Genomic DNA, 48,201 nt, shown 5'->3' with positions numbered 1-48,201 from the left:
CATTTGACTTGTGTTTTTTTGTATTGTTAAAAAGAATGGGAAAGAAGTAATGGAAATACAAACACGTTGCCCAAGAGTTAATCATATTATATAAAAGATGGGTGTATATTTTTCTGTAAATTGTTAAGGATTAGAAGTATAAAATAGGTTCACTTAAATAGGGAGGGAAGATTATGAAATTACAAAGTGAAGTTTGTATTGTTTGTGAGACAAAAAGAAAAGAAGGTATATATGTTTATAATAATTTAATATGCCATGAATGTGAAAAGGATATGGTGAATACAGAGACAGATGATCCGAAATATATATATTATTTAAAGCAGCTTCGAAAATTAGAAGTATCATATTTTTAAATAGGCATATGCCTATTATTTTTTTTGTTCTGTATAATAGATAGAGAATGAATAATAAGGAAGAGATGTAGATGAATCAAAATCGTATGCCTTTATATGAGGCGTTAATAGAGTTTAAAGAAAGAGGGCCGTTATCCTTTCATGTTCCTGGTCATAAGAATGGTTTAAACTTCCCTCAGGAGGTAATAAGAGAGTTTAAAGGTATTCTATCTATTGATGTAACTGAATTAGCAGGACTAGATGATTTGCATAGTCCGTTTGAATGTATAGATGAGGCACAACAATTATTGGCTGAAGTTTATAATACAAAGAGAAGTTATTTTTTAATTAATGGTTCAACAGTCGGGAACTTAGCAATGATTTTGTCTTGTTGCGGGGAACATGATATTGTTCTTGTACAAAGAAATTGTCATAAATCAATTATTAATGGTTTAAAACTTGCGGGAGCAAATCCCATTTTTTTAGATCCATGGATTGATGAAGCTTATAACGTACCAGTGGGAGTTCGTAATGAAATTATTAAGAACGCAATTGGAAAGTATCCAAATGCGAAAGCACTTATTTTAACGCATCCTAATTATTATGGTATGGGGATGGATTTAGAGGCAAGCATCGCTTTTGCACATGCACATAAAATCCCTGTTTTGGTAGATGAGGCACATGGGGCACATCTATGTTTGGGAGAACCATTTCCGAAGTCAGCATTAACATATGGTGCAGATATTGTAGTTCATTCTGCACATAAAACATTACCCGCAATGACAATGGGTTCCTATTTACATATAAATAGTCATTTAGTAGACGAAGATAAGGTTACTACTTATTTAAGTATGCTACAATCTAGTAGTCCATCGTATCCAATTATGGCTTCCTTGGATATAGCACGCTTTACAATGGCGCGTATAAAAGAAGAAGGTCACAGTGAAATTGTTGAGTTTTTACGAAGATTTAAGGAACAATTACGTTCTATTCCCCAAATCGCCATTTTAGAATATCCGTTGCAAGATGAGTTAAAGGTCACCGTACAAACTCGTTGTCAGTTATCAGGGTACGAATTACAGTCTGTATTTGAAAAGGTCGGTATATATACAGAGATGGCTGATCCGTACAATGTCCTATTTATTTTACCCTTACAAGTAAATGAGGGATATATGAAGGTTATAGAGATGATCCGAGTAGCATTGCAACATTATGAGGTGAAAGACAAGAGGGAATCTATTCGTTATACTTATAATGGTGAATTCTCTCTTTTACCGTATACGTATAAACAACTAGACGGATATGAAACAAAGATAGTATCTATAGAAGAGGCTGTTGGAATGATTGCGGCGGAAATGGTGATTCCGTATCCACCTGGAATTCCATTAATTATGTATGGAGAGAGAATTACTTCAGAGCATAAAGAGCAAATTATGTATTTAGAAAGAGCAGGAGCTCGTTTTCAAGGTAATACGAAATATATGAAAGTGTATGATATAGAAAGTAGGTTTTAGGATGAAGGGATTATTTGTAACAATTGAGGGCCCAGAAGGTTCAGGTAAAACAACGTTAATTAAAAGCTTATTGCCATATTTTGAACAAAAAGCACAGAAGGTAATGGCGACAAGGGAACCAGGCGGTATTGCAATTTCTGAGGACATTAGGACGATTTTACATAAACAAGAATATACGATGATGGAAGCACGTACAGAAGCGCTTCTTTATGCTGCTGCGCGCAGACAACATTTAGTAGAAAAAGTTATGCCAGCACTTAATGAGAACTACCTCGTGTTATGTGATCGTTTTATAGATAGCTCTTTAGCATACCAAGGCTATGCAAGAGGATTGGGTATGGATAAGGTATTTGAAATAAATCGTTTCGCAACAGAGGACTGTATGCCTAGTTTAACAATTTATCTAGACATTGAGCCTGAGGTTGGTTTGGCTCGGATTGAAAAAGATGCAGGACGTGAAGTAAATCGACTAGATATGGAAGATATCTCTTTCCATAAAAGTGTGCGCGAAGGGTATTTACAAGTTGTAGAACGTTTCTCGGATCGTATTGTATTGGTAAATGCTGATCAACCGATGGAAAAACTTATAGAAGAAGTTGTTCAGATTATAGAAGATAAATTGTTATAATAGAAGGAAAGAATGAAATAAGTGAGGTATGCATTATGACGAAGACGTGGGAGCAGCTTTCTGCTATACAACCCATCGGTGTAAAAATGTTGATGAATAGCATTGCAAAAGAGCGTATATCCCACGCTTACTTGTTAGAGGGAGGGAAAGGGACAGGAAAGTTTGCGACAGCAATTCAAATGGCAAAGAGTTTCCTCTGTTCTGAGCGGAATGGAGTAGAGCCCTGCCATGTATGTACAAACTGTAAGCGAATTGATTCAGGTAACCACCCTAACTTACATATTGTAAAACCAGACGGATTATCTATTAAGAAGCAGCAAATTCATGATTTACAAGAAGAGTTTTCCAAAACAGGATTAGAGGCAAATAAAAAAATATATATTATTGAGCACGCAGATCGTATGACAGCAAATGCGGCAAATACACTTTTGAAATTTTTAGAAGAACCAAGTAGTGATACAACTGCTATTTTACTTACTGAACAAAGTCATCAAATTTTAAATACGATTTTATCTCGCTGCCAAGTTGTTACGTTTAGACCGTTACCTACGGAATCTTTAATTAGAAGATTACAGGATGAAGGGATTACAGCATCTTTATCGACACTTGCTGCTCAACTTACAAATAGTTTTGATGAAGCTTTAGCTTTATGTAGTGATGAATGGTTTGCACAAGCACGAGCTTTAGTGATAAAATTATGTGAAGCGCTCGAAAAAGATAAAACCTCTATTTTTTTTGTACAAGAAAAATGGGGAAAACACTTTGGAGAGAAAGAACAATTACAGCAAGGTTTAGATATGTTACTCCTTATTTATAAGGATTTATTATATGTTCAACTTGGAGAAGAAGATCGTCTTGTTTTTCATGAGCAGAAAGAGATGTTTGAATCGTTTTCCTATGCTCAGAAGCGCATTGTATCAGCTCTCTTTAATATATTAGAGGCAAAAAATAGAATCAACGCTAATGTAAATGCGCAGCTTGTGTTCGAACAGTTAGTGTTGCGGTTGCAGGAGGGATGACCGTTTTGTATGATGTAGTAGGTGTTCGCTTTAAGAAGGCCGGAAAGGTATATTACTTTGATCCAAACCAGTTCGATATCTCTGAAAATGAGTTTGTCATTGTAGAAACGGTAAGAGGTATTGAATACGGAAAAGTAGTTATTACCAAAAAACAAGTTGATGAAAACGACGTTGTATTACCGCTAAAAAAGGTTATTCGTATTGCAAATGAAAATGATCGTACCATTGTTGAAGAGAACAAACATGCTGCCAAAGAAGCATATCAAGTCTGTCAACAAAAGGTAGTAGAGCATAATCTTGATATGAAACTTGTAGATGTAGAGTATACATTCGATCGTAATAAGATTATTTTCTATTTTACTGCGGATGGTCGGATCGATTTCCGCGAACTAGTGAAGGACTTAGCCGCAATTTTTAGAACAAGAATTGAACTAAGACAAATTGGTGTTCGTGATGAAGCGAAGATGCTAGGTGGTATTGGTCCATGTGGTCGTATGCTTTGTTGTTCTACTTTTTTAGGGGATTTTGAACCTGTATCCATTAAAATGGCAAAGGATCAAAATTTATCATTAAATCCTGCAAAAATCTCTGGTTTATGTGGTCGCTTAATGTGTTGCTTAAAATATGAGAATGATGAATATGAGGCAGCAAAGGAACAACTTCCTGATTTAGATCAACGTATACAAACCCCGCATGGTACTGGCCGTGTTATCGGATTAAATATTTTAGAAAGATTAATTCAAGTGGAACTAGTAGACAAGGAACGGATAGTAGAATATACGTTAGATGAGTTAGTGAATAAAGGGGTCGTTTCGAGTCAAACCACAGATTAATGAGGTGGGTGCTTGTGGAGAAAAAAGATATTTTTGAATCGGTTTCTAGTATGGAAGAGCAAATTGGACATTTATATAAACAGTTGGGAGAGTTAAAACAGCATCTTGCAGAGTTGTTGGAAGAAAACCAGCATATAAAAATGGAAAATAACAATTTGCGACACCGTTTTGAAGAAGTGCAGAATAAAGAAAAACAAAAAACTCAAAAACGTAAAGAAGTGAAGCCGAAAACAGATATTGGTGAAGGCTATGACAATTTAGCGAGACTATATCAAGAAGGTTTTCATATTTGCAATCTACATTATGGAAGTGTACGTAAAGAGGGAGATTGTTTGTTCTGTCTTTCATTCTTAAATAAAAAGTGAAATTACCTTTCCAATTATAATTGGAAAGGTAATTTTTTATACATGAAATAGGGTAGGTTAAGGGTAAGAAAAGGAGCAGTATATGAATTTATATGAAGATGAACGTTTAGATTACTTATTAGCACAAGACATGAAGATTATACAAAGCCCATCAGTATTTAATTTTTCTTTAGATGCCGTTTTACTTGCAGATTTTGCATGGGTACCAATTCAAAAGGGGAATTTACTTGATTTGTGTACAGGTAACGCTGTTGTTCCCCTTCTATTAAGTACAAGAACAAAAGGAAATATTACTGGTGTGGAAATTCAAGAACGCTTATATGATATGGGAGTAAGAAGTGTTCAATACAATGGGTTGGAAGAAAGAATTCACCTCATACATGGAGATTTGAAAGATATGCCAGAGAAACTTGGACGTCATCAATATGATGTTGTTACATGTAATCCACCATATTTTCAAACACCTCAAACTTCAGAGAAAAATATGAATGAACATTTAGCGATAGCTCGTCATGAAATTATGTGTACATTAGAAGATGTTGTATCTGCAAGTAGTCAGTTAGTAAAACAAGGTGGGAAAGTAGCGTTTGTACATCGTCCAGGGCGATTACTAGACATTGTCACATTAATGCGTAAATATAAAATTGAACCAAAGCGTGTGCAATTTGTTTATCCTAAGGTTGGAAAAGAAGCAAATACATTGTTAATTGAAGGAATTAAGGATGGAAATGCAGATTTGAAAATTTTACCACCTCTCGTTGTATATGAGAACAATAACGAATATACAAAGGAGCTACGTTCAATTTTATATGGAGAAGAATAAGCACTTTTTTTATGTGGTAGAGTGCTCTGATGGAAGTTATTATGCTGGATATACAAACCATATAGAAAAGAGAATTCAGACTCATAATAGTGGCAAAGGGGCTAAGTATACACGCGTCAGGCTTCCTGTCGTTTTAAAATATGTAGAGACCCACGATGATAAGCGTACAGCTATGCAAGCGGAGTATTACTTTAAGCAATTAACGAGAAAACAAAAAGAGGCATATATGCAAAAAGGAGAACGCTATGTGGCAACAAAAAAGCTTTCAACAAAATGAAAAGGGAGTTTTATATTTAGTACCAACTCCTATTGGAAATCTAGAAGATATGACATTTCGTGCAATCCGAATTTTAAAAGAAGTTGATTTAATTGCTGCTGAAGATACGAGACAAACGAAAAAACTTTGTAATTATTTTGAAATTGAAACACCTGTCACGAGTTATCATGAGCACAATAAAGAAGTAAGTGGGAAGAAACTATTAGAGAAATTAGAGGATGGAAAGAATGTAGCACTTGTTAGTGACGCTGGTATGCCGTGTATTTCTGATCCAGGTTACGATATTGTCGTTGAGGCAGTAGCTGAGCAATATCATGTAATTCCGCTTCCTGGAGCAAATGCAGCCCTTACAGCATTAATTGCATCCGGTCTTGAAACAAAGCAGTTTTATTTCTATGGTTTCTTGCAGAGAAACAAAAAGGAACGGAAGATGGAGTTAGAAAAGCTACGTTATGTACAAATTACAATGATGTTTTATGAAGCACCTCATCGTTTAGATGATACTTTAATTTCGATGCAGGAAGTGTTGGGAAATAGAGAGATTGTATTATGTCGAGAGTTAACGAAAAAATTTGAGGAATTTATTCGAGGAACAATCGAAGAAGCAATTGAGTGGACGAAGCAAAATGAAGTACGTGGTGAGTTTTGTATTTTAGTAGCTGGTTCAACAGAAGAACCTGCTCCAGAAGAACAATGGTGGGAATCTCTTTCGGTATATGATCATATTGAATATTATATAAATGAAAAAAGTATAAATTCAAAAGAAGCGATTAAAACAGTCGCTAAAGATCGAGATTTGTCGAAAAGAGATGTATATCAAATCTATCATGTCGATAAAAAATAAGCTTCTCATAATTGAGAAGCTTATTTTGCTGTTTCGATATAATCTTGAAGTTCGTTTAAGATTTGCTCAGCGCCTTCTTTGCTTAAGATGATTTTACCTTCAGCTAAAGAAAGGTTACCGTCAGATACTTCACCAGTTACTTGGCAAGTCATGTTTGGTTTATATTTCTTTAAGATGATTTTTTCGTCATCAACATAGATTTCAAGAGCGTCCTTTTCTGCAATACCTAAAGTACGGCGTAATTCGATTGGAATTACTACACGACCTAATTCATCAACTTTACGAACAATACCAGTAGATTTCATAATTTTTTTCCTCCTAAATAAATAGTTTATAAGTTTCGAGTCTATTTTTAGATTCGTCATTTTTCGACAAAATACCCTATGGACATATGATACCAATCATTTACATTTCCGTCAATTCTTAAATTCTATATTTTTTAAAAAGATTTATAGATTTCTTATTTCTTATATATAATAGATTGAGAGGAAATTCCACAATTATTTACATTATTTTCTGAAAAAATAATAAATTAAAAGTGGATATTGTATATTTTTTTGAAATATGAGCAATAGATGATAAAGATATTGAGCATTAAGACCTAAATTGAAAATTAGGTTGGCGTAAAGAAGATAAGTTAGATTTGGGCTGCTCGTAAAAGCCCAATTAACGTGGGCTAATAATTAGTGGGGAGGAACAAAAACCCTACTGATTAAAGTTTCACTTTATATATGAGTTTTTGATATACTGTTTATAAATACATATGAGGTTATTCGGGAGGTCCAAAACAATGACAGAGGAAAATAAGTCCTTTTATATTACTACCCCAATTTATTATCCAAGTGGAAAATTACACATTGGACATGCTTATACGACAGTAGCAGGAGATGCGATGGCACGATATAAGCGTATGCAAGGTTATAATGTGCATTATTTAACAGGAACTGATGAACATGGACAGAAGATCCAAAAGAAAGCAGAAGAGTTAAATATTACGCCACAGGCATATGTTGATAACATTGTTGCAGGAATTAAAGAGCTTTGGGAGAAGATGGATATTTCTTATGATGATTTTATTCGTACAACTGAAGATCGTCATAAAGATGTTGTCGAAAAAATCTTTAAACAATTAGTAGATCAAGGTGACATTTATCTTGATGAATATGAAGGTTGGTATTCTGTACAAGATGAGACGTTCTATACAGAGCATCAACTAGTAGAGCCAATTATGGAAGGCGACAAAGTAGTTGGAGGAAAAAGCCCAGATAGTGGTCATGATGTAGAACTTGTTCGTGAAGAATCTTATTTCTTTAGAATGGGTAAATATGTCGACAGACTATTAAAGTTCTATGAAGATAATCCACATTTCATTCAGCCGGAGTCTCGTAAAAATGAAATGATTAATAATTTTATTAAACCGGGATTAGAAGATTTAGCAGTTTCTCGTACTTCATTTGACTGGGGAGTTCGTGTTCCTGGTAACCCAAAACACGTTATTTACGTATGGGTTGACGCATTATCTAACTATATTACGGCGTTAGGTTATGGAACAGCAAATGAAGAGAAATATAAAAAATTCTGGCCTGCAGATGTGCATTTAGTTGGGAAAGAAATTGTTCGTTTCCATACAATTTATTGGCCGATAATTTTAATGGCATTAGATTTACCTCTTCCGAAGAAAGTCTTTGCTCATGGCTGGATTTTAATGAAGGATGGAAAGATGAGTAAGTCAAAAGGAAACGTAGTAGATCCAGTTACATTAATCGATCGTTACGGATTAGATGCATTACGTTATTACCTACTTCGTGAAGTTCCATTTGGATCTGATGGTGTATTTACACCAGAAGGATTTGTGGAGCGTATTAATTTCGACTTAGCAAATGACTTAGGTAATTTATTAAATCGTACAGTAGCTATGATTGATAAGTACTTTAACGGAGAAATCCCTGCATTTAAAGCAAATGTGACGGAATTTGATGAAACGTTAGTAGCGTTTGCACAAGATACTTTGAAAAAAGTAGAAGAAGCAATGGAGAATATGGAGTTCTCTGTAGCGTTAGGATCTATTTGGCAACTAGTTAGTCGTACGAATAAATATATTGATGAAACACAACCATGGGTATTAGCAAAAGATGAGAATGATCGTGAAAAGTTAGCCTCTGTAATGGCTCATTTAGCAGAAGTACTTCGTCAAACAGGTATTATGCTTATGCCATTCTTAACAGTAGCACCAAGCAAGATGTTTGCTCAGCTTGGCCTTACTGATGAAGCTCATAAATCTTGGGAAAGTCTATCTACAATTGGCTGCATTCCAGCTGGAACAAAAGTAGAAAAAGGAAACCCAATTTTCCCTCGTTTAGAAATGGAAGTGGAAGTAGAGTACATTAAAGAACAAATGAAAAGCTCTGCTCCTAAAGTAGAAGAGAAAAAAGAAGAAGAACCGAAGGCAGAAGAAATTACAATTGATGATTTCTTTAAAGTAGAATTACGCGTAGCTGAAGTACTATCTGCTGAACCTGTGAAAAAAGCAGACAAGCTGTTAAAAATTCAACTAGACTTAGGTACAGAAAAGCGTCAAGTTGTTTCTGGAATTGCAAAATTCTATTCGCCGGAAGACTTAAAAGGTAAAAAGGTTATTTGTGTAACAAACTTAAAACCTGTAAAATTACGCGGTGAATTATCGCAAGGTATGATTTTAGCGGGTGAAGAGAATGGCGTATTGTCATTAGCATCAATTGACCAAAATCTACCAAATGGTACAAAAATCAAGTAATTAAGACAAGAAAAGAGATGTTTCACGTGTAACATGTGTGAAGCGTCTTTTTTCTTTTTACACTCTCTATTTTTGCATTAAGATTGTAGTATTGTTATCGTTAAGTTATTAAAGAACTTATTTTTGTAGAATAAACTTGATTTCAATATAAAAGGAGTTATGTATTATGTTGTTTGATACACATTCACATTTGAATGCAGAGCAATTCGAAGGAGATTTGCAAGAGGTTATTGCCCGAATGAAAGAAGCGGGAGTTACTTATACAGTTGTTGTTGGTTTTGATGAAGTAACGATAAAAAAGGCGATGGAATTAGCTGAAGCCTATGATTTTATTTACGCTGCGGTTGGGTGGCACCCAGTTGATGCAATCGACATGACAGAAGAACATTTAGCTTGGTTAGAAGAACTTGCTTCTCATCCTAAAGTCGTTGCACTTGGAGAAATGGGCTTAGATTATCACTGGGATAAGTCTCCAAAAGAAATACAGAAAGAAGTATTCCGTAAACAAATTGCATTAGCGAAAAAAGTAAAATTGCCGATTATTATACATAACCGCGATGCAACTCAAGATATCGTTGATATTCTAGAAGAAGAGAATGCAGCTGAAGTAGGAGGCATTATGCATTGCTTTAGCGGCAGCGTAGAGGTAGCAGAGCGATGTGTTGATATGAACTTTTTAATTTCGTTAGGTGGACCAGTTACATTTAAAAACGCTAAGAAGCCGAAAGAGGTTGCTACGGAGATTCCATTAGAGAAATTGTTAATAGAGACGGATTGTCCGTATTTAACACCGCATCCATTTCGAGGGAAACGAAATGAACCGAGTTATGTAAAACTCGTGGCAGAAGAAATTGCGAATTTAAAAGGAATTTCTTATGAGGAAGTAGCAGAAATGACAACTAAAAATGCAAAAGTTTTATTTGGTGTTGAATAAAAAAGAATGGGGAAACCTGTTCTTTTTTATTTTGAGAAAAACTAGTAGAAGTGATGAAGAAAATAAATGTGAATGATGAAGTGTTACAATAAGGACAGAGAACAAAGATTTTTCTATTCTATTTTTTAAAATATAAGAATGGGGAAAATAATAATGGAAAAGTCGTCATTTTTTTGTTTTACTAAGTAGAGACGAAATGAGTGTGGAGGCAAGCATGAAAATAAAAGAGATTATCGTTGTAGAAGGTAAAGATGATACAGTTACGATTAAGCGTGCTGTTGATGCGGATACAATTGAAACGAACGGTTCAGCAATCGGTGATCATGTTATTGAGCAAGTTAAATTAGCGCAGCAAAAAAGGGGCGTTATTATTTTCACAGATCCGGATTATCCTGGAGAGCGTATTCGAAAAATTATTTCTGACAAGGTTCCTGGCTGTAAGCATGCCTTTTTACCGAAGGAAGAAGCGCTTGCTAAAAGGAAAAAGGGTGTTGGGATCGAACACGCTTCTAATGAGTCGATTCGCCGCGCTCTAGAGAATATACATGAAGAAATGGAAGCTTACACAAGTGAAATTAGTTGGAGTGATTTAGTCGATGCAGGCTTAGTGGGCGGAGAAATGGCAAAGAGCCGCAGAGAAAGAATGGGTAAGCTATTAAAGATTGGTTATACAAATGCAAAACAGTTACATAAACGATTACAGATGTTTCAAGTTTCAAAGGAATCATTTGCAGAAGCTTATAAGCAAGTAATACAGGAGGAAAAAAAATGAAGGATATCGCAACGCCAAATCGTACAAAAGACATTGTTGAAAAGTATGGATTTTCATTCAAAAAAAGTTTAGGACAAAACTTTTTAATTGATACAAATGTATTAAATCGTATTGTCGATCATGCAGAAATTGGTTCAGAAAGTGGTGCAATTGAAATTGGACCAGGTATTGGTGCATTAACAGAGCAATTAGCAAAGCGTGCTAAAAAAGTAGTGGCTTTTGAAATTGATCAAAGACTATTACCAATTTTAGATGAGACGTTAGCGCCATATGGTAACGTTACAGTTATTAATAAAGACGTACTAAAAGCAGATGTACATGAAGTATTTAATGAGCAATTTGAAGAAGGGCAAGATGTAATGGTAGTAGCTAACTTACCATACTATATTACAACGCCAATTTTATTTAAATTGCTTGAAGAAAAGTTACCAGTTCGTGGATTTGTTGTTATGATGCAAAAAGAAGTTGGAGATCGTTTAGCTGCTAAACCTGGAACGAAAGAGTATGGTTCTTTATCGATTGCTATTCAGTATTATACAGAAGTTGAAACAGTTATGACTGTACCGCGTACAGTGTTTGTACCACAGCCAAATGTTGATTCTGCAATTATTCGCCTTCTAAAGCGTCCGAAACCGGTTGTAGAGGTGACAGATGAAACATTCTTCTTTGAAGTAGTACGAGCAAGTTTCGCACAGCGCCGTAAAACTTTGATGAATAATTTATCAAATAATTTAAATGGTTTCCCGAAAGATAAGGAATTATTGGATCGAATTTTAACAGAAGTAGGAATTGATCCAAAGCGAAGAGGCGAAACGCTATCTATTGAAGAGTTTGCAACATTAAGTAATGCATTAGTTCTTCATAAATTATCATAAGAATATGAAAGGGACAGTTCAAGTTGAACTGTCCCTTTTGTCACCTTTCTCTCTTTAAATTCATACTTTAAAAACAGGTAAGATGGCCTAATGAGTTTGGAGGTAGGAGAATGGTTTTACATGTTGGAGAATTAGTGGAACGATATTCTCATAAGAGGGATATTCTTTTTCGTATTATAGAAATAAAAGGCGAGATAGCTATATTGTTTGGAGAGGAAATTAGACTGGTGGCGGATGCGCCACTTGAAGATTTAATTAGTATAGATCAAAGAGAACATAAAAAAAGGGTGAAGCGTGAGAAAGAAACAATGGAGCGCACGTATCGTTTGTTTCAACAAGATTATGTACTGATGAAACAAAGGCATGAACATACTTCAACTGGTGGATACACAAGTGAGGTGAATTATTTTCAAATGCCGGGACGTGTATTGCATATAGATGGAGACCCTTTATATTTGCGCAAGTGCTTAGATTTATATAATAAAATTGGCGTTCCTGTTCAAGGTATTCATTGTAAAGAAACGGAGATGCATGAAAAAGTAGTAGACTTAATAGATCACTTTCGCCCAGACATTCTCGTTATTACAGGGCATGATGCATATACAAAATCAAAAGGAGTGAAGGGAGATTTAGCGGCATATAGGCATTCAAGACATTTTGTACAGGCTGTTCGTGAAGTGCGAAAAAAATATCCATCATTGGATCAACTTGTTATTTTTGCTGGGGCATGTCAATCACATTTTGAGGCACTAATTCGTGCAGGGGCCAATTTCGCTAGTTCACCATCTAGAATTAATATTCATGCACTAGATCCTGTATATGTAGTTGGTAAAATTAGTTTTACTTCATTTATGGAGAGAGTCAATGTATGGGATGTCGTACGTAATACAATTACTGGTGAAAAGGGACTAGGTGGAATTGAAACGAGAGGGATTTTACGAACGGGATTACCTTTTCAACATTACGAAGAGTAAGCAGGATACATATGTATCTTGCTTTTTTGTATGGAAGGATTTAAATGAATTTGGATAAAAAGAGGTAAGAACGTGCAGACTACGTAATGATACTTTTACAATATAGTATTTCTTCTATCTATTCAAACGCAGGATGATATTAGCTGTGAATCGCGGTTAATAATTAGGATAGATATATCGTGCTTTAAGTGTTCAATCTAAATTACAGCGAGGTGTAGCGAAGTATATGTCAAAACGTTTAGATGAAATTAAAAGCGAATTAGATCACCATCTTGGACAGCGACTTATGTTAAAAGCAAATAGTGGAAGAAGAAAAACTGTGGAGCAATCAGGTGTACTAGCAGAAACATACCGTTCCGTTTTTGTTGTACAATTAGATCAACAAGAAGATGCGTTGCAACGTGTATCTTATAGTTATGCAGATGTTTTAACAGAGACAGTAGAGTTAACATTTTATGGAGACCCTCATAATGAGGTCATTTTATAATTTGTATATCATTACATATATTCCCATAAATGAAAAGCTATATTATTTTGCATACTAACTATACCGTAGCAAAATAAGGAGGGACTCTGCATTGAGTAGACGAAGAGGTGTCATGTCAAACCAATTTAAAGAAGAGCTAGCAAAAGAGCTTGGCTTTTATGATGTTGTTCAGAAAGAAGGATGGGGCGGAATTCGTGCGAAAGATGCTGGTAACATGGTGAAACGTGCTATAGAAATTGCAGAACAGCAATTAATGAAACGAAACCAGTAGTTGTAAGATACTTTCTATGCTACGGTAGCCGAGGAGACATTCCTCGGCTTTTTGTACTCTAAAAGGTGCCATCATTTTACATAAGTAGTTTCATTCTGAATGCTTTTCGTTATAATTAGGGAAGTGTCATCGTCTTACTATAAATTTATGGTAAAATAAACGATAAAAGATTGAGTACATAGAGTGGGTGAATAGATTGAAGCTACTAGTGAAAGCACCAGCAAAGATTAATCTGTCGTTAGATGTACTGGGAAAAAGACAAGACGGATATCATGAAGTGAAAATGATTATGACAACCATTGATTTAGCAGATCGTCTAGAACTAACGGAATTAGCAGAAGACCGTATTGAAATTTTATCCCATAATCGGTATGTCCCAGACGACCAACGAAATTTAGCTTATCAGGCAGCGAAATTATTAAAAGAGAAGTTTAATGTAAAAAAAGGTGTATCTATTACTATTGAAAAAACGATTCCAGTAGCAGCTGGATTAGCAGGTGGAAGTAGTGATGCAGCAGCGACATTACGTGGTCTTAATAAATTATGGAATTTAGGGCTTACAATTGATGAGTTAGCAGAGCTTGGCGCAGAAATTGGATCAGATGTATCGTTCTGTGTATACGGAGGCACAGCAATTGCCACTGGAAGAGGAGAGAAAATTGAGCATATAAAGACTCCGCCTTCTTGTTGGGTTATTTTAGCGAAACCACATATAGGTGTATCTACTGCTGATGTGTATGGAAATTTAAAGTTAAATCGAGTTACACATCCGAATGTAGATAAAATGGTTGATGTCATAAATTCTGGTGATTATAAAGGAATTTGTGATACTGTTGGTAACGTTTTAGAAGATGTAACATTTGGAATGCATCCTGAAGTTGCCCGTATTAAATCACAGATGAAGCGATTTGGAGCGGATGCTGTATTAATGAGTGGAAGTGGTCCAACTGTATTTGGACTTGTACACCATGATTCACGAATGCATCGCATTTATAACGGATTAAAAGGATTTTGTGAACAAGTCTATGCGGTACGTTTATTAGGAGAGCGAGAAACGCTTGAATAAAGACGTATAATACGTTATGATTTGTTTAGAATATTCGTGATTTGAGGTGAGAGTATGAAAATTAGAAGAAGTACAAGATTAGTCGATATGACTTATTACTTGCTACAAAACCCTCGTCAGCTAGTATCTCTCACTTTTTTTGCTGAAAGGTATCAATCGGCTAAGTCTTCTATTAGTGAAGATTTAGTTATTATTAAGCAAACGTTTGAACAACAAGGGGTCGGCACATTGCAAACGATACCAGGAGCAGCAGGAGGAGTGAAATATATACCGTATATAAGTGAAGAAGAGGCAGATCTAATTATTGATGAGCTTTGTGGCTTATTTGAAAACCCAGATCGTATTTTGCCTGGCGGTTACTTATACATGACAGATTTATTGAGTAATCCTCGCCATATTAATGGCGCAGGTCGTTTGTTTGCTTCTGTTTTTGCTAGGCAACCAATTGATGCAGTTATGACGGTGGCAACGAAGGGGATTCCACTTGCTTATGCAGTGGCAAATTACTTAGATGTACCAGTTGTAATTGCAAGGAAAGATAATAAGGTAACAGAAGGTCCGACTGTTAGTATTAACTATGTGTCGGGTTCTTCTAAACGAATTCAAACAATGACGTTAGCAAAACGCAGTCTTCCAGAAGGGTCGAATGTTTTAATTATTGATGACTTCATGAAAGCTGGCGGAACAATTCAAGGTATGATGAGTATGTTAGAAGAGTTCAAGGCTAATGTTGTTGGTATTGGTGTATTAGTAGAATCCACAGATATTGAAGAACGACTAATTAATAATTTTGTATCATTAATTCGTCTATCGGAAGTTGATGTGAAAGAAAAAACGATTCAAGTGGAAAAAGGGAATTATTCTCTTGCGCCATTTGATGAAGGGCTTGTAGAGGCGGAATAAAAGATAGAGCAGATAGCTCTATCTTTTTTTATTTTATTTATAGATTATAAAATAGATGGACAAACTGCCTTTCGTACACTATTTTTAAAGAGTAAAATAAATAATAAAAGGGTGAAAAGTATGAAAGTTGTTCAAACAAGCAAGGCACCACAAGCAATTGGACCTTATTCACAGGGGATTATTGTAAATAACATGTTCTATAGCTCAGGACAAATTCCATTGACGGCAAATGGGGAGCTTGTAACAGGAGATGTAACAGTACAAACAGAACAAGTATTTCAAAATTTACAAGCGGTATTAGAGGAAGCAGGTGCTTCATTTGATACAGTCGTAAAAACAACAGTATTTTTAAAGGACATGGATGATTTTAATGCTGTGAATGAAGTGTATAGCTCTTATTTCTCTACTCATAAACCAGCTCGATCTTGTGTGCAAGTAGCAAAATTACCGAAAGATGTTTCCGTTGAAATTGAAGTAATCGCCCTAGTTAAGTAACCTTTTGTAAGCGATAACCTCCACTAATCTCTATATTCAACTACTTTAAAAATTTTTATCTTAAAAATTTTTAAAAAATTAAAGGGAAAATAGAAAATTTGTGGAATTTATACAAATATATCGCTTATTTAGAAAAGGGTGGTGAACACAAGATGGAAGTGACTGACGTAAGATTACGCCGCGTAAACACAGAAGGCCGCATGAGAGCAATTGCCTCTATTACTCTAGACCATGAATTTGTTGTTCATGATATTCGTGTAATTGATGGTAATAATGGATTATTTGTAGCAATGCCAAGTAAACGTACTCCAGATGGAGAGTTCCGTGACATTGCACATCCAATTAATTCTGGTACACGCTCTAAAATTCAAGATGCGGTTTTAACAGAGTATCATCGTTTAGGCGAGTTAGAAGAGGTTGAGTTTGAAGAAGCAGGTGCTTCGTAAAATTCGAATGAAAAGGGCTTTTGACAAAAAGCCTTATAATTTTGTAGCAAACCCCTGTAAGCATTTACAGGGGTTTGTTTTTTTTGCTTTATATTTGGAAACTGCATAATTTATTAACATAAAAAGAAGAAACTACTAATTTTTTCAAAATCATTTTAAATAGTATAGCTTATTTCTTAAAAAAGATACTAAAGAGTAAAACATCTTATAAGAATTATGGTAAAATTTAATAGTTAAAATGTGTTTCTTGAAATATATGATGATTTAGGATAATATCTTTAATGGATAAATAGGTTGCGATGGAGGGTCTATATGTCAAACAGATTTGCAGTGATTCTAGCTGCAGGTAAAGGCACACGTATGAAGTCTAAGCTATACAAAGTGCTGCATCCTGTATGTGGAAAACCTATGGTACAACACGTAGTCGATCAAGTATCTCAATTAGGATTGCAGAAACTTGTAACGGTTGTTGGACATGGTGCTGAAATGGTACAAGAACAGCTAGGGAACGTAAGTGAATTTGCATTACAAGCAGAACAACTTGGTACAGCACATGCTGTAGATCAAGCTGCAAGTGTACTTGCAAATGAAGAAGGAACAACTTTAGTTATTTGTGGTGATACGCCTCTAATAACTGCTGAAACAATGGAAGCATTACTTCAGCAACATAAAGAAGCAGGAGCAATGGCGACGGTGCTAACAGCATACATAGAAGAGCCTGCTGGATATGGCCGTATTGTTCGTAATGAGAATGGTCATGTTGAAAAGATTGTTGAGCATAAAGATGCAAATGAGAAAGAATTAGCTATTAAAGAAATCAATACAGGTACGTATTGTTTTGATAATAAGGCTTTATTTGCTTCACTTTCTAAAGTTTCAAATGATAACGTGCAAGGTGAATATTACCTTCCAGATGTTATTGAGATTTTAAAAAATGAAGGTCATATCGTATCAGCTTATCAAACAGAGCAGTTCGACGAAACGTTAGGTGTTAACGACAGAGTCGCTCTATCGCAAGCGGAAATTATTATGAAAAACCGTATCAACCGAAAGAACATGGTAAACGGTGTTACAATTATTGATCCAAGTAACACTTATATTTCTGCTGATGCAGTTATCGGTAGTGATACAGTTCTTCATCCAGGAACAATTATTGAGGGGAACACTGTAATTGGCTCTGATTGTGAAATTGGACCGCATACAGTAATTCGCGATAGTGAAATTGGAGATCGTACGACAATTCGACAATCTACTGTACATGATAGTAAGCTTGGTACAGAAGTATCGGTTGGTCCATTTGCACATATTCGCCCAGATTCAGTTATTGGAGACGAAGTACGCGTTGGAAACTTCGTGGAAATCAAAAAAACTGTCTTTGGTAATAGAAGTAAAGCTTCACACTTGAGTTATATCGGGGATGCACAAGTTGGAGAAGACGTGAATCTTGGTTGTGGTTCAATTACGGTGAACTATGACGGTAAGAATAAATTCAAAACTGTGATTGGTAATGGGGTATTTATTGGATGTAATTCAAACCTTGTTGCTCCAGTAACAGTTGAAGATGGTGCTTATGTGGCAGCAGGCTCTACAATTACAGAGAATGTTCCATCAAAAGCATTATCGGTAGCACGTGCACGTCAAGTTAACAAAGAAGACTATGTTGATCAATTGCTGAATAAGAAAAAATCATAATGTGGAGGGTTAATCTAGATGTCGACTCAATATCTAAATTCTAATTTGAAAGTATTCTCTTTAAACTCTAATAAGGAACTTGCTGAGCAGATTGCAAAGCATATTGGAGTAGGGCTAGGAAAATGTTCTGTTGATCGTTTTAGTGATGGAGAAGTTCAAATTAACATTGAAGAAAGTATCCGTGGTTGCGATGTATTCATTATTCAATCTACAAGCTTCCCAGTAAACGAACATATCATGGAATTACTTATTATGATTGATGCATTAAAACGTGCATCTGCGAAAACAATTAATATTGTTATTCCTTACTATGGTTATGCGCGTCAAGACCGTAAAGCGCGTTCTCGTGAACCAATTACATCGAAACTTGTAGCAAACTTGCTTGAAACAGCAGGTGCAACTCGTGTAATCACTCTAGATTTACATGCTCCACAAATTCAAGGGTTCTTTGATATCCCAATCGACCACTTAATGGGTGTACCGATTCTTTCAGATTACTTTGAAACAAAAGGTCTTAAAGATATCGTAATCGTGTCTCCTGACCATGGTGGTGTAACTCGTGCAAGAAAAATGGCAGATCGTCTAAAAGCGCCAATCGCTATTATTGATAAGCGCCGTCCTCGCCCGAACGTATCAGAGGTAATGAACATTATCGGTAATATTGAAGGTAAAACAGCGATTTTAATTGATGACATCATTGATACAGCTGGTACAATTACATTAGCAGCAAACGCTCTTGTTGAGAACGGTGCTTCTGAAGTATATGCTTGCTGTACACACCCAGTATTATCTGGTCCAGCAATTGAGCGTATTCAAAATTCAAATATTAAAGAGTTAGTTGTAACGAACTCTATCGTATTACCAGAAGAGAAGAAAATCGACAAAGTACATGAACTTTCAGTTGCTCCATTAATCGGAGAAGCAATCATTCGTGTATACGAAGAAGAATCTGTGAGTGTATTATTCAATTAATTGGATAGAATGAGACGTAACCAAAATTGGTTACGTCTTTTCGTATCGAAAAAAGAAAGTAGTGGTACAAGAATGAAATTGATAGTAGGACTTGGGAACCCAGGTAGAGAATATGAATTAACAAGGCATAATATTGGATTTATGGCCATTGATGAACTTGCGAAGCGTTGGAACATTTCTTTGAATGAACAAAAATTTAAAGGTGTATTTGGTGCAGGGTTTGTTAATGGAGAAAAGGTAATCTTATTAAAGCCGCTAACATACATGAACTTATCTGGGGAAAGTATTCGTCCACTCATGGATTATTATAAAATTGATGTTGAGGACTTCGTTGTTATGTACGACGATTTGGACATTCCTGTAGGTAAATTGCGTCTTCGCATGAAAGGTAGTGCTGGTGGACATAATGGTGTAAAGTCAACGATTTCGCACCTAGGAACACAAGAATTTCAACGTATCCGTATGGGAATCGATCGCCCGAAAAATGGAATGAAGGTAGTCGATTATGTATTAGGACGCTTTACATCTGAAGAGATTCCGGATGTTAACCATTCTATTGAAAAAGCAGCGGATGCATGTGAAGAGTGGCTAAATAAGCCTTTTCTCCAAATCATGAATACTTTCAATAGTTAAAAATGAGATTGGGAATATTTCTCTTTTGTTTTACCCATACTAGTAGTAATTGAATTTTTAGGAGGCTAGTATGGAAGGGTATTATTATTGCAGACACTGCGGAGGTAATGTAGGCTCCATTAACGCAGAAAAAGTATATAGCGACGTTTTATTTCAACTAACAGAGCAAGAAGTAGTAGAAATGATTCATTTTCATGAGAATGGAAATATATATATAAAAACGATTTGTGAATCGTGTCAAGAAACGCTCGCATCTTATCCTGAGTATTATGAGTATGAAAAATTTCTGCAATAAAATGTTGTCGCTTTGGCATGTCCAAAGCATTTTTCTGTTTTCCTTTTCCAAAATATTTGCATAAAATAGAATGACTTGCTCTTTATGTTGAGAGGAGTTTTAAAAATGATAGGTTTATTAGAGCAATTTTATAAAAATGAAGAGATACAATCGGTTATTAATGGATTAGAAGATGGGTTAAAAGAACAACTTATATCAGGGATGGCAACGTCTTCTCGTTCGTTATTAATGGCGGCTTTATATAAAAAAACAAAAAAATCACAATTAATCGTGACACATAACTTATACCAAGCACAAAAAGTACATGAAGATTTAGTGGCATTACTTGGTGAAAAAGATGTGTGGCTATATCCAGTGAATGAACTGATAGCATCGGAAATTGGGGTTGCAAGTCCAGAATTGAAGGCGCAACGTATAGAAGTGTTAAATCGCTTGGCTGCGGGAGAGAATGGAATCATTGTAGCGCCAGTGGCAGGATTGCGTAGATTTTTACCAATAAAAGAATTGTGGAAGCAAAAGCAAGTTGAAATCAATCTAGGGCAAGAGATTGATTTAGATGCGCTCTTGCATACTTTACATCATATTGGCTATGAACGTAAGTCGATGGTAGAAGCTCCAGGGGAGTTCAGTTTGCGTGGGGGAATATTAGATATTTATCCTTTAACTGAAGAACTACCATTTCGTATTGAATTCTTTGATACAGAAGTCGATTCTATTCGATTATTTGATGTGGATGAACAGCGTTCTCAAGGTAAAAAAGAAAGCGTTAGGTTTGGTCCGGCAACAGAGTTTTTATTTTCACAGGAAGAATTAAAATCAGGAATTCAGCATCTTGAAGAAGGTTTAACTAAGACGATGCAAAAACTTTCTGATGATAAACTAAAGACTACAGTGCTTGAGACGGTAAGTCATGAAATTGAGATGTTGAAAAACGGGCAAAGTATAGAACAGATGTTTAAATACTTATCTATTTTCTATAAAGAACCTGCTAGTCTGATAGATTATTTACCAGAAGACGGTGTTGTAATTTTAGACGAGATTTCCCGTATTCAAGAAACAGCATCGCATCTTGAAACAGAAGAGGCGGAATGGTATATATCACTTCTTGGTGAAGGAACAATTATTCAAGATTTATCTTTCTCTCACCCATTCGAGGGGTTTCTTCATCATAAAAAAAGAAGTTTTGTATATTTAACGTTATTCTTGCGTCATATCGCACACACACATCCGCAAAATATTGTTAATGTAACATGTAAAACAATGCAAGATTTCCATGGACAGATGAATTTGTTAAAAACAGAAATTGATAGATGGAATGAAGGGCATTTTACGACTGTTGTACTTGGAACAGATGATGAACGTGTGAAAAAATTACAACATATTTTAAGTGATTATGATATTGAGGCAGATATTGTAGAAGGTACAGATATCTTATTGCCTGGAAGGTTACAAATTGCTGTAGGTGATTTACATGCAGGATTTGAAATGCCGATGCAAAAGCTTGTTGTCATTACTGAAAAGGAGCTTTTTCATAAGAAAGTTAAAAAATCACAACGTAAACAAAAGTTATCGAATGCTGAACGTATTAAAAGTTATTCGGAATTAAAAGTTGGAGATTATGTAGTTCACGTAAATCATGGTATAGGTAAATTTTTAGGTATTGAGACATTAGAGATTAATGGTGTTCACAAAGATTATTTAAATATTAAATATCAAGGTAATGATAAGCTATACGTTCCAATTGAACAAATTGATCAAGTCCAAAAATATGTAGGATCTGAAGGTAAGGATCCGAAAGTTTATAAATTAGGCGGTAATGATTGGAAAAAGGTTAAAACGAAAGTTGAAAAATCTGTACAAGACATTGCGGATGACCTAATTAAACTATATGCTGAGCGCGAAGCTTCAAAAGGCTATGCATATACGCCAGATACGGCAGAACAACAAGAGTTCGAATCCTCTTTCCCATATCAAGAGACAGAGGATCAGTTACGTTCTATTGACGAGATTAAAAAAGATATGGAACGCGGACGCCCGATGGATAGGCTCCTTTGTGGTGACGTAGGGTATGGAAAGACTGAAGTGGCTATTCGTGCGGCATTTAAAGCAATTATGGATGAAAAACAAGTTGCAATTTTAGTACCGACAACGATTCTTGCGCAGCAACACTATGAAACAATTCGAGAGCGTTTTCAAGATTATCCGATCAATATAGGCTTATTAAGTAGATTCCGTACGAGAAAACAACAAAATGAAACAATTAAGGGCTTAAAGGATGGAACAGTAGATATCGTAATCGGAACACATCGTATTTTATCTAAAGATGTTACGTATAAAGATTTAGGGCTTCTTATTATTGATGAAGAACAAAGATTTGGTGTAACACATAAAGAAAAAATTAAACAATTGAAGGCAAATGTTGACGTATTAACATTAACGGCAACTCCGATTCCGCGGACGCTTCATATGTCTATGCTTGGTGTGCGCGACTTATCTGTTATTGAGACACCACCAGAAAATCGTTTCCCAGTCCAAACGTATGTAGTCGAGTATAATCCAGCGTTAATGCGAGAGGCAATAGAGCGAGAGCTTGCAAGAGGTGGTCAAGTTTACTTCCTATATAACCGTGTAGAGGATATTGAAAGAAAAGCAGATGAAATTTCGATGTTAGTTCCAGATGCCCGCGTAACGTACGCACATGGGAAAATGAACGAAAGCGAATTAGAGTCTGTTATGCTATCATTTTTAGAAGGACAGCATGATGTTCTTGTAAGTACAACAATTATTGAGACGGGTGTAGATATTCCGAATGTAAATACGTTAATTGTATTTGATGCAGATCGTATGGGATTATCACAGTTGTATCAGCTTCGTGGGCGTGTTGGACGTTCTAATCGTGTTGCGTATGCATACTTTGCATATAAACGTGACAAAGTGCTGTCAGAGGTTGCAGAGAAGCGTCTACAAGCAATTAAAGAGTTCACGGAACTTGGATCTGGTTTCAAAATTGCGATGAGAGATTTATCTATTCGTGGAGCAGGTAATTTGTTAGGGGCAGAACAGCATGGATTTATTGATTCTGTCGGATTTGATCTATATTCGCAAATGTTAAAAGATGCAATTGAACAGCGTAGAGGAACAGATGGGGCTGAAAATATAGTTAATGTTGAAATTGACTTAGAGGTAGATGCATATTTACCAGATGCTTATATTTCAGATAGTAAGCAAAAAATTATGATGTATAAACAATTTAGAGGTGTTTCTGCAATTGAGGATATTGAAGAATTGCAGGAAGAAATGATCGATAGATTTGGCGATTATCCACAAGAAGTTGGTTATTTATTACAAATTGCAAATATTAAAGTGTTGGCAATGAAAGAACAAATTGAATTAATTAAGCAGAATAAATTTGAAGTAACATTCCTGTTTTCTGAACAAGCAAGTCAAAATATTGATGGTGGAAAATTATTCATGCTCGGAAATAGTTTTGGACGTATGATCGGTTTAGGAATGGAAGGATCACAATTGAAAATTGTTATGAAAACAAATGGCTTAGAGACATCGAAGTGGTTAACAATTGCTGAAAATTTATTAAAAGGCTTACCAGATGTAAAAAAAGAAGTAATAAATGCCTAAAATAAGATAAAAAAATACAATTCGACGTGCATAGAAGAACTAATGTGTAAAATACTATGTCTAACAGTTGGTGATTTTTACATGAACAGGTAAATTCACCACTTTGATCATCAGTAGAAAGTGAGGCAGCATTAGAATGAAAGCAACTGGAATCGTACGTCGAATTGATGATTTAGGCAGGGTAGTAATCCCGAAGGAAATTCGTAGAACTTTACGTATTCGAGAAGGAGACCCACTAGAAATATTTGTTGATCGCGATGGAGAGGTAATTTTAAAGAAATATTCTCCAATTAGTGAGCTAGGTGATTTTGCAAAAGAATATGCTGATGCTTTATATGACAGCTTAGGACATAATGTGCTTGTGTGTGATCGAGATTCTATCATCGCAGTATCAGGCGTATCGAAAAAAGAATACTTAAATAAAAGTGTTGGCGATCTAATTGAAAAAACGATGGAAGAACGAAAGTCTGTTATTATGACGGATGAAAGTGATATTTCCATTATTGATGGTGTAACAGAAAAGGTTCATTCTTATACAGTTGGACCGATTGTTGCAAACGGAGATCCGATTGGAGCCGTCATTATTTTTTCAAAAGAAGCCATTATAAGCGAGATCGAGCATAAAGCGGTTAATACTGCTGCCAGTTTCTTAGCGAAACAAATGGAACAGTAAGGGTATATTGATTTTAGAAGTAGCAATCTTTCCTAATTATGATCTTTCTTTTTGAGAAATCAATTATTTGGAGACATATGTATATTGAATGAAGGTAGCACTTTGCTACCTTTTTTCGTTGAATATTTTTAACATTTAGGAACTCATTATTACCCGTGTTGGTAAGGGAGTTTGTTCTTTTCTTTATGATATAATACGAGAGGTGAGAATAGAAAAAGGAGTTTTCTTGTATGGAAGCGAAGAAGTATCAAGCCTTTTGGCGTGGGGCTATTATATTAACGATTGCAAGTTTCGTTACAAAAGTATTAAGCGCTTTTTACCGTATTCCATATCAAAATATAGCGGGGGATATTGGGTTTTATATTTACCAACAAATTTACCCGTTTTATGGATTTTGTTTAATTTTAGCTACTTATGGATTTCCTGTTATCATTTCGAAAATGGTTGCAGAACGACTAGAGCGGGGAAAACAAAAAGAAGCAGAAGAAATTATTTGTGTATCTTTTTGGTTCTTATTAGGGATTGGTTTTATAGGCTTCTTTACACTGTTTTTTGGGGCCGAAACAATTGCGGTAGCTATGGGCGATATACACTTAGATAAGTTACTACGTGTTATTTCATTTTCATTCTTATTGATGCCATTTTTGTCTGTAGCAAGAGGGTATTTTCAAGGATTCAATAATATGATGCCAACGGCTGTTTCGCAAGTAATAGAACAAACAATTCGAGTTTCTATTATTGTATTTTTATCGCTATTCCTAATTGCTCACGGATTTGATTTATATACAGTTGGTGCAGGGGCTATGTTAGGCTCAATTGCGGGTGGACTTATTGGGATTATTGTACTTATATTGTATATGCGTCAAGATTTTCGTTCTATATTCTTCAAAAGTGCAGCGAGAATTAAGGGTAAAAGGAAGATAGTTAAAATCCTTTTTTGGCAGGGGTTAGCGATTTGTGTTAGTAATTTAGTGCTTATTTTTATACAGATGGCTGATTCAGTGTCCTTTTACAGCTTACTTATTGGTGCGGGAGAACAGGCTGAAAATGCAAAGGTATTAAAGGGTGTTTATGATAGAAGTATTCCGCTAATGCAATTAGGTACTGTTGTGACGACTTCTTTCTCGTTGTCACTTATTCCGATTATTACAGCGGCGAAGGAAAGAGGAGATCTTTCCTTTATTCAAGAAAAGGTAAAGTTAGCAATGAAAATAACATTTGTTATTGGACTTGCAGCAGCTATTGGACTAACTTGTATTATTCAACCTACCAATATTATGTTGTTTGAAAACAGTGATGGATCGGATGTTTTATCTATTTTATCGTTATCTATTTTATTTAGTTCATTGTCAATTACGACAGCTTCTATTTTACAAGGATTAGGGCAAACGTTTAAGCCAGCGTTATTTGTTGTATTTGGAGGTTGCTTAAAGTTAGCGTTAAATTATATATTCATGCCTTATTTTGGTGTGAAAGGTGCAGCTTTTGCGACTTTATGTGCGTTAATTATAATCTCTGGATTAAATAGTTTGTTGCTTACGAGAGCTGTATCAGGGTCACTTATCAATAAGCGAAATATGTTAGGGATAGTAATTAGTGGTATCTGTATGGGGTTTGTATTAATGATGTTCACACGTGTGTTACAGATGTCTGGATTAGTAATTAATACGGAACATAGAGGAAGCGCGACGCTTGAAGCGTTGTTAGGTGTAGCCATCGGCGGATTGACATATATGTTTTTTATTTTGAAATTACGTGTATTTACAAAAAAAGAATTAGGAACCGTTATGAAACAAGAGAAAAAAGAAGGTTCATTGAAGAAGAGTGGATAGAGGTGACTGGTTGTGAGTGGAATCATTACTATTTTAGGTTTAGGAGCTGGTGAATTAGATCAGCTAACGATGGGTGTATATCGAAAAATAAAAGAAGCAGACCATCTGTTTGTTAGAACGAAGGAACATCCAGTTATAGAAGAATTGGAGAAAGAAGGCGTACAATATACGTCTTTTGATGCTGTATATGAAGCGCATGATACGTTTGAAATTGTATATGAAACAATTGCGAATAAATTGCTAGAACAAGCTGAAGGTACAGAAATTATCTATGCTGTTCCCGGGCATCCACTTGTAGCAGAAAGAACAGTTCAGCTACTGTTAGAAAAAGGAGAAGTTTCAAATGTTGAAGTGCGAATTGAGGGTGGACAAAGTTTCCTTGATCCTATGTTTGCAAGTCTAAAGATTGATCCGATTGAAGGATTCCAATTACTTGATGCTACATCATTTGAAAGAGGGCAATTAGAACTGCGTCAACATTTAATCTTTTGCCAAGTATATGATGCATTCGTTGCATCTGATGTGAAATTAACATTAATGGAGATGTTACCAGATGATTATGAAGTGTATATCGTAACAGCTGCAGGAACTTCATTTGAACAAGTAAAGAAGGTACCGTTGTACATGTTAGATCATGAAACGGAATTGAATAATTTAACGAGTGTGTACGTGCCGCCAGTTCAGGAGCGTGCGTCCTTGTATCAACAGTTTGATGTTCTTAGAGAAATTATTGCGGAACTTCGTGGTCCAAATGGTTGTCCGTGGGATAAAAAGCAAACACATCAATCATTAAAGAAATATTTAATTGAGGAAGCTTATGAAGTGTTGGAAGCAATCGATGAAGAGGATGATGATCACTTAGTAGAAGAATTAGGTGATATATTATTACAAGTTATGCTTCATGCTCAAATCGGAGAAGATGAAGGTTGGTTCTCTATAGATGATATCATTCGAACTCTATCTGAGAAAATGGTTCGTCGCCATCCGCATGTGTTTGGAAATACGGATGTAAACAGCGCTGATGAAGTGATTGCAAATTGGGAAGAAATTAAAAAACAAGAAAAAGGATTCGTGAAAGAATCTGTTTTAAATGGCGTTCCAAAAAGTTTGCCGCAGTTACTACGCGCCTATGAAATTCAGAAGAAAGCTGGTAAGGTTGGATTTGATTGGGTTGATGTGCAACCGATGATAGAGAAAGCTTTGGAAGAATGGCAAGAGTTCCAACAAGAGGTTACAAATATGGATGAGGAAAAGATGCTGGGTGAGTTTGGTGATTTACTATTTGCATTTGTTAATATAGCTCGTCATTACAAAATAGATCCAGAAGAGGCGTTACGTTCAACTAATGAGAAATTTACTGGTCGTTTTTTATACATGGAGGCAAAAGTAGCTGAAATGAATAAAGAGATGAAAGATTTATCATTAGAACAGTTAGATGTTTTATGGGAAGAAGCGAAACAAACAGAGCGTTAATAGGGGGATTTGATATGCGTCTAGATAAGTTTTTAAAAGTATCACGTTTAATTAAAAGAAGAACATTAGCGAAAGAAGTAGCTGATCAAGGAAGAATATCTATTAATGGTCAAGTGGCAAAAGCGAGTTCTGATGTGAAAGTAGCTGATGAATTAACAATTCGTTTTGGTCAAAAAATAGTGACTGTGAAAATAAATGAATTAAAAGAAACAACTAAAAAAGAAGATGCAGCAAATATGTATAGCTTAGTTCGTGAAGAAAAAGTAAAAGCGGAAGAAGGCTTGTTCTAAAATCATGTATCCCCTCATACATTACTATTAGCTAGTAAAAACCTATGGGGGGATTTACGTGAATAATGGTTACTCACCTACGTCTTCTAATCAACAAAATGTTTCTGTAGAGCATGACATTATTATGCGTGGCAGGCGTATAATCGATATTACCGGTGTGAAGCAGGTAGAGAGTTTTGATAGCGAAGAGTTTTTACTAGAGACCGTAATGGGTTTTTTAACGATTCGTGGTCAAAATTTACAAATGAAAAATTTAGATGTGGAAAAAGGTATTGTGTCGATTAAAGGGAAAGTTAATGAGATGCTGTATATTGATGAAAATCAAGGGGAAAAAACTAAAGGTTTCTTTAGTAAGTTGTTTAAATGAGCTTAACAATTCAGTTGTATACAATGCTTTCAATGATTGGGATGGGTGCTTGGATTGGAGCGTCTTTAGATACATATCAACGTTTTTTAAAGCGCCAAGAACGTAAACGTTGGCTTGTATTTATACATGATATATTATTTTGGATTGTCCAAGCATTATTCGTCTTTTATGTATTGCTTCTCGTAAATGAAGCTGAGCTACGTATATATGTGTTTTTGGCATTATTATGTGGTTTTGCGGCATATCAAAGCTTATTGAAGGCACTATACATGAAGCTGTTAAATTTTCTCATCTATATTTTTATGCAAACAACATATTTTTTTGTTCGAATTATACAGCTACTCATGATAAAACCTGTTATTATTATAGCGCAGCTATTTATTGCATTTATATTATTCTTATTTCGTATACTGCTTTCAATTGGACATGTGTTATGGAAAATGGTGATTTGGATATTACTTTTCATATGGAAAGTTTTTTTCTGGCCTGTTCGATTTATTGCTTCGCTCATATGGAAACTTCTCCCTAATCGTGTTAAACTTTTTATAGTGAAACATATAGGGTTCCTGCAATATATAGCAAAATTGAAGGGACATATCTTCCAACTATGGGAGCATATAAAAAAGAAGTTAGGGGGACCTCGGAAATGAGGGAACTGAGACAAAGAACAATCGAAAAACAGAGTCCAAATCCTGTTAAAGAGCATATAATACAAACGGATGAGAACAGGAAGCGACTTTATCGCCGTTTAGCGGTTTTTCTTGTCTTTACTTTTACAATTATTGCGAGTATTAGTGTAACGTTTTATCAACAAAACAGTTCCATTAAAGCAAAAGAAGCAAAAGTTAAGGACATGAAAAAAGAACTGGATTCATTAACGAATAAAGAAAAAAGTCTAAAAGACGAAGTTCAAAAGTTAAATGATGAAGAGTACGTATTAAAGATTGCTAGAAGGGATTATTTCTTCTCTGGTAAAGGGGAGATAATTTTTCCTGTTTCTAAGTAGAGTATGTCTTATTGACACTATATTTTAGGATTATATATAATAAAGTAAAATTTGACTTTTTAACCACTAAGGAGGAGCATTTTTTTTATGTCAATCGAGGTAGGCAGCAAGTTACAGGGTAAAGTAACAGGTATTACAAATTTTGGGGCTTTTGTGGAGCTGCCAGAGGGCTTAACGGGTCTTGTTCATATTAGTGAAGTTGCTGATAACTATGTAAAAGATATTAACGATCACTTAAAAGTGGGCGACCAAGTAGAAGTAAAAGTTATTAATGTTGAAAAAGATGGAAAGATTGGTTTATCTATCAAAAAAGCGAAAGAACGTGAAAAAACAGAAGGAGATCGTCCACGTGGTGAATACCAACGCGGTGGTGATCAACAACGTTCTGGACGTCCACAACGTAATAATCGCTCTTTCAACAGAGATAATCGCGGTGGCGGTAACGACCGAGCTCCGAAAGAAACATTTGAGCAAAAGATGGCACGCTTCTTAAAAGATAGCGAAGATCGTTTAACTTCTTTAAAGCGTAACACAGAGTCTAAACGTGGTGGCCGTGGCGCGCGTCGCGGATAATAAGGACGTTTAGTTTTTAACATATAGAGAGGTACCCAGAGTAATGTCTCAGGGTGCTTTTTTATATGTAAAAAATATTTTCAAAAAAGTTTTTGAGATGTGTTGACTTTAATTAGTATCTGATGTAAGATACTAATTGTCCGTTAAATAAGACGACATGGCGGTGTAGCTCAGCTGGCTAGAGCGTACGGTTCATACCCGTGAGGTCGGGGGTTCGATCCCCTCCGCCGCTATATTTAATTTAACGGCCCGTTGGTCAAGTGGTTAAGACACCGCCCTTTCACGGCGGTAACACGGGTTCGAATCCCGTACGGGTCATCTAAAAAGATCATGCAAATTTGCATGATCTTTTTTTGTTAAATAAATTAAGATATACAACACTTCTACAAAATCACCCTATATTTTCTGAATGTTTAATTAAAATCTCGAAAATAACTTACATACCCTGTATATCTGTAGAGTTATTTCGAATAAAAAGTCGAACGATTATAAAAGTGAAAACTGTTGTTTTGACAAAAAAACCAACAATCATCTTTTATAATGACAGTAATTAAACTATGCAGGTGGTGTTAAAAATATGCCTAAAGCAGGAAGGAATACTATGAATACAAGTGCATTGGCAATGAATGAGAGTCAGCTTGATGGAATAAAGTGGACGAGTAAGTTGCGAATAAAATTTGAGCAAGTTTTCTTTAGATGGGGATTTATTATTGTTGTTATTGGTTTTCTTTTGGGACGAGCATATATATTAACAAATATTTTACCGTTTGCACTGCCATTTTTTGCTGCTGTTTATGTTATGAAGCGGGATAAGATGCCGCTAGCATTTTTAGCTCTAATGGGAGGAGCTCTTTCAGTATCGATAGATAATTTGTTTTTTACCTTTGCATCTATCTTTACCTTCTTCATTTATAATATCTTCTTTAGTCGATTTACACGTAAAACTGTTGGACTTGTTCCATTTCAAGTATTTATCTCCGCATTAACCGCACATTTAGTTGTTGTATATTTTGCACAACAAACTGTCACCATGTACGATTTACTCGTTAGTACCATTGAGGCTGGGCTTAGTTTTGTATTAACTATGATATTTTTACAAAGTGTCCCACTTTTAGTGGAAAGGAAAGGAAAACAACAGGCATTAGAGACGGAAGAAATTGTTTGTTTGATTATATTACTAGCATCTGTTTTAACGGGTACAACAGATTGGTTTGTATATGATGCTTCTATTCAACATATTTTTACAAGGTATTTAGTGCTAGTATTTGCATTTATTGCGGGTGCTGCCACAGGGTCTACAGTGGGGGTTGTAACAGGACTAATATTAAGTTTAGCAAATGTGTCTAGCTTGTCTCAGCTTAGCCTTCTTGCTTTTTCTGGATTGCTTGGTGGATTGTTAAAAGAAGGAAAGCGTTTAGGTGTTAGTTTAGGTTTATTAATTGGGACAAGCTTAATTACATTATATGTAGACAAACAGACAAATATTGTAACAACTTTAATTGAGTCAGGTGTAGCGATTGTTATCTTCTTATTAACACCGAAGCTTGTTTTGGATCGTATTGCTAAATTTATGCCAGGTACACAAGAGCATTCGCAAGATCAACAACAATATTTAAGAAGGATGCGTGATGTTACAGCAAATAAAATCAACCAATTTGCAAATGTATTTGCTGCTTTATCTAATAGCTTTTCTGTATATGGGTATGTAGAGGAAGAAGATAAAGAGACAGAAGCAGATTTGTTTTTGAGTACAATTACTGCGAAAACATGTCAAACATGCTTTAAAAAGGATCAATGCTGGGTAGTGAATTTTGATAAAACGTACGATTATATGAAACAAATAATGAATGAAACGGAAGGAGGAACCCTGCAACATAATCGTAAATTAGTTCGTGAGTGGGACAAGCATTGTGTGAGAGGGAAAAAAGTGACGGATTTAGTAGCCGGTGAATTAGATCACTTCTATGAGGGACAAAAATTACGAAAACAAATGAAGGAAAATCGTAGAATAGTAGCGGAGCAACTATTAGGTGTATCAAAGGTTATGGAGGATTTTGCTAAGGAGATACAACGAGAGCGTGAAAATCATCAAGTGCAGGAAGAACAGATTATGCAAGCGTTCCGAGATTTTGGTGTCGAAGTAGAGCATGTTGATATTTATTGTTTAGATAGAGGAAGTATTGATATTGAAATGTTAATTCCAGTTGCATCTAATGAACATGGTGAGTGTGAAAAGTTAGTTGCACCGATGCTTTCAGATATCCTTAAAGAAAATATTGTCGTTAAACATGAAGAAAAGTCTTCTTATCCAAATGGCCATAGTTTAATATCATTTGGTTCGGCGAAGACGTATTCTCTTGATACAGGATTGGCTACAGCTGCAAAAGGCGGTGGATTTGTTTCGGGTGACTCTTATGCGATGATGGATTTAAGTGTTGGTAAATATGCACTTGCGATTAGTGATGGTATGGGTAATGGGCAAAGAGCTCATATGGAAAGTAAGGAAACGGTGAAATTATTACAAAAAATACTCCAATCAGGCATTGATGAAGAAATAGCAATTAAGTCTATCAATTCAATTCTTTCTTTGAGAACGACAGAAGAAATGTTTACGACATTAGATTTAGCTATGGTAGATTTGCGGGATGCGAGTGCAAGGTTTTTAAAGATTGGATCAACGCCGAGTTTTGTTAAACGCGCAAATAATATTTTGAAAATTGAAGCAAGTAATTTGCCGATGGGAATCATCGAAGATGTTGAAGTTGATGTGGTGGGTGAACAATTAAAAACGGGCGATATTCTTATTATGATGAGTGATGGGATTTTTGAAGGAGCACAGCATGTGGAGAATCATGAATTGTGGATGAAACGAAAAATTAAAGAATTGCAAACCGAAGACCCGCAAGAAATTGCTGATATCATTATGGAAGAAGTGATTCGCTCTTGTGATGGTTATATAAATGATGATATGACTATTGTAGTGGCAAAAGTGAAGAAAAATATGCCGAAGTGGGCTACGATTCCGATTGTAGGAATGCAAGCGCAGTAAAATGTAAGTGGAATGTTTATCTATAATTTGATTTTAAAAACCTAGGTGAATACCTAGGTTTTTTTGTGGGAAAAGGTAATGTTATTAATTTTGTGAATATACACGGAGGATGTAAGATAAAAATGTAATTTTTGTATATCTTTTTTTTGCACAATGTTTGTAAAAGTTGTACCATTGTAGACAAGGTGACTAAGGTTGCTGTTCTTGTTTAATGAAAGGTGATTGCGAAGTTGAAAGATACATTTGTTGAAAAAGTAGATGACTTTGTAAAGCAGCATGATGTATTAAAGAATGATTCAACAATTGTTGTGGGAGTTTCTGGTGGTCCTGACTCGTTAGCGCTTTTATATTATTTATTAGAAAAAAGAGCGGAAAAACAGTTGGAAATTGTAGTTGCTCATGTGGATCATATGTTTAGAGGTGATGAATCTTATGAGGATTTACAGTTTGTGCAGGGCCTTTGTGAAGAACTGGGAATTATTTGTGAAACGATAAGGATTAATGTATCACAATATCAACAGCAATACGGAATGAATGCACAGGTTGCTGCGAGAGAATGCAGATATGCATTTTTGGAAAGAATAATGAAGAAATATGATGCAAGATATGTTGCTCTTGGACATCATGGAGATGATCAAGTCGAGACAATTTTAATGCGTCTTGTAAGAGGGAGTACTCCGAAAGGATATGCAGGAATTGCAGTGAAGCGTCCTTTTCATAATGGATATTTAATTAGGCCGTTACTTGGCGTAACGAAGGAAGAAATTGTTGATTACTGTAATAAGCTAAATTTAATGCCACGTATAGATCCGAGTAATAAAAAGGAAGTATATACAAGGAATCGATTACGTAAATATGTCCTTCCTCATTTGAAAGAAGAAAATCCACAAATGCATGAGAAATTCCAAAAATTTAGCGTGCAGATGCAAGAGGATGAGGCTTATTTGCAGGAATTAGCTTTTGAGAAAATGAATAAAGTAATTACAAAAAAAAGTGATAAACAAATTAGCTTATCAATTCCTGCCTTTGAATCCATGTCTATGCCTTTACAAAGAAGAGGGATTCAACTAATATTAAACTATCTTTATGAATATAAGATTCCATCTTCTCTTTCTTCTATACATATTGACAAGTTGATTGAGTTTTTTAAGCGGACACAACCTTCAGGTTCACTTGATTTTCCGGGTGATTTGAAAATTGTTCGTTCATACGAGGAGTGTAGCTTTAGATTTAAACAAGAAATTGTCTCTCCTTTTTCACAAGATTTATTAGTACCCGGGACCATTACGCTATTGAACGGGGATGAATTTGTAACAGAGGTGAGCGAAGATATACCAAGTAACATGAATGAAACAGTATTTGTTGCTAAGTATAATGATATATCATATCCACTTCGTATTCGTTCTAGAGAAAATGGAGATCGCATGTCAATACAAGGTATGAATGGCACGAAAAAGATAAAAGCTATTTTTATCGAAGCGAAAGTACCGAAAGAAAAAAGAGAAGAATGGCCGGTCGTTTGTGATGCAAGTGGGACTATTATTTGGGTACCCTTGTTGAAACGATCTGCATTTGCAATTTCGAAAGAGATGGCAAAGAAGGATAAATATATGATTATTCACTACAAAAGCAAGGAGTCTTCCGGGAGGATAATGAAATGATGAATCAAGATATCGAAAAAGTATTAATTTCTGAAGAGCAAATACAAGAAAAGGTGCGCGAACTAGGTGCAATTATTGCAGAGGATTATAAAAACACAGTACCTCTTGCAATTGGTGTATTAAAAGGCGCAATGCCATTCATGGCAGATTTATTAAAGAGAACAGATACATATCTTGAAATGGATTTTATGGCTGTATCTAGTTACGGTCACTCTACAGTTTCAACAGGCGAAGTGAAAATTTTAAAAGATCTTGATACTTCTGTAGAAGGTCGCGATATTTTAATCGTCGAAGATATTATTGATAGTGGTCTTACACTAAGCTACTTAGTAGACTTATTCAAATATCGTAAAGCGAAGTCTGTAAAAATTGTTACATTATTAGATAAGCCAACAGGCCGTAAGGTTGATCTGAAAGCGGATTATGTTGGATTTACTGTTCCACATGAATTTGTAGTAGGATATGGATTAGATTATAAAGAGCAATACCGTAATCTTCCTTATGTAGGCGTATTAAAACCAAGCGTTTACTCAAATTAATTAAATATAGGCTTCACAATTGTATAGGAAAGTTTTTCTATGTTACGATTTACTATAGTGTTTATGCCGTGAGAGGAGGTTAGGAATGAATCGTATCTTCCGTAATACCATCTTTTATTTACTGATATTCTTAGTAGTAATTGGAATCGTGAGCTATTTTAATGGTTCGACACAAAAAACGACATCAGTTAGCTACGACAAATTCATTACTAAACTAGAAAGCGGTGAAGTGCGTAATGTGCAACTTCAACCGAAAAATGGTGTATTTGAGGTAAAAGGACAATTTAATAACTCTAGCCAAGGAGAACAATTTGTTACTTATGCACCAAATACTGAGGAATTACAAAAGAAAATTAATGATAAAGCGAAAGGTGCCGAAGTTAAGTATCAACCAGCAGAAGAAACAAGTGCTTGGGTAACATTCTTTACTTCAATCATTCCATTTGTCATCATCTTCATTTTATTCTTCTTCTTATTAAACCAAGCTCAAGGCGGCGGTAGCCGTGTTATGAACTTCGGGAAAAGTAAGGCGAAGTTATATAATGATGAAAAGAAAAAAGTTCGTTTCAGAGATGTTGCTGGTGCGGATGAAGAGAAACAAGAACTTGTTGAGGTAGTTGAATTCTTGAAAGACCCTCGTAAGTTCTCTGAAGTTGGTGCTCGTATTCCAAAGGGTGTCCTATTAGTTGGACCTCCAGGTACAGGTAAAACTTTATTAGCACGTGCTGTTGCAGGTGAGGCTGGCGTTCCATTCTTCTCTATCAGTGGTTCTGACTTCGTAGAGATGTTTGTCGGTGTCGGTGCATCACGTGTACGTGATTTATTTGAAAATGCAAAGAAAAATGCTCCTTGTATCATTTTCATTGATGAAATTGATGCAGTAGGTCGTCAACGTGGCGCAGGTCTTGGTGGTGGTCATGATGAGCGTGAGCAAACATTGAACCAATTACTTGTTGAAATGGATGGATTCGGTGCAAACGAAGGTATTATTATCGTTGCTGCGACAAACCGTCCAGACATTCTTGACCCAGCGTTATTACGTCCAGGTCGTTTTGACCGTCAAATTACAGTAGATCGTCCAGATGTAAATGGCCGTGAAGCTGTACTGAAAGTACATGCGCGTAATAAACCACTTGATGAGCATATTAATTTAAGAGCAATTGCGACTCGTACACCAGGATTCTCTGGTGCGGATCTTGAAAACTTATTAAACGAAGCTGCTTTAGTAGCTGCACGTCAAGATAAGAAGAAAATTGATATGAGTGATATCGATGAAGCGACGGATCGTGTTATTGCAGGTCCAGCTAAGAAAAGTCGTGTTATCTCTGAAAAAGAACGTAATATCGTTGCTTTCCATGAAGCAGGTCATACTGTAATTGGTGTTGTTCTTGATGAAGCAGATGTCGTTCATAAAGTAACAATTGTCCCTCGTGGTCAGGCTGGTGGATATGCGGTAATGCTTCCGAAAGAAGATCGTTACTTCATGACGAAACCAGAGTTACTTGATAAAATCACTGGTTTACTTGGTGGCCGAGTAGCTGAGGAGATTGTATTTGGTGAAGTGAGTACAGGTGCTCATAATGACTTCCAACGTGCGACTGGTATTGCAAGACGTATGGTTACGGAATTTGGTATGAGTGACAAACTTGGACCGATGCAATTTGGTAGCTCGCAAGGTGGTCAAGTGTTCTTAGGAAGAGACTTCCACTCAGAACAAAACTATAGTGATGCGATTGCACATGAAATCGATATGGAAATGCAATCAATTATGAAAGAATGTTATGCTCGTGCAAAACAAATTCTTACTGAAAACCGTGATAAACTAGATATTATCGCACAAACGTTACTTGAAGTAGAAACGTTAGATGCAGAGCAAATCAATCATTTATGTGATTACGGCAGATTGCCAGAACGTCCAACATCTTCAGATGATGTGAAAGTAAACATCAACATGAAGAAAGACGATGAAGATAAAGAAGATAAGTAAGAAGTGAAGGAGTGACTATCGTCACTCCTTTTTTGTTTGTTAAAATCTTTGTTAATTACTATTGAGAACTTAGTGGATAAAGTAATTTAAGTAAAACTAGTATTAAAAATTGAAATAGAGAGCAATCTTTTTGTAAAATGATGAGGATAGGAAAGCTGATTATATAAGTATGTGTGATATGATGTTTTTATAAGTTTTATACATACTGCACAAATATAGATTAAATAAGATAAGTGGTGAGAATATGATTTTTGTATTGGATGTAGGGAACACAAATGCTGTACTAGGTGTGTTTGAAGAGGGGGAACTTCGTCAGCATTGGCGCATGGAAACAGATCGTCATAAGACAGAAGATGAATATGGAATGCTTGTAAAGCAATTGCTTGAGCATGAGGGTCTTTCGTTTGAAGATGTGAAAGGTATTATTGTGTCTTCAGTCGTACCACCAATTATGTTTGCTTTAGAGCGCATGTGTGAAAAATATTTTAAAATTAAACCGCTTGTAGTAGGGCCTGGGATAAAAACAGGACTAAATATTAAATATGAAAATCCGCGTGAAGTAGGCGCAGACCGAATTGTAAATGCAGTAGCAGGAATCCACTTATATGGAAGTCCGCTCATTATTGTTGATTTTGGTACGGCTACTACATATTGTTATATTAACGAAGAAAAACATTATATGGGTGGAGTTATTACGCCAGGAATTATGATTTCAGCAGAGGCTTTATATAGCAGAGCAGCAAAACTTCCTCGTATCGAAATTACAAAACCAAGCAGTGTTGTTGGGAAAAATACAGTAAGTGCGATGCAATCTGGTATTCTTTATGGTTATGTTGGACAAGTGGAAGGTATTGTTAAGCGTATGAAAGAAGAAGCTAGACAAGAACCTAAAGTTATTGCAACAGGTGGATTGGCAAAATTAATTTCCGAAGAATCGAATGTAATTGATATTGTAGATCCGTTTTTAACGTTAAAAGGTTTGTATATGTTATATGAACGTAATGCAAATTTACAGCATGAGAAAGGTGAATAAATACGTATGAAAGATTATTTAGTAAAAGCGTTAGCATTTGATGGAGAAGTGCGTGCGTATAGTGTACGTACAACAAATACAGTAAGTGAGGCGCAAAGACGTCATGATACATGGAGAACAGCTTCAGCGGCACTAGGGCGTTCTTTGACTGCGGGTACAATGATGGGCGCAATGTTAAAGGGTGAGCAAAAGTTAACGATTAAGGTAGAAGGTAACGGTCCAATTGGCCCTATCTTAGTAGATGCTCATGCAAATGGAGATGTACGTGGTTATGTAACGAATCCGCATGTTGATTTTGAAGGAACAGAACAAGGGAAGTTACGTGTATATCAAGCGGTAGGTACAGAGGGGTTTGTAACTGTAATTAAAGATATTGGAATGCGTGAGCCGTTTATTGGTCAATCTCCAATCGTTTCAGGAGAATTAGGAGAAGACTTTACGTATTATTTTGCAGTTTCTGAACAAACGCCTTCTTCTGTAGGTGTTGGTGTTCTTGTAAATGGAGATGATAGCATATTAGCGGCAGGTGGATTCATCCTTCAAATTATGCCGGGTGCGCAAGATGAAACGATTTCATTTATTGAAGACCGTTTACAAAAGATTCCACCTGTATCAACGTTGATTGAACAAGGTCTTTCTCCGGAAGAGCTACTATATGCAGTTCTTGGAGAAGATAAAGTAAAAGTATTAGAAACAATGGATGTTCAATTTAATTGCACATGCTCACGCGAGCGTATTGAGAGTGTATTAATTAGTTTAGGTAAAACAGAGTTAGAGCAAGTTCGTGAAGAAGAGGAAGAGACAGAAGTTCACTGTCATTTCTGTAATGAACGATACAAGTTCTCTAAAGAAGATATTACAAATTTAATCGAGAATTTGTAATAAGGGAATTAAGAGGAGCAATCCTCCAAATGAATTGACAAACAGGGAATTTTCTGACAAAATCTAAATATAGATAAAACCAATAAAAATACTCGGTGTTAGGAGTGACAGGAATGCGAGTGGCACAATCAGTTTCAGAATTAATCGGGAAAACGCCGATCGTTAAGTTGAACCGCATCGTAGAATCAGACAGCGCAGATATATACTTAAAATTAGAATTTATGAATCCGGGGAGTAGTGTTAAAGATCGTATCGCATTAGCTATGATTGAAGATGCTGAAAAAAAGGGATTATTAAAAGAGGGCGATACAATCATTGAGCCGACAAGTGGTAACACAGGAATTGGTTTAGCGATGGTAGCGGCTGCTAAAGGATATAATGCAATCTTAGTAATGCCAGAAACAATGAGTATTGAGCGTCGTAATTTATTACGTGCTTACGGTGCGGAATTAGTATTGACTCCAGGGCCTGAAGGAATGGGTGGAGCAATTCGTAAAGCGACTGAATTAGCAAAAGAACATGGCTACTTTATACCACAACAGTTCAAAAACCAATCGAATCCAGAAATTCACCGTTTAACAACAGGTCCAGAAATTATTGAACAAATGGGCGACCAATTAGATGCGTTTATTGCAGGTATTGGTACAGGTGGAACGATTACTGGTGCTGGTGAAGTACTGAAGAAAGCGTATAAAGATATTAAAATTTATGCAGTAGAACCTGCAGATTCACCAGTATTATCTGGTGGGAAGCCAGGTCCACATAAAATCCAAGGAATTGGGGCGGGATTTGTTCCGGAGACGTTGGATGTAGAAGTATATGATGAAATTATTCAAGTGAAAACAGAGCAAGCATTTGAATATGCGAGAAGAGTGGCTAAAGAGGAAGGTATTTTAGTTGGTATCTCTTCAGGCGCAGTTATTTATGCAGCAACAGAGGTTGCGAAAAAGTTAGGTAAAGGGAAAAAGGTACTTGTTATTATCCCGAGTAACGGTGAACGTTATTTAAGTACACCACTTTATCAATTTGAATCCTAATTAAACGCGATTGAAAAAGCATCCTTGAAAAAGGGTGCTTTTTCTTTTGGGATTGGAAATAGGAAAAGAGTGAATGACTAGAAAACTTCATGTAAAATAAGAGGTAGTATAATTAAATTATTTTCACTAGCCTTCGAGTATAATCAATCTCTATATAAATAACTTATGTAGTTTGAGCGGGTTTATCTAAGAGGGTGGGATAAAAGAAGACGGGGTGTTGATATGCAACGAAGAAAATCTTTAGCGCTTTCTATTCCATATCAGTTAGATTTCTTTAAGCAATATAAATTTCTTTCTCAGGGTAAATCGCAACATATTTTGTTAGAAAGCGGCCGTGGCGGTCGTTATAACATTGTAGGGCTGAACCCAGTAGCGGTAATCCGAGGGAAGGGTGAAACGTTACATATAAGTGAAAGTGGTAAGGAAACAATAAAACGAGGGAATCCGTTAGATTTAATGCAAGAATATATGGAACAATGGAAGACGGACTATAACCCAGAGTATCCGCCTTTTCAAGGTGGTGCAATTGGCTATTTCAGTTATGACTGTATCCGTTATATTGAAAAGCTGCCTTCTCTTGCGGAAGATGATATTGATATACCTGACATCTTCTTTTTATTATTTGATGACGTATTTGTCTATGATCAAAAAGAACAAGTGTTATGGGTTATTACGCATTATGTAGATAAATATGAAGAGGCGAAAGAACGGCTAAATGAGTGGAAGAGTCTTTGGATGACAGAAGCGCCTGAAGTGACCGTGCCCTTTGAAAGTCCTGAAAAGAAAAGTGAAGCAGTTGCTTTTACTGAAGCTGGCTTTATGAAGGCAGTTGAATGTATTCAAGAATATATTGGAGCGGGTGATGTGTTCCAAGTAAACTTGTCGACGAGACAAGAAAGAACGTTACAGACACACCCACTAGAAATTTATACAAGTCTTCGTGAAATTAATCCATCTCCATATATGGGTTACCTGGAGCTTGGGGATTTTCAAATCGTTAGTGGATCGCCAGAGTTGTTAATTAAGAAACAAGGAACTGAAGTAAGTACAAGACCAATTGCTGGAACGAGATCTAGAGGCGCGGATGAGCAAGAGGATGAAGAATTAGCAAGAGAATTAATTGAGAACGAAAAAGAAAGAGCAGAGCATGTAATGCTTGTGGATTTAGAAAGAAATGATTTAGGACGTGTTTGTAAATATGGCACTGTAGAAGTAGATGAATTTATGGTAATTGAGAAATACTCACATGTTATGCATATTGTTTCTAATGTGCGTGGTGAAGTGGAAGAAGATAAAGATGCTTTTGATTTAGTGAAGGCTGTATTCCCTGGGGGAACAATTACTGGTGCCCCAAAAATACGTACGATGGAAATTATTGAGGAATTAGAACCTGTTCGAAGAGGGATTTATACAGGTTCAATCGGTTGGATTGGTTATTCTGGAGATACAGAATTGAATATTGTAATTAGAACACTTCTTGCTAAAGATGGAAAAGCTCATGTACAAGCAGGGGCGGGAATTGTAATTGATTCAAATCCGGAAAATGAATATAAAGAGTCGTTAAAAAAGGCGATTGCTTTATGGCGTGCAAAAGAACGTAGTGAAGAAACGGTTAGGTGAGAGAAATGATATTAATGATTGATAATTATGATTCTTTTACATTTAATTTAGTGCAGTTTCTTGGAGAACTTGGACAAGAGCTCGTTGTTAAACGTAACGATGAAGTGACTATTTCAGATATTGAGAATATGAAACCAGATTTTCTAATGATTTCTCCAGGTCCGTGCAGTCCTAATGAAGCTGGGATTAGTATGGAAGTTATTAAATACTTTGCTGGAAAGATTCCGATTTTTGGTGTTTGTCTAGGGCATCAATCCATTGCACAAGTGTTTGGTGGAGAGGTTGTCCGTGCAGACCGATTAATGCATGGAAAAACGTCGCTTATGCATCATGATGGAAAGACGATTTTTTCGGATATTCCTAATCCGTTTACTGCGACGCGCTATCATTCCCTTATTGTTAAGAAAGAGACGTTACCCGATTGCTTAGAGGTAACATCTTGGACAGAGGAAGGGGAAATTATGGCACTTCGTCATAAGATATTACCGATAGAGGGTGTGCAATTCCATCCAGAATCTATTATGACTTCTCATGGGAAAGAGCTGTTGCAGAATTTCATTCGTAAATACAGTCCAAGTGTGACATTATGTTAATTTACGTAAATGGTCAGTATGTAGAAGCAAGTGAAGCGAGAATTTCTCCATATGATCATGGTTATTTATATGGTCTTGGAGTTTTTGAAACGTTTCGTATTTATAATGGTCATCCTTTCTTATTGGATGATCATTATAACCGTTTAATAGAGGCGCTGGATACATTGCAAATTAAATGGACAATGACAAAAAATGATGTGATGCTTATTTTGAAAGATTTACTCGCTAAGAATGAATTGAAGCATGCATATGTACGTTTTAATGTATCGGCGGGTATAGATGAAATAGGATTACAAACGGAAATGTATGAAGAGCCTTCTGTTATTGTTTTTATAAAACCTTTAACAGCTCCAGGGGATGTAGTGGAAAAAGAAGGCGTTATTCTAAAACAAGTGCGAAATACACCGGAAGGGACATTTCGCCTGAAGTCTCATCACTATTTAAATAATATTTTAGGGAAGCGTGAAATTGGAAATGTTGTGAGTAAGGAAGGTATTTTCCTCACTGAAGCAGGTTATGTTGCAGAGGGCATTGTTTCGAATCTATTTTTTGTGAAAGGTGATGTTTTATATACACCTTCGTTAGAGACAGGGATTTTAAATGGTATCACTCGTGCGTTTATTATAAAGAGTGCTGAAGAATTAAATATAGAAGTAAAGGAAGGTTTCTTTACAAAAGATGAGCTACTTTCAGCGGATGAAGTCTTCGTAACAAACTCCATTCAAGAAATTGTTCCGCTTTATCGTATAGAAGCGCAGGATTTCCCGGGTAAAGTAGGAGTGGTTACAAAAAGTTTAATGTACCTTTATGGAATGCAAAGAGAGAAATTATGGAGCAGAAATGAATTACGAAGAGGAGATGTGTAGTTTGAAGTGGGATTATGATTTGCGCTGCGGCGAATATACATTGAATTTAAATGAAAAAACATTAATTATGGGGATTTTAAATGTAACACCAGATTCGTTTTCTGATGGAGGGAGTTACAACGAGGTAGATGCTGCGGTACGTCACGCAAAAGAAATGCAAGGTCAAGGTGCTCATATTATTGATATTGGTGGCGAATCTACTCGCCCAGGTTTTGCTAAAGTATCAGTAGAAGAAGAAATAAAGCGAGTTGTCCCGATGATTCAAGCAGTTTCAAAAGAAGTAAAATTGCCTATATCTATCGATACATATAAAGCTGAAGTTGCAAAGCAAGCAATTGAGGCTGGTGCTCATATTATTAATGATATTTGGGGAGCGAAGGCGGAGCCAAAAATTGCTGAAGTCGCAGCTCATTATGATGTACCCATCATTTTAATGCATAACCGCGATAATATGAATTATCGTAATTTAATGGCGGATATGATTGCTGATTTGTATGACAGTATTAAAATTGCTAAAAATGCTGGTGTGCCAGATGAGAATATTATTTTAGATCCAGGTATCGGTTTTGCTAAAACACCTGAGCAGAACTTAGAGGCGATGCGTAATTTAGAACAGTTAAATGTGCTAGGTTATCCAGTTCTCTTAGGTACTTCGAGAAAGTCCTTTATTGGGCACGTATTAGATTTGCCAGTGGAGGAACGCCTTGAGGGAACAGGAGCTACCGTTTGTCTTGGTATTGAAAAGGGCTGTGAGTTTGTTCGTGTCCATGATGTGAAAGAAATGGCGCGTATGGCTAAAATGATGGATGCGATGATTGGTAAGGGGGTAAGGTAATTGGATAAAATTTATATCCATGATATGGAATTTTATGGTTATCATGGTGTGTTCCCAGAGGAGAATAAATTAGGTCAGAGATTTAAAGTTGACTTAACGGTGGAGTTGGATTTAAAGCGTGCAGGGGAAAGTGATGACTTAGAGCATTCGGTCAATTATGGAGAGCTTTTCGAATTATGTAGAAAAGTTGTTGAGGATAGAAAGTATAAGCTTGTGGAGAGTATCGCTGAAAATATTGCTGCAGATATATTAAAACAATATGAAAGTATTTCACGCTGTACAATTAAGGTAATTAAGCCGGATCCACCGATACCGGGTCATTATCGTGCTGTAGCAGTAGAAATTACGAGAGAACGTCCATGAACAATATAGCTTACATTGCATTAGGGTCAAATATTGGAGAGCGTTATACGTATCTAACTGAAGCGATTCAGTTTTTAAATAAAAATCCTTATATTCAGGTTGATGATATTTCATCTGTATATGAAACTGAGCCAGTTGGCTATACTGACCAAAGTTGCTTTTTAAATTTAGTTATAAAAATTTCTACCAATTTATCACCACAAGAGTTATTGAAAGTAACACAAAAAGTAGAAAATGACCTAGGAAGAAAAAGGGAAATTAGGTGGGGGCCGAGGACTATCGACCTTGACATTTTACTTTATAATCAAGAGAATATTGAAGCAGAGAATCTTATTGTTCCGCATCCGCGGATGTTTGAAAGAGCTTTTGTTATCGTTCCGTTGTTAGAGATTAATCAAGACATAAAACAAAACATTTCACGTTCACAAGTAGAAGAAATGAAAAGGCGAGAGGGAGTAACGGTATGGAAGCAGAAAAATGGGGAAGACGCATTCGTGCTTTTCGAAAGTTAAAAGGCTATACACAAGAAGGTTTTGCTAAAGAACTAGGGGTATCTGTATCTGTTTTAGGTGAGGTTGAGAGAGGGAATAGATCGCCTTCTCAAGATTTTGTAGTAGAAGTTGCTAAGGCATTAAATGTTTCGATAGAGGAATTAATGCCAAAGTGATTGTACAGGAAGGAGTAGGTTGATTGTTAAAGATTGCAAATATCGAGATGAAAAATCCGGTTGTACTAGCACCGATGGCGGGAGTGTGTAACTCTGCATTCCGTTTAACAGTAAAAGAATTTGGTGCCGGCTTAGTTTGTGCTGAAATGGTAAGTGATAAGGCAATATTACTTAATAATAAAAGAACATTAGATATGTTATATATCGACGAGAGAGAAAAGCCATTAAGTTTACAAATTTTTGGTGGAGAGAAAGAAACTCTTGTAGATGCTGCGAAATATGTAGATAAATATACGACAGCAGACATAATTGATATTAATATGGGTTGTCCAGTGCCGAAAATCGTTAAATGTGATGCGGGGGCAAGGTGGCTTTTAGATCCGAATAAAATATATGAAATGGTAGCAGCGGTTGTAGATGCTGTAGAAAAGCCGGTTACAGTTAAAATGCGTATCGGTTGGGATGAAGAACATATTTTCGCAATAGAAAATGCTAGGGCTGTTGAGCGTGCTGGTGGCCAAGCTGTGGCGGTTCACGGACGTACACGAGTGCAAATGTATGAAGGAAAAGCGGATTGGGATATTATTAAACAAGTAAAACAATCTGTAAATATCCCGGTTATCGGAAATGGTGATGTCGCAACGCCGCAAGATGCAAAGCGTATGCTTGATGAAATTGGTGTAGATGGTGTTATGATTGGTCGTGCGGCTCTTGGAGATCCGTGGATGATTTATCGTACGGTAAAGTATTTGGAGACAGGTGAATTAATGTCGGAACCAACAGTGCGCGAGAAAATTGATGTATGTATGTTACATCTAGATCGTCTTATTGACTTAAAGAACGAAAGTGTCGCTGTAAGAGAGATGAGAAAACATGCAGCTTGGTATTTAAAAGGTGTTCGTGGTAATGCGAGTGTACGTAATGGTATTAATGCTTGTAACACACGGGAAGACCTTGCGAATGTGTTAGGTACATTTGTAGAAGAAGTGGAAGCGAAACAACAAACAATTTACGTTGGTTAATAATGGACATAGGAGATTGACATTCTTCTATACACTTCCTATAATTACGTGAAAGAAAGAAGAGCTGCCAGTTAGTTGCTGGCAGTTTTTCTAGTTGAGTAGAAAATGCTATACTGTATATATTGTAAAATTAAATAGAGCTGGAGTGATATCAATATCATGGATAACATGAACCACGAAGAATTAAACGACCAATTGATTGTTCGTCGTGAAAAGCTACATAATTTACGTGAACAAGGAATTGACCCGTTCGGTAAAAGATTTGAACGCACAAATTCAACAACTGATTTAGTGAGTCTATATGGAGAGTTCTCTAAGGAAGAATTAGAGGAGAAGGAAATCGCTGTTTCTATCGCTGGTCGTATTATGACAAAACGCGGAAAAGGGAAAGCTGGATTTGCACACGTTCAAGATTTACATGGACAAGTTCAAATTTATGTTCGTAAAGATGCTGTTGGAGATGACGAGTACGAATTATTTAAAACAGCAGATTTAGGTGATTTAGTAGGTATTGAAGGTAAAGTGTTCAAAACAAATGTTGGAGAACTTTCAGTAAAAGCAACAGGCTTTACGCTATTAACGAAATCTCTTCGTCCATTACCAGATAAATACCATGGATTAAAAGATGTTGAACAACGCTACCGTCAACGTTACTTAGACTTAATTACAAGTATGGAAAGTCGTGAAACGTTCGTTACTCGTAGTAAAATCATTCGTGAGATGAGAAGATACCTAGATGACAACGGTTATCTTGAAGTGGAAACACCTATGATGCATGCAATTGCAGGTGGAGCTTCTGCGCGTCCTTTCACTACACATCATAATGCGTTAGATATGGAATTATATATGCGTATCGCAATTGAGCTACATTTAAAGCGTCTTATTGTGGGTGGTTTGGAAAAAGTATATGAGATCGGCCGTGTATTCCGTAATGAGGGTGTATCAACTCGTCATAACCCTGAGTTTACGATGATTGAATTATATGAAGCATACGCTGATTATAAAGATATTATGAAGTTAACAGAAGATATGGTTGCTCATATCGCGAAAAAAGTACTGGGTACAACAACAATCCAGTATGGTGATTATGAAATTAATCTAGAACCAGAATGGACACGTCTTCATATGGTAGATGCGATTAAGCAATACTCTGGAGCTGATTTCTGGAATCCGATGAGTGTAGAAGAAGCGCGTGAGCTTGCAAAAGAACATAATGTAGAAATTAAAGATACAATGGAAGTTGGTCATATTATAAATGAATTCTTCGAACAAAAAGTAGAAGATAAATTAATCCAACCAACATTTATTTACGGTCATCCGGTAGAAATCTCACCGCTTGCGAAAAAGAATGATGAAGATCCAAGATTTACAGATCGTTTCGAATTATTTATCGTTGCGCGTGAACATGCAAATGCATTCACTGAGTTAAATGATCCAATCGATCAAAAAGAACGTTTTGAAGCGCAATTAAAAGAGCGCGAACAAGGTAATGATGAAGCTCATATGATGGATGACGATTATATTGAAGCTCTTGAGTACGGTATGCCTCCTACGGGTGGATTAGGAATTGGTATTGATCGTCTAGTTATGTTATTAACAAATGCACCATCTATTCGTGATGTATTATTATTCCCTGCTATGCGCCATAAACAAGACTAAGCTTTGGAGATTTCTCCAAAGCTTTTTTTATTTGAGCATGAGTTGCGTGGGTATAGTAAGTCTTGATAGTGCGAGAAATTATATTTATATAGAAGAAATGTGCTGTTTTTATACTTTTTTACTAAGTTAAAAATTTTATTAGAAAAACTATTGCATTTTAATAATCAAACTGGTATATTTATATTCGTTGCCACGAAAGGTAACAAACAAAACAAACGAAAAACAACTTATTGAAAAAAGTTGTTGACGAAAATATAACGAAATGTTATATTGATAAAGTCGCTTCCGAGCGACGAAGTAGTTCTTTGAAAACTG

At 35.9% G+C, this 48,201-nt stretch carries 50 protein-coding genes and 2 tRNA genes; 51 read left to right on the top strand and 1 reads right to left on the bottom strand.

All coding sequences use genetic code 11. The annotated features are described in order from the left end of the window. The first annotated feature begins 173 nt into the window (after window positions 1-173). The 9 genes from DN401_RS24865 (at window position 174) to rsmI (ending at window position 6,635) form a co-directional block, all read left to right on the top strand. On the top strand, window positions 174-353 hold the full coding sequence (locus DN401_RS24865; RefSeq protein ID WP_000776278.1) for a sigma factor G inhibitor Gin: 180 nt from the start codon (window positions 174-176) through the stop codon (window positions 351-353). 71 nt (window positions 354-424) lie between these two features. After that, a complete protein-coding gene (locus DN401_RS24860; protein ID WP_001075304.1) occupies window positions 425-1,846 on the top strand; it encodes an aminotransferase class I/II-fold pyridoxal phosphate-dependent enzyme in 1,422 nt (473 codons plus the stop codon). A 1-nt stretch (window position 1,847) separates the two neighbouring features. Further along, window positions 1,848-2,474, top strand: coding sequence for a dTMP kinase (gene tmk, locus DN401_RS24855; protein WP_000677221.1), 627 nt, complete (start codon window positions 1,848-1,850; stop codon window positions 2,472-2,474). 35 nt (window positions 2,475-2,509) lie between these two features. After that, complete coding sequence (gene holB, locus DN401_RS24850) at window positions 2,510-3,493, top strand: DNA polymerase III subunit delta' (RefSeq protein ID WP_000169561.1); 984 nt, start codon at window positions 2,510-2,512, stop codon at window positions 3,491-3,493. A gap of 5 nt (window positions 3,494-3,498) precedes the next feature. Then, window positions 3,499-4,326 (top strand): PSP1 domain-containing protein, encoded by an 828-nt coding sequence (locus DN401_RS24845; protein WP_000272429.1) that lies wholly within the window; start codon window positions 3,499-3,501, stop codon window positions 4,324-4,326. A gap of 14 nt (window positions 4,327-4,340) precedes the next feature. Then, a complete protein-coding gene (yabA, locus tag DN401_RS24840; protein ID WP_000412063.1) occupies window positions 4,341-4,691 on the top strand; it encodes a DNA replication initiation control protein YabA in 351 nt (116 codons plus the stop codon). Between the two features lie 82 nt (window positions 4,692-4,773). Then, window positions 4,774-5,514, top strand: a complete 741-nt coding sequence (locus DN401_RS24835; RefSeq protein ID WP_001055366.1) for a tRNA1(Val) (adenine(37)-N6)-methyltransferase — start codon at window positions 4,774-4,776, stop codon at window positions 5,512-5,514. Then, window positions 5,501-5,791, top strand: a complete 291-nt coding sequence (locus DN401_RS24830) for a GIY-YIG nuclease family protein (protein ID WP_000414350.1) — start codon at window positions 5,501-5,503, stop codon at window positions 5,789-5,791. Before DN401_RS24835 ends, DN401_RS24830 begins: the two co-directional genes overlap by 14 nt. Further along, window positions 5,760-6,635 carry a 16S rRNA (cytidine(1402)-2'-O)-methyltransferase gene (rsmI, locus tag DN401_RS24825; protein WP_000267818.1) on the top strand — a complete coding sequence of 292 codons (876 nt, stop codon included), beginning with the start codon at window positions 5,760-5,762 and terminating at the stop codon, window positions 6,633-6,635. Before DN401_RS24830 ends, rsmI begins: the two co-directional genes overlap by 32 nt. 20 nt (window positions 6,636-6,655) lie before the next feature. Here rsmI and DN401_RS24820 read toward each other — a convergent pair whose 3' ends face one another. Next, a complete protein-coding gene (locus DN401_RS24820) occupies window positions 6,656-6,940 on the bottom strand; it encodes an AbrB/MazE/SpoVT family DNA-binding domain-containing protein (protein ID WP_000843036.1) in 285 nt (94 codons plus the stop codon). A gap of 485 nt (window positions 6,941-7,425) precedes the next feature. Here DN401_RS24820 and metG point away from each other — a divergent pair, with 485 nt between their 5' ends. The 42 genes from metG to lysS all read left to right on the top strand — a co-directional run bounded on the left by metG (window position 7,426) and on the right by lysS (window position 47,886). Continuing rightward, window positions 7,426-9,408 carry a methionine--tRNA ligase gene (gene metG, locus DN401_RS24815; protein WP_000134140.1) on the top strand — a complete coding sequence of 661 codons (1,983 nt, stop codon included), beginning with the start codon at window positions 7,426-7,428 and terminating at the stop codon, window positions 9,406-9,408. 166 nt (window positions 9,409-9,574) lie between these two features. Further along, complete coding sequence (locus DN401_RS24810) at window positions 9,575-10,342, top strand: TatD family hydrolase (RefSeq protein WP_000895851.1); 768 nt, start codon at window positions 9,575-9,577, stop codon at window positions 10,340-10,342. 214 nt (window positions 10,343-10,556) lie between these two features. Continuing rightward, on the top strand, window positions 10,557-11,114 hold the full coding sequence (gene rnmV / locus DN401_RS24805; protein WP_000692843.1) for a ribonuclease M5: 558 nt from the start codon (window positions 10,557-10,559) through the stop codon (window positions 11,112-11,114). Then, on the top strand, window positions 11,111-11,989 hold the full coding sequence (rsmA, locus tag DN401_RS24800) for a 16S rRNA (adenine(1518)-N(6)/adenine(1519)-N(6))-dimethyltransferase RsmA (protein WP_000651548.1): 879 nt from the start codon (window positions 11,111-11,113) through the stop codon (window positions 11,987-11,989). The genes rnmV and rsmA overlap by 4 nt, the downstream gene beginning before the upstream one ends. 110 nt (window positions 11,990-12,099) lie before the next feature. Then, window positions 12,100-12,963, top strand: a complete 864-nt coding sequence (gene yabG / locus DN401_RS24795) for a sporulation peptidase YabG (protein ID WP_000242868.1) — start codon at window positions 12,100-12,102, stop codon at window positions 12,961-12,963. A gap of 226 nt (window positions 12,964-13,189) precedes the next feature. Then, window positions 13,190-13,450: a biofilm formation stimulator Veg gene (gene veg / locus DN401_RS24790; protein WP_000044347.1), complete on the top strand. Its 261-nt coding sequence runs from the start codon at window positions 13,190-13,192 to the stop codon at window positions 13,448-13,450. A 91-nt stretch (window positions 13,451-13,541) separates the two neighbouring features. Beyond that, complete coding sequence (gene sspF, locus DN401_RS24785; RefSeq protein ID WP_002094215.1) at window positions 13,542-13,721, top strand: acid-soluble spore protein SspF; 180 nt, start codon at window positions 13,542-13,544, stop codon at window positions 13,719-13,721. 196 nt (window positions 13,722-13,917) lie between these two features. Then, window positions 13,918-14,787, top strand: coding sequence for a 4-(cytidine 5'-diphospho)-2-C-methyl-D-erythritol kinase (gene ispE, locus DN401_RS24780; protein WP_000772104.1), 870 nt, complete (start codon window positions 13,918-13,920; stop codon window positions 14,785-14,787). A 54-nt stretch (window positions 14,788-14,841) separates the two neighbouring features. Beyond that, on the top strand, window positions 14,842-15,690 hold the full coding sequence (gene purR, locus DN401_RS24775; RefSeq protein ID WP_000702466.1) for a pur operon repressor: 849 nt from the start codon (window positions 14,842-14,844) through the stop codon (window positions 15,688-15,690). A gap of 120 nt (window positions 15,691-15,810) precedes the next feature. Beyond that, window positions 15,811-16,185 (top strand): RidA family protein, encoded by a 375-nt coding sequence (locus DN401_RS24770; RefSeq protein WP_000869815.1) that lies wholly within the window; start codon window positions 15,811-15,813, stop codon window positions 16,183-16,185. Window positions 16,186-16,337: 152 nt separating this feature from the next. Next, on the top strand, window positions 16,338-16,631 hold the full coding sequence (gene spoVG / locus DN401_RS24765) for a septation regulator SpoVG (protein WP_000454041.1): 294 nt from the start codon (window positions 16,338-16,340) through the stop codon (window positions 16,629-16,631). 312 nt (window positions 16,632-16,943) lie between these two features. Then, window positions 16,944-18,323 carry a bifunctional UDP-N-acetylglucosamine diphosphorylase/glucosamine-1-phosphate N-acetyltransferase GlmU gene (gene glmU / locus DN401_RS24760; RefSeq protein WP_000071041.1) on the top strand — a complete coding sequence of 460 codons (1,380 nt, stop codon included), beginning with the start codon at window positions 16,944-16,946 and terminating at the stop codon, window positions 18,321-18,323. An 18-nt stretch (window positions 18,324-18,341) separates the two neighbouring features. After that, window positions 18,342-19,295, top strand: a complete 954-nt coding sequence (locus tag DN401_RS24755; protein ID WP_000107420.1) for a ribose-phosphate diphosphokinase — start codon at window positions 18,342-18,344, stop codon at window positions 19,293-19,295. Between the two features lie 72 nt (window positions 19,296-19,367). Further along, the gene (pth, locus tag DN401_RS24750) at window positions 19,368-19,928 is read left to right on the top strand and encodes an aminoacyl-tRNA hydrolase (protein WP_000767702.1); all 561 of its coding nucleotides are present in this window, start codon (window positions 19,368-19,370) and stop codon (window positions 19,926-19,928) included. A gap of 70 nt (window positions 19,929-19,998) precedes the next feature. After that, window positions 19,999-20,223: an anti-sigma-F factor Fin family protein gene (locus DN401_RS24745; RefSeq protein WP_000399438.1), complete on the top strand. Its 225-nt coding sequence runs from the start codon at window positions 19,999-20,001 to the stop codon at window positions 20,221-20,223. 105 nt (window positions 20,224-20,328) lie between these two features. Further along, a complete protein-coding gene (mfd, locus tag DN401_RS24740) occupies window positions 20,329-23,859 on the top strand; it encodes a transcription-repair coupling factor (RefSeq protein WP_000579688.1) in 3,531 nt (1,176 codons plus the stop codon). A 136-nt stretch (window positions 23,860-23,995) separates the two neighbouring features. Next, window positions 23,996-24,532: a stage V sporulation protein T gene (gene spoVT, locus DN401_RS24735; protein ID WP_000648302.1), complete on the top strand. Its 537-nt coding sequence runs from the start codon at window positions 23,996-23,998 to the stop codon at window positions 24,530-24,532. Window positions 24,533-24,762: 230 nt separating this feature from the next. Then, window positions 24,763-26,364, top strand: a complete 1,602-nt coding sequence (locus DN401_RS24730; RefSeq protein ID WP_000387586.1) for a putative polysaccharide biosynthesis protein — start codon at window positions 24,763-24,765, stop codon at window positions 26,362-26,364. Window positions 26,365-26,376: 12 nt separating this feature from the next. Next, window positions 26,377-27,837 (top strand): bifunctional methyltransferase/pyrophosphohydrolase YabN, encoded by a 1,461-nt coding sequence (yabN, locus tag DN401_RS24725; RefSeq protein WP_000014239.1) that lies wholly within the window; start codon window positions 26,377-26,379, stop codon window positions 27,835-27,837. A gap of 14 nt (window positions 27,838-27,851) precedes the next feature. Next, entirely contained in the window at window positions 27,852-28,127 is a 276-nt protein-coding gene (locus DN401_RS24720) for an RNA-binding S4 domain-containing protein (protein ID WP_001234876.1), read from the top strand. A 58-nt stretch (window positions 28,128-28,185) separates the two neighbouring features. Further along, on the top strand, window positions 28,186-28,494 hold the full coding sequence (gene yabP / locus DN401_RS24715; RefSeq protein ID WP_001059104.1) for a sporulation protein YabP: 309 nt from the start codon (window positions 28,186-28,188) through the stop codon (window positions 28,492-28,494). Then, the gene (gene yabQ / locus DN401_RS24710) at window positions 28,491-29,144 is read left to right on the top strand and encodes a spore cortex biosynthesis protein YabQ (RefSeq protein ID WP_000059772.1); all 654 of its coding nucleotides are present in this window, start codon (window positions 28,491-28,493) and stop codon (window positions 29,142-29,144) included. Before yabP ends, yabQ begins: the two co-directional genes overlap by 4 nt. Then, window positions 29,141-29,500: a cell division protein DivIC gene (divIC, locus tag DN401_RS24705; protein WP_001208739.1), complete on the top strand. Its 360-nt coding sequence runs from the start codon at window positions 29,141-29,143 to the stop codon at window positions 29,498-29,500. Before yabQ ends, divIC begins: the two co-directional genes overlap by 4 nt. 87 nt (window positions 29,501-29,587) lie before the next feature. After that, complete coding sequence (locus DN401_RS24700; RefSeq protein WP_000021451.1) at window positions 29,588-30,073, top strand: S1 domain-containing RNA-binding protein; 486 nt, start codon at window positions 29,588-29,590, stop codon at window positions 30,071-30,073. A 159-nt stretch (window positions 30,074-30,232) separates the two neighbouring features. Continuing rightward, window positions 30,233-30,306 (top strand) — tRNA-Met (locus tag DN401_RS24695). A gap of 13 nt (window positions 30,307-30,319) precedes the next feature. Continuing rightward, window positions 30,320-30,391: transfer RNA gene (locus DN401_RS24690), tRNA-Glu, on the top strand. Between the two features lie 259 nt (window positions 30,392-30,650). Further along, on the top strand, window positions 30,651-33,122 hold the full coding sequence (gene spoIIE, locus DN401_RS24685; protein WP_001123540.1) for a stage II sporulation protein E: 2,472 nt from the start codon (window positions 30,651-30,653) through the stop codon (window positions 33,120-33,122). A gap of 230 nt (window positions 33,123-33,352) precedes the next feature. Continuing rightward, window positions 33,353-34,783 (top strand): tRNA lysidine(34) synthetase TilS, encoded by a 1,431-nt coding sequence (gene tilS, locus DN401_RS24680; protein WP_000655463.1) that lies wholly within the window; start codon window positions 33,353-33,355, stop codon window positions 34,781-34,783. Further along, window positions 34,780-35,322, top strand: coding sequence for a hypoxanthine phosphoribosyltransferase (gene hpt / locus DN401_RS24675; protein ID WP_000981842.1), 543 nt, complete (start codon window positions 34,780-34,782; stop codon window positions 35,320-35,322). Before tilS ends, hpt begins: the two co-directional genes overlap by 4 nt. An 85-nt stretch (window positions 35,323-35,407) precedes the next feature. After that, window positions 35,408-37,309, top strand: a complete 1,902-nt coding sequence (ftsH, locus tag DN401_RS24670) for an ATP-dependent zinc metalloprotease FtsH (protein WP_001079674.1) — start codon at window positions 35,408-35,410, stop codon at window positions 37,307-37,309. Window positions 37,310-37,553: 244 nt separating this feature from the next. Next, the gene (locus DN401_RS24665) at window positions 37,554-38,342 is read left to right on the top strand and encodes a type III pantothenate kinase (RefSeq protein WP_000578368.1); all 789 of its coding nucleotides are present in this window, start codon (window positions 37,554-37,556) and stop codon (window positions 38,340-38,342) included. A 6-nt stretch (window positions 38,343-38,348) separates the two neighbouring features. Continuing rightward, entirely contained in the window at window positions 38,349-39,224 is an 876-nt protein-coding gene (gene hslO / locus DN401_RS24660; protein ID WP_000656372.1) for a redox-regulated molecular chaperone HslO, read from the top strand. A gap of 113 nt (window positions 39,225-39,337) precedes the next feature. Further along, on the top strand, window positions 39,338-40,261 hold the full coding sequence (gene cysK / locus DN401_RS24655) for a cysteine synthase A (protein ID WP_001261713.1): 924 nt from the start codon (window positions 39,338-39,340) through the stop codon (window positions 40,259-40,261). Window positions 40,262-40,483: 222 nt separating this feature from the next. After that, on the top strand, window positions 40,484-41,881 hold the full coding sequence (gene pabB / locus DN401_RS24650) for an aminodeoxychorismate synthase component I (protein ID WP_001189728.1): 1,398 nt from the start codon (window positions 40,484-40,486) through the stop codon (window positions 41,879-41,881). Window positions 41,882-41,886: 5 nt separating this feature from the next. Beyond that, window positions 41,887-42,474 (top strand): aminodeoxychorismate/anthranilate synthase component II, encoded by a 588-nt coding sequence (pabA, locus tag DN401_RS24645; RefSeq protein ID WP_000602292.1) that lies wholly within the window; start codon window positions 41,887-41,889, stop codon window positions 42,472-42,474. After that, the gene (gene pabC / locus DN401_RS24640; RefSeq protein ID WP_000909884.1) at window positions 42,468-43,340 is read left to right on the top strand and encodes an aminodeoxychorismate lyase; all 873 of its coding nucleotides are present in this window, start codon (window positions 42,468-42,470) and stop codon (window positions 43,338-43,340) included. Before pabA ends, pabC begins: the two co-directional genes overlap by 7 nt. Beyond that, window positions 43,315-44,175 (top strand): dihydropteroate synthase, encoded by an 861-nt coding sequence (gene folP / locus DN401_RS24635; RefSeq protein WP_002164656.1) that lies wholly within the window; start codon window positions 43,315-43,317, stop codon window positions 44,173-44,175. Before pabC ends, folP begins: the two co-directional genes overlap by 26 nt. Continuing rightward, window positions 44,176-44,538 (top strand): dihydroneopterin aldolase, encoded by a 363-nt coding sequence (folB, locus tag DN401_RS24630; protein WP_000358062.1) that lies wholly within the window; start codon window positions 44,176-44,178, stop codon window positions 44,536-44,538. It abuts the gene before it with no gap. Then, complete coding sequence (gene folK / locus DN401_RS24625; RefSeq protein ID WP_001059450.1) at window positions 44,535-45,050, top strand: 2-amino-4-hydroxy-6-hydroxymethyldihydropteridine diphosphokinase; 516 nt, start codon at window positions 44,535-44,537, stop codon at window positions 45,048-45,050. The genes folB and folK overlap by 4 nt, the downstream gene beginning before the upstream one ends. After that, on the top strand, window positions 45,002-45,205 hold the full coding sequence (locus tag DN401_RS24620; RefSeq protein WP_000387031.1) for a helix-turn-helix domain-containing protein: 204 nt from the start codon (window positions 45,002-45,004) through the stop codon (window positions 45,203-45,205). Before folK ends, DN401_RS24620 begins: the two co-directional genes overlap by 49 nt. Window positions 45,206-45,228: 23 nt before the next feature. After that, window positions 45,229-46,227 carry a tRNA dihydrouridine synthase DusB gene (gene dusB, locus DN401_RS24615; protein ID WP_000912252.1) on the top strand — a complete coding sequence of 333 codons (999 nt, stop codon included), beginning with the start codon at window positions 45,229-45,231 and terminating at the stop codon, window positions 46,225-46,227. Window positions 46,228-46,386: 159 nt separating this feature from the next. After that, window positions 46,387-47,886, top strand: a complete 1,500-nt coding sequence (gene lysS / locus DN401_RS24610) for a lysine--tRNA ligase (RefSeq protein WP_000369668.1) — start codon at window positions 46,387-46,389, stop codon at window positions 47,884-47,886. The last annotated feature ends 315 nt before the right edge of the window (window positions 47,887-48,201 follow it).

The sequence above is a fragment of the Bacillus sp. BF2-3 genome (genome assembly GCF_008368795.1).
GTDB lineage: Bacteria > Bacillota > Bacilli > Bacillales > Bacillaceae_G > Bacillus_A > Bacillus_A cereus.
The sequence above is the reverse complement of the archived record's forward strand: the minus strand, read 5'-3'. Positions and strand labels throughout refer to the sequence as shown.

Bases quoted from the DNA above. Each gene is read 5' to 3' on its own strand.
- DN401_RS24770 (WP_000869815.1), top strand. From the start codon at position 15,811: ATGAAAGTTGTTCAAACAAGCAAGGCACCACAAGCAATTGGACCTTAT.
- DN401_RS24665 (WP_000578368.1), top strand. From the start codon at position 37,554: ATGATTTTTGTATTGGATGTAGGGAACACAAATGCTGTACTAGGTGTG.
- tmk (WP_000677221.1), top strand. From the start codon at position 1,848: ATGAAGGGATTATTTGTAACAATTGAGGGCCCAGAAGGTTCAGGTAAA.
- pabA (WP_000602292.1), top strand. From the start codon at position 41,887: ATGATATTAATGATTGATAATTATGATTCTTTTACATTTAATTTAGTG.
- DN401_RS24755 (WP_000107420.1), top strand. From the start codon at position 18,342: ATGTCGACTCAATATCTAAATTCTAATTTGAAAGTATTCTCTTTAAAC.
- lysS (WP_000369668.1), top strand. From the start codon at position 46,387: ATGGATAACATGAACCACGAAGAATTAAACGACCAATTGATTGTTCGT.
- veg (WP_000044347.1), top strand. From the start codon at position 13,190: ATGTCAAAACGTTTAGATGAAATTAAAAGCGAATTAGATCACCATCTT.
- rsmA (WP_000651548.1), top strand. From the start codon at position 11,111: ATGAAGGATATCGCAACGCCAAATCGTACAAAAGACATTGTTGAAAAG.
- pth (WP_000767702.1), top strand. From the start codon at position 19,368: ATGAAATTGATAGTAGGACTTGGGAACCCAGGTAGAGAATATGAATTA.
- hslO (WP_000656372.1), top strand. From the start codon at position 38,349: ATGAAAGATTATTTAGTAAAAGCGTTAGCATTTGATGGAGAAGTGCGT.
- hpt (WP_000981842.1), top strand. From the start codon at position 34,780: ATGATGAATCAAGATATCGAAAAAGTATTAATTTCTGAAGAGCAAATA.
- yabG (WP_000242868.1), top strand. From the start codon at position 12,100: ATGGTTTTACATGTTGGAGAATTAGTGGAACGATATTCTCATAAGAGG.
- yabQ (WP_000059772.1), top strand. From the start codon at position 28,491: ATGAGCTTAACAATTCAGTTGTATACAATGCTTTCAATGATTGGGATG.
- folK (WP_001059450.1), top strand. From the start codon at position 44,535: ATGAACAATATAGCTTACATTGCATTAGGGTCAAATATTGGAGAGCGT.
- purR (WP_000702466.1), top strand. From the start codon at position 14,842: ATGAAAATTAGAAGAAGTACAAGATTAGTCGATATGACTTATTACTTG.
- DN401_RS24745 (WP_000399438.1), top strand. From the start codon at position 19,999: ATGGAAGGGTATTATTATTGCAGACACTGCGGAGGTAATGTAGGCTCC.
- holB (WP_000169561.1), top strand. From the start codon at position 2,510: ATGACGAAGACGTGGGAGCAGCTTTCTGCTATACAACCCATCGGTGTA.
- rnmV (WP_000692843.1), top strand. From the start codon at position 10,557: ATGAAAATAAAAGAGATTATCGTTGTAGAAGGTAAAGATGATACAGTT.
- rsmI (WP_000267818.1), top strand. From the start codon at position 5,760: ATGTGGCAACAAAAAAGCTTTCAACAAAATGAAAAGGGAGTTTTATAT.
- DN401_RS24700 (WP_000021451.1), top strand. From the start codon at position 29,588: ATGTCAATCGAGGTAGGCAGCAAGTTACAGGGTAAAGTAACAGGTATT.
- folP (WP_002164656.1), top strand. From the start codon at position 43,315: ATGAATTACGAAGAGGAGATGTGTAGTTTGAAGTGGGATTATGATTTG.
- DN401_RS24810 (WP_000895851.1), top strand. From the start codon at position 9,575: ATGTTGTTTGATACACATTCACATTTGAATGCAGAGCAATTCGAAGGA.
- DN401_RS24860 (WP_001075304.1), top strand. From the start codon at position 425: ATGAATCAAAATCGTATGCCTTTATATGAGGCGTTAATAGAGTTTAAA.
- DN401_RS24620 (WP_000387031.1), top strand. From the start codon at position 45,002: ATGGAAGCAGAAAAATGGGGAAGACGCATTCGTGCTTTTCGAAAGTTA.
- DN401_RS24730 (WP_000387586.1), top strand. From the start codon at position 24,763: ATGGAAGCGAAGAAGTATCAAGCCTTTTGGCGTGGGGCTATTATATTA.
- DN401_RS24720 (WP_001234876.1), top strand. From the start codon at position 27,852: ATGCGTCTAGATAAGTTTTTAAAAGTATCACGTTTAATTAAAAGAAGA.
- spoVT (WP_000648302.1), top strand. From the start codon at position 23,996: ATGAAAGCAACTGGAATCGTACGTCGAATTGATGATTTAGGCAGGGTA.
- DN401_RS24820 (WP_000843036.1), bottom strand. From the start codon at position 6,940: ATGAAATCTACTGGTATTGTTCGTAAAGTTGATGAATTAGGTCGTGTA.
- ftsH (WP_001079674.1), top strand. From the start codon at position 35,408: ATGAATCGTATCTTCCGTAATACCATCTTTTATTTACTGATATTCTTA.
- metG (WP_000134140.1), top strand. From the start codon at position 7,426: ATGACAGAGGAAAATAAGTCCTTTTATATTACTACCCCAATTTATTAT.
- mfd (WP_000579688.1), top strand. From the start codon at position 20,329: ATGATAGGTTTATTAGAGCAATTTTATAAAAATGAAGAGATACAATCG.
- DN401_RS24830 (WP_000414350.1), top strand. From the start codon at position 5,501: ATGGAGAAGAATAAGCACTTTTTTTATGTGGTAGAGTGCTCTGATGGA.
- DN401_RS24865 (WP_000776278.1), top strand. From the start codon at position 174: ATGAAATTACAAAGTGAAGTTTGTATTGTTTGTGAGACAAAAAGAAAA.
- pabC (WP_000909884.1), top strand. From the start codon at position 42,468: ATGTTAATTTACGTAAATGGTCAGTATGTAGAAGCAAGTGAAGCGAGA.
- pabB (WP_001189728.1), top strand. From the start codon at position 40,484: ATGCAACGAAGAAAATCTTTAGCGCTTTCTATTCCATATCAGTTAGAT.
- divIC (WP_001208739.1), top strand. From the start codon at position 29,141: ATGAGGGAACTGAGACAAAGAACAATCGAAAAACAGAGTCCAAATCCT.
- spoIIE (WP_001123540.1), top strand. From the start codon at position 30,651: ATGCCTAAAGCAGGAAGGAATACTATGAATACAAGTGCATTGGCAATG.
- cysK (WP_001261713.1), top strand. From the start codon at position 39,338: ATGCGAGTGGCACAATCAGTTTCAGAATTAATCGGGAAAACGCCGATC.
- spoVG (WP_000454041.1), top strand. From the start codon at position 16,338: ATGGAAGTGACTGACGTAAGATTACGCCGCGTAAACACAGAAGGCCGC.
- glmU (WP_000071041.1), top strand. From the start codon at position 16,944: ATGTCAAACAGATTTGCAGTGATTCTAGCTGCAGGTAAAGGCACACGT.
- DN401_RS24835 (WP_001055366.1), top strand. From the start codon at position 4,774: ATGAATTTATATGAAGATGAACGTTTAGATTACTTATTAGCACAAGAC.